At 41.2% G+C, this 47,337-nt stretch carries 44 protein-coding genes; 37 read left to right on the forward strand and 7 right to left on the reverse strand.

Going from position 1 to position 47,337, the window contains the following annotated elements:
• The first annotated feature begins 2,265 nt into the window (after positions 1-2,265).
• Entirely contained in the window at positions 2,266-3,519 is a 1,254-nt protein-coding gene (locus PGQ95_RS24020) for a ParA family protein (protein WP_001050364.1), read from the forward strand.
• Positions 3,516-4,520 carry a ParB family protein gene (locus tag PGQ95_RS24025; protein WP_001278836.1) on the forward strand — a complete coding sequence of 335 codons (1,005 nt, stop codon included), beginning with the start codon at positions 3,516-3,518 and terminating at the stop codon, positions 4,518-4,520. Before PGQ95_RS24020 ends, PGQ95_RS24025 begins: the two co-directional genes overlap by 4 nt.
• Positions 4,521-4,581: 61 nt before the next feature.
• Here the strand turns inward: PGQ95_RS24025 and PGQ95_RS24030 are convergent, their stop codons facing one another.
• The 4 genes from PGQ95_RS24030 to PGQ95_RS24045 are packed head-to-tail and all read right to left on the reverse strand — an operon-like array spanning position 4,582 to position 7,262.
• Positions 4,582-4,971 carry a hypothetical protein gene (locus PGQ95_RS24030; protein WP_001572421.1) on the reverse strand — a complete coding sequence of 130 codons (390 nt, stop codon included), beginning with the start codon at positions 4,969-4,971 and terminating at the stop codon, positions 4,582-4,584.
• Positions 4,968-5,489 carry a hypothetical protein gene (locus tag PGQ95_RS24035; protein ID WP_000598516.1) on the reverse strand — a complete coding sequence of 174 codons (522 nt, stop codon included), beginning with the start codon at positions 5,487-5,489 and terminating at the stop codon, positions 4,968-4,970. The genes PGQ95_RS24030 and PGQ95_RS24035 overlap by 4 nt, the downstream gene beginning before the upstream one ends.
• On the reverse strand, positions 5,482-6,318 hold the full coding sequence (locus tag PGQ95_RS24040) for a hypothetical protein (RefSeq protein WP_000695957.1): 837 nt from the start codon (positions 6,316-6,318) through the stop codon (positions 5,482-5,484). Before PGQ95_RS24040 ends, PGQ95_RS24035 begins: the two co-directional genes overlap by 8 nt.
• Positions 6,315-7,262 carry a metallophosphoesterase gene (locus PGQ95_RS24045; protein WP_000718594.1) on the reverse strand — a complete coding sequence of 316 codons (948 nt, stop codon included), beginning with the start codon at positions 7,260-7,262 and terminating at the stop codon, positions 6,315-6,317. The genes PGQ95_RS24040 and PGQ95_RS24045 overlap by 4 nt, the downstream gene beginning before the upstream one ends.
• A gap of 363 nt (positions 7,263-7,625) precedes the next feature.
• Here PGQ95_RS24045 and parM point away from each other — a divergent pair, with 363 nt between their 5' ends.
• Positions 7,626-8,330, forward strand: coding sequence for a plasmid segregation protein ParM domain-containing protein (gene parM, locus PGQ95_RS24050; protein ID WP_077249218.1), 705 nt, complete (start codon positions 7,626-7,628; stop codon positions 8,328-8,330).
• Between the two features lie 100 nt (positions 8,331-8,430).
• Here parM and PGQ95_RS24055 read toward each other — a convergent pair whose 3' ends face one another.
• Positions 8,431-9,411, reverse strand: coding sequence for an IS5-like element ISKpn26 family transposase (locus PGQ95_RS24055; protein WP_000019445.1), 981 nt, complete (start codon positions 9,409-9,411; stop codon positions 8,431-8,433).
• Between the two features lie 275 nt (positions 9,412-9,686).
• Here PGQ95_RS24055 and hdtA point away from each other — a divergent pair, with 275 nt between their 5' ends.
• The 8 genes from hdtA (at position 9,687) to trhN (ending at position 22,236) form a co-directional block, all read left to right on the forward strand.
• Positions 9,687-10,139, forward strand: a complete 453-nt coding sequence (hdtA, locus tag PGQ95_RS24060) for a H transfer determinant A (RefSeq protein ID WP_000952689.1) — start codon at positions 9,687-9,689, stop codon at positions 10,137-10,139.
• Entirely contained in the window at positions 10,129-10,554 is a 426-nt protein-coding gene (locus tag PGQ95_RS24065) for a hypothetical protein (protein ID WP_000836980.1), read from the forward strand. The genes hdtA and PGQ95_RS24065 overlap by 11 nt, the downstream gene beginning before the upstream one ends.
• An 8-nt stretch (positions 10,555-10,562) precedes the next feature.
• Complete coding sequence (locus tag PGQ95_RS24070) at positions 10,563-11,117, forward strand: plasmid transfer protein (RefSeq protein ID WP_000235775.1); 555 nt, start codon at positions 10,563-10,565, stop codon at positions 11,115-11,117.
• Positions 11,118-11,236: 119 nt separating this feature from the next.
• Positions 11,237-15,541, forward strand: coding sequence for an IncHI-type conjugal transfer protein RSP (gene rsp, locus PGQ95_RS24075; protein ID WP_065311105.1), 4,305 nt, complete (start codon positions 11,237-11,239; stop codon positions 15,539-15,541).
• A 277-nt stretch (positions 15,542-15,818) separates the two neighbouring features.
• On the forward strand, positions 15,819-16,331 hold the full coding sequence (gene trhF, locus PGQ95_RS24080; RefSeq protein ID WP_001286759.1) for an IncHI-type conjugal transfer protein TrhF: 513 nt from the start codon (positions 15,819-15,821) through the stop codon (positions 16,329-16,331).
• Positions 16,318-17,829, forward strand: coding sequence for a TrbC family F-type conjugative pilus assembly protein (locus PGQ95_RS24085; protein ID WP_001256133.1), 1,512 nt, complete (start codon positions 16,318-16,320; stop codon positions 17,827-17,829). Before trhF ends, PGQ95_RS24085 begins: the two co-directional genes overlap by 14 nt.
• A 144-nt stretch (positions 17,830-17,973) precedes the next feature.
• Positions 17,974-19,029 carry an IncHI-type conjugal transfer protein TrhU gene (gene trhU, locus PGQ95_RS24090; RefSeq protein ID WP_181196458.1) on the forward strand — a complete coding sequence of 352 codons (1,056 nt, stop codon included), beginning with the start codon at positions 17,974-17,976 and terminating at the stop codon, positions 19,027-19,029.
• An 18-nt stretch (positions 19,030-19,047) separates the two neighbouring features.
• Complete coding sequence (gene trhN, locus PGQ95_RS24095) at positions 19,048-22,236, forward strand: IncHI-type conjugal transfer protein TrhN (RefSeq protein ID WP_080073148.1); 3,189 nt, start codon at positions 19,048-19,050, stop codon at positions 22,234-22,236.
• A 28-nt stretch (positions 22,237-22,264) separates the two neighbouring features.
• On the opposite strand, the gene PGQ95_RS24100 is transcribed toward trhN, so the two are convergent.
• Positions 22,265-23,137 (reverse strand): hypothetical protein, encoded by an 873-nt coding sequence (locus tag PGQ95_RS24100; protein WP_000771832.1) that lies wholly within the window; start codon positions 23,135-23,137, stop codon positions 22,265-22,267.
• Between the two features lie 179 nt (positions 23,138-23,316).
• Between PGQ95_RS24100 and trhI the strand changes: the two genes are divergently transcribed.
• The 24 genes from trhI to PGQ95_RS24220 all read left to right on the forward strand — a co-directional run bounded on the left by trhI (position 23,317) and on the right by PGQ95_RS24220 (position 44,819).
• Positions 23,317-25,101, forward strand: coding sequence for an IncHI-type conjugal transfer helicase TrhI (gene trhI / locus PGQ95_RS24105; protein WP_000517886.1), 1,785 nt, complete (start codon positions 23,317-23,319; stop codon positions 25,099-25,101).
• 394 nt (positions 25,102-25,495) lie between these two features.
• The gene (locus tag PGQ95_RS24110; RefSeq protein WP_000041927.1) at positions 25,496-26,368 is read left to right on the forward strand and encodes a hypothetical protein; all 873 of its coding nucleotides are present in this window, start codon (positions 25,496-25,498) and stop codon (positions 26,366-26,368) included.
• Between the two features lie 57 nt (positions 26,369-26,425).
• Entirely contained in the window at positions 26,426-26,803 is a 378-nt protein-coding gene (locus PGQ95_RS24115; protein WP_000120822.1) for a hypothetical protein, read from the forward strand.
• Between the two features lie 60 nt (positions 26,804-26,863).
• On the forward strand, positions 26,864-27,841 hold the full coding sequence (locus tag PGQ95_RS24120) for a hypothetical protein (RefSeq protein ID WP_065311106.1): 978 nt from the start codon (positions 26,864-26,866) through the stop codon (positions 27,839-27,841).
• Between the two features lie 57 nt (positions 27,842-27,898).
• Positions 27,899-28,957, forward strand: coding sequence for an ATP-binding protein (locus tag PGQ95_RS24125; RefSeq protein WP_000063335.1), 1,059 nt, complete (start codon positions 27,899-27,901; stop codon positions 28,955-28,957).
• A 131-nt stretch (positions 28,958-29,088) separates the two neighbouring features.
• Positions 29,089-29,256, forward strand: a complete 168-nt coding sequence (locus PGQ95_RS24130) for a hypothetical protein (RefSeq protein WP_001176646.1) — start codon at positions 29,089-29,091, stop codon at positions 29,254-29,256.
• Positions 29,257-29,325: 69 nt separating this feature from the next.
• Complete coding sequence (locus tag PGQ95_RS24135; RefSeq protein ID WP_000174395.1) at positions 29,326-30,453, forward strand: DUF3150 domain-containing protein; 1,128 nt, start codon at positions 29,326-29,328, stop codon at positions 30,451-30,453.
• Between the two features lie 77 nt (positions 30,454-30,530).
• Entirely contained in the window at positions 30,531-32,543 is a 2,013-nt protein-coding gene (locus tag PGQ95_RS24140; protein WP_000762699.1) for a VWA domain-containing protein, read from the forward strand.
• A gap of 71 nt (positions 32,544-32,614) precedes the next feature.
• The gene (locus PGQ95_RS24145; RefSeq protein ID WP_000192120.1) at positions 32,615-32,836 is read left to right on the forward strand and encodes a hypothetical protein; all 222 of its coding nucleotides are present in this window, start codon (positions 32,615-32,617) and stop codon (positions 32,834-32,836) included.
• A 113-nt stretch (positions 32,837-32,949) separates the two neighbouring features.
• Positions 32,950-34,182 (forward strand): DUF7146 domain-containing protein, encoded by a 1,233-nt coding sequence (locus PGQ95_RS24150; RefSeq protein WP_000220381.1) that lies wholly within the window; start codon positions 32,950-32,952, stop codon positions 34,180-34,182.
• Positions 34,183-34,452: 270 nt separating this feature from the next.
• On the forward strand, positions 34,453-34,974 hold the full coding sequence (locus PGQ95_RS24155; RefSeq protein WP_430919625.1) for a hypothetical protein: 522 nt from the start codon (positions 34,453-34,455) through the stop codon (positions 34,972-34,974).
• 78 nt (positions 34,975-35,052) lie between these two features.
• Positions 35,053-35,931 carry a hypothetical protein gene (locus tag PGQ95_RS24160; protein WP_000762004.1) on the forward strand — a complete coding sequence of 293 codons (879 nt, stop codon included), beginning with the start codon at positions 35,053-35,055 and terminating at the stop codon, positions 35,929-35,931.
• Between the two features lie 70 nt (positions 35,932-36,001).
• Positions 36,002-36,757: a hypothetical protein gene (locus tag PGQ95_RS24165; RefSeq protein WP_225741099.1), complete on the forward strand. Its 756-nt coding sequence runs from the start codon at positions 36,002-36,004 to the stop codon at positions 36,755-36,757.
• Positions 36,758-37,005: 248 nt separating this feature from the next.
• Complete coding sequence (locus PGQ95_RS24170; protein ID WP_000991699.1) at positions 37,006-37,926, forward strand: hypothetical protein; 921 nt, start codon at positions 37,006-37,008, stop codon at positions 37,924-37,926.
• A 66-nt stretch (positions 37,927-37,992) separates the two neighbouring features.
• Positions 37,993-38,931 (forward strand): hypothetical protein, encoded by a 939-nt coding sequence (locus tag PGQ95_RS24175; protein WP_000472043.1) that lies wholly within the window; start codon positions 37,993-37,995, stop codon positions 38,929-38,931.
• Positions 38,932-39,102: 171 nt separating this feature from the next.
• A complete protein-coding gene (locus PGQ95_RS24180) occupies positions 39,103-40,059 on the forward strand; it encodes a hypothetical protein (RefSeq protein WP_000149830.1) in 957 nt (318 codons plus the stop codon).
• 263 nt (positions 40,060-40,322) lie between these two features.
• The gene (locus PGQ95_RS24185; protein WP_001004201.1) at positions 40,323-40,598 is read left to right on the forward strand and encodes a hypothetical protein; all 276 of its coding nucleotides are present in this window, start codon (positions 40,323-40,325) and stop codon (positions 40,596-40,598) included.
• Between the two features lie 44 nt (positions 40,599-40,642).
• The gene (locus PGQ95_RS24190; protein WP_000578892.1) at positions 40,643-41,233 is read left to right on the forward strand and encodes a hypothetical protein; all 591 of its coding nucleotides are present in this window, start codon (positions 40,643-40,645) and stop codon (positions 41,231-41,233) included.
• 7 nt (positions 41,234-41,240) lie between these two features.
• Positions 41,241-41,498: a hypothetical protein gene (locus PGQ95_RS24195; RefSeq protein ID WP_001371933.1), complete on the forward strand. Its 258-nt coding sequence runs from the start codon at positions 41,241-41,243 to the stop codon at positions 41,496-41,498.
• Positions 41,499-41,571: 73 nt separating this feature from the next.
• Positions 41,572-42,108 carry a hypothetical protein gene (locus tag PGQ95_RS24200; RefSeq protein ID WP_000107168.1) on the forward strand — a complete coding sequence of 179 codons (537 nt, stop codon included), beginning with the start codon at positions 41,572-41,574 and terminating at the stop codon, positions 42,106-42,108.
• 16 nt (positions 42,109-42,124) lie between these two features.
• The gene (locus tag PGQ95_RS24205) at positions 42,125-42,571 is read left to right on the forward strand and encodes a hypothetical protein (RefSeq protein WP_000549069.1); all 447 of its coding nucleotides are present in this window, start codon (positions 42,125-42,127) and stop codon (positions 42,569-42,571) included.
• Positions 42,572-42,661: 90 nt separating this feature from the next.
• Complete coding sequence (locus PGQ95_RS24210) at positions 42,662-43,624, forward strand: DNA replication terminus site-binding protein (protein WP_000119427.1); 963 nt, start codon at positions 42,662-42,664, stop codon at positions 43,622-43,624.
• Between the two features lie 9 nt (positions 43,625-43,633).
• Complete coding sequence (locus PGQ95_RS24215) at positions 43,634-44,539, forward strand: hypothetical protein (RefSeq protein WP_001198594.1); 906 nt, start codon at positions 43,634-43,636, stop codon at positions 44,537-44,539.
• Entirely contained in the window at positions 44,475-44,819 is a 345-nt protein-coding gene (locus PGQ95_RS24220; protein ID WP_001805195.1) for a hypothetical protein, read from the forward strand. The genes PGQ95_RS24215 and PGQ95_RS24220 overlap by 65 nt, the downstream gene beginning before the upstream one ends.
• A 21-nt stretch (positions 44,820-44,840) precedes the next feature.
• Here the strand turns inward: PGQ95_RS24220 and PGQ95_RS24225 are convergent, their stop codons facing one another.
• On the reverse strand, positions 44,841-46,016 hold the full coding sequence (locus PGQ95_RS24225; RefSeq protein WP_000795947.1) for a tyrosine-type recombinase/integrase: 1,176 nt from the start codon (positions 46,014-46,016) through the stop codon (positions 44,841-44,843).
• A 170-nt stretch (positions 46,017-46,186) separates the two neighbouring features.
• On the opposite strand from PGQ95_RS24225, the gene PGQ95_RS24230 reads away from it, so the two are divergent.
• Both PGQ95_RS24230 and PGQ95_RS24235 read left to right on the forward strand, forming a co-directional pair.
• Positions 46,187-46,399 (forward strand): Hha/YmoA family nucleoid-associated regulatory protein, encoded by a 213-nt coding sequence (locus PGQ95_RS24230; protein WP_001285422.1) that lies wholly within the window; start codon positions 46,187-46,189, stop codon positions 46,397-46,399.
• Between the two features lie 360 nt (positions 46,400-46,759).
• Positions 46,760-47,302, forward strand: coding sequence for a competence protein CoiA family protein (locus tag PGQ95_RS24235; RefSeq protein WP_225519954.1), 543 nt, complete (start codon positions 46,760-46,762; stop codon positions 47,300-47,302).
• Positions 47,303-47,337: the final 35 nt, after the last annotated feature.

Here is a 47,337-nt window from a genome sequence, read left to right on the forward strand (position 1 = left end):
CAAGACCTGGCGAGAGATTTAATCAGGGCGTGGTGTGACTGAGCAGCAGCTGGGGCACTGTTATCCGCTTGCAGATTTAACCCCCTTAATCGCCACACTGGGGTTCAGTCCTGATAGTGTCCTTCCGTCCTGGGCTCGGTTGCTAACACTTGCTCCCATTGCGCCTGCTGATACAGATTAAAGTCACATTACTGCATACCGATCTGCCGACTCCGGTGCATGGCTTTTTCCGATAATCACAAGGACGGACGGGTGATTTTATCTTTGCATAGTATGTCTGAGCAGCATCAGAAGGCTCTGTCAGCCACTGGCAGATTTAACCCCCTTAATCTCCAAACTGGGATCAGTCCTGATAGTGTCCTTCCGTCCTGGGCAGGGTTGCTAACACTTGCTCCCATGATACGAAATGCGCCAGCTGATACAGATTAACGTCTCATTACTCCATGCCGGTCTGCCGAAACTGGTGCATAGCTTTTTTCGATATTCGCATGAACAGACGCTTGATTTTTTCAGGTTGTAATATACCTGAGCAGCATCTGAAGGCACTTTCAGTCTCTGTCAGATTTAACCCCCTTAATCGCCAATCTGGGATTTTCTGATGTTAACCTACAGTTCAAGGCCCTTGCTCCCATGATGCGAACCTTGCAACCTGATAAAGATTTAAGCCTCATTCCTGTATGCCGGTCTTACGACTCTAGTGCACGGGGACTATTTTCGGTCATAATAAGACCTGGCGGGAGATTTAATCAGGCGTGGTGTGACTGAGCAGAAGCTGGGGCACTGTCAGCCGCTGGCAGATTAAAACCCTTTATTCGCCATCTCAAGACGTCATTATGGGTAGTCCTTTTAACTTTCTAAGGACCATTAAGCTTAAACTCCGTTTAGAGAATGACGTAAGATTTAGGCTAAGCAGGTTAAGTGATCCCCGCTCCCGGGTTGAACACTTTATTCATCGTACGAGCGAAAGATTGTCCTTCGGGAAATATTTCTTATACACCGCTCGGGCACTTACAGCCACTGGCGGATTTAACCCCCTTAATCGCCAAACTGGGGTACTGTCCTGATGCTGGCCTTCAGTTCTGGGCTGGGTGGCTATCACTTGCTCCCCTAATGCGAAATGTGTCTGTTGATACAGATTAACGTCATTTTCCTGCGTGCCGGTCTGCCGACACCAGTGCACGGCCTTTTTTCGGTCATTACATTACCGGGCAGGAGATTTTATCAGGGCGTGGTGTTACTGAGCAGGAGCTGGGGCACTATCAGCAGCTTGCATATTTAACTCCCTTAATCGCCAAACTGGTGTTCTGTCCTCATGCTGGCCTTCAGTTCTGGGCTGGGTTGCTATCTCTTGCTCCCATAATGCGAAATGTATCTGCTGATACAGATTAACGTCATATTCCTGTATGCCGGTCTGCCGACACCAGTGCTTGGGCTATTTTCGGTCATAACAAGACCTGGCGAGAGATTTACTCAGGGCGTGGTGTGACTGAGCAGCAGCTGGGGCACTGTCATCCGCTTGCAAATTTAACCCCCTTAATCGCCAAACTTGGGTTTTGTCCTGATGCTGGCCTTCCGTTCTGGGCGGGGTTGCTATCACTTGCTCCCATCATGCGAAAAGTGCCTGCTGATACAGATTAACGTCATATTCCTTCATGCCGGTCTGCCGACACAAATGCACGGGCTTTTTTCGGTCCTTACAATACCGGGCAGGAGATTTAATCAGGGCGTGGTGTGACTGAGCAGCAGCTAGGACACTGTCAGCCGCTGGCAGATTTAACCCCCTTAATCGCCACACTGGGGTTGCCTCCTGAAGTTGGGTTTCAGTTCTGGGCTAGGTTGCTAACTCTGCTCCCATAATTCGTAGTGGGCCTACTCAAGAGATTAACACCTCATATCTTTAGACTGGACTGACGACAACGATTCACAGTTAGGAAACGTAAATCAGCACACCGGTGAGATAGATTTTAGGGTCTAAGCAAGAAATAGGGTAGGCGTGAAGATTCATTAATGGAGCTCATAACGTCAAAGCGTAGAGAAGTCGACAAGAATCGTGGTTTAAAAAGAATGAGCATTAGGTATGGACTAGAGAGTCTGAGCTCTCATCTGCAAGTTAAGCTCACAAAAAATCATAAAAAAGTAAACAAACATTAGCTTAGGATTGAAACAAAGGATAGAATTGTACGTATAACAATGAAATGGACGCATTATGCGTAAAGTTTACATATATGCGTAAAAGTCGGTTTTCAGTGCAAAAAGGTCATAACCATGAATTTACTTGAAAAGATCGCCCTCGTTGGTCAGCGCATGAAAAGCGAGCAGATTTCTCTTAAGGAATCTCTGATGGCTTCATCAAGAGTATCTGTTTCTGATGATAGTGTTGATGGTGTTGATAGACTGATCTACAACCACTGTTTAAATAAAAAAAATCTCTCTGATTTTTTTGGGAAGTCACGAGTAACGTTCAATAAAATACTTTCGGACTTAGAAGAAAAAGAACTTGTTGGTGCACCTATTTATCAAAACAAAAATCATCTTTACACCCGCTGGGATGTTCAAAAAATAATGGATGCCCTGGGTTATCCCAAGTACCGCGATCATTACTTTAGCAGAGCTATTGTTACTCAGAATCATAAAGGCGGTACAGGGAAAAGCACTACATCTGTAGCTTTAGCAGTAGCAGCTGCTTTAGATCTACAACTGAATGCACGTGTATTAATGATCGAATGGGACCCACAAGGTTCGATTGGAAGCAGCATGATTCAAAGTGTCTCAGAAGATGATGTCTTCCTTACAGCAATTGATGCAATCCTTGGAATTTATGAAGAAAATTCTGAGTATAAAAAATATTTAGATTCAGGATTCTCTGAAGAAGAAATCATCACTAATATGCCTTTTTCAACGCATCTGCCAAACTTGGACGTGATAACGGCATTTCCGACAGATGCTCGTTTTAAAGATAAATACTGGCAATGTTCTAGAGAAGAACGAACGTCTTTGTTACTACGTTTCAAGGAAGTTATCTTACCGGTACTGAAGCAGAACTATGATTTGATTATTATAGACACTCCACCTGAAGATTCACCTTTGATCTGGGCTGCTGACGAAGCGGCCGATGGGATTCTTGTCGCAGTGTCACCACGTGAATATGATTACGCCTCTACTACAGACTTCATGCTTACAATAAGTGAAAGGTTTAAACAATCACCAAGTAAGGGCGATAATTTAAAATGGTTCAAAGTTCTTGCTGTCAATGTTGATGACAAAAGTCCATATGAAAGAATAGTTTTGGATAAATTAATCAGAACTGTTCAGGACCTTTTGATGTCCGCTAACATAAAAAATTCTGAAGCATTTAAGGCAGCTGCTTCCAAAGGGCGTACAGTGCTTGATATCAAAAAATCAGAGGAACTTTGTTCCGCAAAGCAACTTGATGTCGCAGAAGAATCTGTATTACAGGTATATCAACAATTTATAAATGAAATAAAAAGTTTTTCAGCTAAGCAAGGAGTTAACGCATGAGCGATGAGCAACATATCGGGAATGATAAATCTCGATATTTAAACGCACCAAAGCGGACAGAAGTCGGTCACCGTTCAGGTCTTGCGGGTTTGAAAACAGCACCTCGCATAAAAAAGTTATTCACTCTTCATAAGGGCCGAAGACTTGAAGCGGAACATGTGATTGTTCCAGCCCAGAGAGTGGAGAAGGAGACCTTAGTCCATCCAGCAAACCCACGAAATCAAGAAGCCCTTACAGATTATTCTGTTAGAGATATTCTTAAGCAGATTGAAGAAAGAGGGGTCGATACCGAAGGGATCGCTGTAAAAAGAGATGGGGTTTATTTATTAATAGAAGGAAGTCGCAGACGTTTCTGCTGTATAAAGGCAGAAAAGGATCTCCCCCTGTGGGTACTACCGGATGAACTAACCGAAGATGATATAAATTCAATTATATCCGCAGCACAAACATCTCGAAAATTTTCATATAGAGAAGTTGGGTTTCAATTTATCAAGAAAATGGAAGAAAAGGGATTTTCTACTAATGAAGAACTCGCAGCATATCTTGGGATTAGTCATGTATCGGTAGCCAAAAGAATCCAGGCGGCCCGTATTGACGAAACATTGATCTCTTTATTCCCGGATTATGAAGGAATACCGAACTCCTATTATAGTCGCTTGTCTCGTTTACAGAAATATGTGCAAAAAAATCTATTTCCTTTAGATGAAGTAATAGATAATGTTAAAGAGGAAACAAAAGATTTAGACATTGGAGATCTCCAAGTTGCCCAAAAAGTTGTAATGGAGAAAATCACACAAGCTGTGGAAAGTGTTTGTGAAAAATCTTATTCCACAAAATGGGAAACAAGTGATCTTATTACTTTTGATAACAAAGATAAGTATGCAAGAATCAGTAAAAACAATACTGGAAGAAAAATTCGCATTGAATTCAATAGGATAAGTGCGGGTTTTATTAAGGAGCTAGAGGAGTTCATAAAAGAAAAATTAAAAGTATCAGAATAAATATTGAACTGCATCTTTATGATGCAGTTCATATGATTTATATTTTTAATTTCTTGTTATATTAATATGGGGTGTGCGCAGGTTCAGACATATAAGGTCTTAGTTCTATATGAACAGAAGCGCCATTCCCATCATTTACTACGTTTAAAGGTGCTTTGCCCGGCAATGACATAGTTGCAACGTCAGGTCCAGAAACAGCAAAATTATTTTCTGCTGAAGGCATTACTGTAAAAATCTTTATAGCAACATTTTCATGTCTAAATAAAGAAATCCCAAAAGTAGAACCAGCTTCGGTATTGCTCACGTCCACAACCACAGGGGTTTTTCCTAGATATTCATTAGTTAGTATGTTTTTTACTAATGCCCCTTCCGGGACAGTATAGATACGGTATGGATATGCTAAAACTGAGTGACAAAAACATAATAAAATAACAATTAATGTTTTTTTCATAGATTATCCTCATTCAAAAATAAAAGATATAACTCTTGAAAATCGTGGTTATTAATTAGGTCCGCTTTTCCGGGAAAATCGTAACTAACAGAAAATAAAAGAGAAAGAGAATCTTTTCCTTTTGCTTTGGGAGAGATTCTGCTAAAAGCACGGTTAATAAACATAAGTTGATCTTCATTGTTGAAGCAAAGTCCAAGCATTCCAACCGTAGGAACTACGAATGTGCTTACGCTGCCTGGGGGCAAAAGTTGCTTACTACGGGCATTGTAAGCACAACGACTACCACCTAGCGTTAGGCCTGAAAGCTCAATAAAACTTCTGGTTCCATTCTTGGCGACAAGCCAAACATCAGTTCCTGAACTTTCGACACGTAAAGTAACTTTTCCGTCAGTAAAGGCCTCACTTTTATTGTATAGAATAGGGTCAAAACCAACTGTCGGGAGTTCTTCGATTTTACTTTCTACTGACTGACAACCAGTCAGTAATGCAAACAATAAAAGTGTGATAACTTTAATCATCCCGCTTCCTTAGATTGTTTTTGGCGCTGGTTATAAAAGATAATGATTCACCGGGGTAGAGAATTGTTTCTTTCGTCCAATAACCATAACCACCGAGGATATCTTTTCTTTTCTCAATATAAACCGGTTCAGAAAATTCTAAATGTTGATATTTCGGAAGAGATAAGATTTTATATTTTACTTGTCCAACTAAGAGGTAATTCTTCTCTTTAGGATTGATGGTTACTGAATTACCAACACTTTGAGGTATGTTAAGTTTTTTTATATTTAGATCAGAATCGTCAGGAACGGACACTTGATCATTAGATGTCTTTCCGGGAAGAGTAAACCCTTTATCCTGATCCGGTCCAAAGATGGCAATTACATCTTTGTTGTTTCTTGTGATCGAAACGATAGCCTGAAGGGGCGTATTAGCAAGGTCATTTATAAACGATATAGTTATACTTGATTTAGGCTCGACCCAAACAATGCTTTTTCCGGATGTGCCTTCGCTTAATGCAATTTTTTCATTTAGTAAGATTTTATTTTTGGCAATGATATTATACTCAAGTTTCGGTATCACCATAAAAAGTGATTCTTTATTTGAAACATTCATGATTTCTAAGAAATTGGTTTTGGTCATGCTGGTCTTTAGAACAGGCCTATATTTACCATTTATAAACCACCTTCCGTTTATAAGCTCCGCTTTAGCAGATATAAGTGAATCACTTTTCTGAGCGGCAGAAGAAAAAGCATCTTTTCTTTGCTCTTTCTCTTGATGTGGTGCAGCTGCTGCGTGAAGATGCAAAAGTAATGTTGAAATTGAGATAATCTTCCATTTTATCTTCATCTTGTTACCTCAATGTTGTTTTCAATCGAATCGAGTTCTAAAGGATAGGTTTTAAGTGAATAAAACTTGTTTGTTGTTTGTATTAGCTGATGACACAATAAAACTGGATTGTTCTTCATGATTATTTCTACTAATGTAAGTGCTGGTGAGTCAGTTGGCGGTATACCCGGAGCAACTATTACCTGGTCTTCTAATTTTGACATATAGAGTGATCCAGTATTTATATGTAAACAATTACCGATCAGTACTGGAAGATTGTTTTGAGTACGACCATGGGCTTTTCGAATGCTGTTTACAGGATTCCTACCTAGGACCATAAGGTTGACGTCATTTATCATCATTGGTATTACGGCATGGTCCATACCGAATAGAAACTGGCTCTGAAAAATATTCACATTGGCATAGTTGAATGCTTGAAGCGCATTATAAGTATCAGTGAATGATGTGCGGATAGGGGCGTAATCAGAAGGGCAAACCCCAATTTTTATATCGCCTTTGAGTAAAATCTGCATCATCGTACCAAGCTGGGTATTAAGAAGTTTTTTTACCTCTTCCTCTAAATAGTAACGATTTACAGCTTTATGCCACTTTCCGCCCATTACACACCATCTCTCATTGAGGTATGTGCTGGGGTAAAATGTTCTCCGGTCTTTGTTTAATGGTAACAATTTTTTTAACATTTCTTCTCCGGCTCCGGCAGCTGAGAAATGCCTCACAAAACGTCCATCGAAAAAGCCACTGTTTATCGCCTTCATCAACTCTATGGGTTCCGGCCCATAGTCAAACAAATTTCCAGTAGAGAAAATTACTATCTCTTCTTCTGGCTTTGTAACTGATTGAATCAAGTTGCACAGCGCAGAGTAATGTCCATGAGGATCTGCCAGAAAGAAAATCCTTCCCGAGAAGTTTGTAAGGTCTATAGTTTGGACGTGCTCAGCTGCCATAAATTCCTCTACGTATGTTTACATCGATGATACGGTATTTCGAGCTATGATTTTTTTACATAAAGGCGTCATTTTGGATTCTAAGCCTAAGGACCTTTGTTACTTACTGGTAAAGGCTCCAGTCCTGGCTCTCAAACAGTTCATACTTAGGATGCAAAGTAACTTTCTGATTATAATTGGCTCCTTTATAAACATGTTTACTTCATGAATACAGGATATTTAACGGTAATGTATTTAAAATGGAAGGATGCTGAAATAACATAGAGTTACGTATTTTTTTAATAGTGTTGATGTTGATAATAGGTCACCATTAATGTATAAAGTTAATATCTAATATGGTCCTATTAATAAAAGAGAGTTTTTATGGCTGAACTATTAAAATCTGAAAGTCCTGTTTCACAATCATTGCAGGATATCACTGAAGCTTTAAAAATCGTTGTCGATGATGGAAGTAAAGCTGCAAAACTGGTTTGTCTTAATGAAAGAAACGAATTAGTTCCCTTGCTCACACAAAATAGTTTTGTTCCAGATTTCCGTGTTCGCCATGAGGGTCTCAATCCTTTTAACTATCTTATTGATGGGCTGGAAAGGTTTTCGCATCACAGCGAATCTAGTAACTCACTGGAATCGACTGATGTATCTCACCAATACGATGAAATTAGCCGGTTAAATGTTCACCATGCACTTCATGCTTCTGGTTTAGTTCCTCAGGATGTTCACCTCTTTGTTACTTTACCTCTTAGCCAGTTCTATACTGCTTTAGGGGAAACGAATATTGAAAATATTCAGAGAAAAAAAGATAACCTGATGAAACCAGTTGAGCGTTATCTTGACGGTAAACGCTATTCTTTCAACGTTTTGTCTGTGACTGTTTTCCCTGAATCTTTACCAGCTGTGACCCGGGCAGATGAAATTGAGGATATTGCTTCATTTGAATCAAGTTTGGTAATTGATCTTGGTGGTACTACTCTTGATGTTGCAAGTATTACTGGGCAATTAGAACAGATTTCGAAAGTAAAAGGGAAGGTGCGAATAAGCAGGTCATTTCTTCCCAAGCTGACTCGCTGATTAAAATTTCGCGGATCTGGGCCGATTTTTTTCCCGCAAACACATCGAATCAGCCTATTTAGGCTATTTTTTCCACCATTTCTGGCGTTATTTCCGGTTTTTACTGAGATCTCTCCCACTGACGTATCATTTGGTCCACCCGAAACAGGTTGGCCAGGGTGAATAACATCGCCAGTTGGTTATCGTTTTTCAGCAGCCCTTTGTATCTGGCTTTCACGAAGCCGAACTGCCGCTTGATGATGCGAAACGGGTGCTCCACCCTGGCACGGATGCTGGCTTTCATGTATTCGATGTTGATGGCCGTTTTGTTCTTGCGCGGATGCTGCTTCAAGGTTTTTACCTTGCCGGGACGCTCGGCGATCAGCCAGTCCACATCCACCTCGGCCAGCTCCTCGCGCTGTGGCGCTCCTTGGTAGCCGGCATCGGCTGAGACAAATTGCTCCTCTCCATGAAGCAGATTACCCAGCTGATTGAGGTCATGCTCGTTGGCCGCGGTGGTGACCAGGCTGTGGGTCAGGCCACTCTTGGCATCGACACCAATGTGGGCCTTCATGCCAAAGTGCCACTGATTGCCTTTCTTGGTCTGATGCATCTCCGGATCGCGTTGCTGCTCTTTGTTCTTGGTAGAGCTGGGTGCCTCAATGATGGTGGCATCCACCAAAGTGCCTTGGGTCATCATGACGCCTGCTTCGGCCAGCCAGCGATTGATGGTCTTGAACAATTGACGGGCCAGTTGATGCTGCTCGAGCAGGTGGCGGAAATTCATGATGGTGGTGCGATCCGGCAGGGCGCTATCCAGGGATAATCGGGCAAACAGGCGCATGGAGGCGATTTCGTACAGGGCATCTTCCATGGCACCGTCGCTCAGGTTGTACCAATGCTGCATGCAGTGAATACGCAGCATGGTCTCCAGCGGATAGGGCCGTCGGCCATTGCCCGCCTTGGGATAAAACGGCTCGATGACAGCGGTCATATTCTGCCATGGCAGAATCTGCTCCATGCGGGAGAGGAAAATCTCTTTTCGGGTCTGACGGCGCTTAGTGCTGAATTCACTATCGGCGAAGGTGAGTTGATGGCTCATGATGTCCCTCTGGGATGCGCTCCGGATGAATATGATGATCTCATATCAGGAACTTGTTCGCACCTTCCCTAAGAATTATCTTAATAAATCTGGTACTTAATTATTATTTTACTTATAAAGTCTCTGTGCTTTAATGGTTATGTAAGGATTTTTTGATACCCTTATACCCGATGGACCTAAGGTCACTGACAACGATGTTCATGTAGAATCTTCGTTTCTGTAATCCCTTTTGTCCTTGTCCCAAATGTTTGATTATTATAATAAAGGCTGATCGAATGCTATCTCGCAACTCACTAATACATGGTTTACGCCGAGACCAGTTAATCGGAGTTCTGACTATTTCAGAGTTTCCGGTAGTTATGGTAGAAAGCCACTTCATTCAGTCTGAGGTTATGGGAATAAAACCCGTAATTTTTAATATTGATGAGCTTCTTGTTTCTATATCCCCAATTTCCTCTCTTAAGTTCGATTGGGAGTGGGCCCCAGTTGATACAATACTCATTGAAGTTATCATTCCACCTGTAGAGTCAGACCTTGTAAGTGCAGAAAATGACTTCCTCCGTGATTCTGGTATCGGCCATATCCAGTGCGAGCCTGGCGGAGCATCAATACGACGTACAGTTACCTTCGTTGGTGGAATAACCGCTGATAACTTACTGTATCAGTTGAGGCTTATGTGCGTAAGTGCGTTAAAACTTTTAGGAGAGGAACTGGGGGATGAAGTCTAAGATTAGATATGTTTTATCTGGTTTTGTTGTGATATGTGCATTTGCTGGAGTTTATAAAATCCTAAACAATGTTCCGGTTAAACCTGACCTTTTGGACTTCACTGGAAACACATTTAAAAAGACATCACTCTTCCTGCCATGTGATAAAAGCTCGCCTTCTTTAAACATTAAAATTGCTGATAACGAGAAAATCGTGATCAACGGCATCGCTTCAAAAGTAACTTTTGTTGAAAAGGCTGACCCCGTCAAAAGCCCTGGTTTTTGTGATGATCTTGATCTAAACAATTCTCGCCTTGTACATACGGCATCTTACAGCATGGTGATTTCTGAAACCAAAACAGGATATACACTCTCAAATTTCAAGCATCTTGCCGATGATGAATCATTAGGTGGTATGTGGTTTTATCAAAAGTGACTTTTTATATGGCAACTTCAGACTTCTCTCTTAAAAACCATAATGTAAAAGCTTTTGGTCAGGATGCAGCACTTGTCATTGAGATGAACAATGAAGATGTTAGCTCATCAAAACCTTCACCTTTTTCAAATGAGATTGATAATTATTATCTTACATTGCACGCCGCTCCGAGGAACGCCAAAAAAGATTATGACTGGGGCTCAAACCGTTCTGTACTTCTAAAATTGTCGACGAATGAAGTTATGCAGATGGCATCTGTATTTCTTAGAATCATGCATACTTTAAAAATTGATAAGAGGAAAACCTCACATCATGGCCACGTCGTATACAAAAATATAAGCGTTACCCCAAACGAGAGGGGCGGTTTGTTGTTATCAGCAGGGATAGTTCCAGTCGATAAAGACGGCTTAAAACCCTTCATGCACATGGTCCCCGTCTCACAAATGGACTGCGTTAAAATTGGCCTCTACATACTTGGATATCTTGCTCAAAAAACGCCTTGGGTAAGCTCCGAGTCTATAATTACCGCGCTTCGCTTATCTGAAGCCAAGAATTCAAAATAGCGTATTAACATACGGAATACATGGAAAAATACAGGTTTTTTTAAATGTTATACGAACGGATATTTCTGTTTTTCATCGTAAAGTGAGTTTAATTTTGCTCAGAAAAACAGGTATTCGTCATGAGAAAATCAGGTTTAGGTTTAGCCCTGTTGTTTTCTTTAATTGCTCCGATTAAAGCGGTCTATGCCGAAGCGATTATGATTTCAGGAAAGCTACAGGCTGATTTGCCAGCCGTATCCTTTGACCCGGGGCCGGGCGACTTTGTTGCATACGTTAATTCTAACACTATCACTGCCTCAGGTGCAGGCACAGCCTGTAATGTAACGGTTGATGATCGAGCGACTTCCTCTGTTGATAACCTCGTTTGTTTTTTTGAGTGGTTACCCAATACCTTGGGATTTACTTCTAACGGTTTCACTCTTTCAGGCGTTCCCAACACCACCGGTGATTTAAAACTACCTTACAAGATTTCTTACTTCTCTGGTTCTGAACGGAAAAAAGTTGAAATAGTAAAAGGTGAATATTCAATCAAAAGTGTGGCACCGGTAAAACCTACTATCACCGGTCTTAAATCATCCCTGAACGGATTAGTCTATGACGGCTTTTCTTTCAAATCGTATTTAAAGGATGAAGCGATCAAAGATATCGCTGTTTCTGTTGAGCCCCGCAATTATATTCAATACATCTCAATAGGTTCAGGCTCCGCCTGTGAAGTTCCTATTGGCGGAACTTCCTGTACCATTGAAGTTGGAAGCATTAAGGCCAGTGATACAGATGAACTTTTGGGTTCACGTGATATCACAATTACAGCAAACTCTAAGAATAATTATTTCGCACCTCCTGAATCCAAAAAGCTTGTTGTTAACTGGGATTATCGGCCTCCTGTAGTAGACCATACACTTTGGAATTTTACCGATGAGGCTAAAACAATCAAAGTAGGTGGCCAGGACATCTATACCGGAGCCAAAACCGTTGCTGTGGCCGTTAAGGTACCCCAGCAAGAAACAGAAGGTGAATGGTGGCTCCCAACAGCTATGTCGCTCACTATGACTCCGGATGGCGTGTTTAAACCGACGACTAAAGTGACTTTAGATGATGGCACTGAGATTGATTTCAAACAGTCCTGGGCAACCCCTTTACGTAGAACTTTACAGCCGGTAAGTGGACCTCAAAAAGTCGGTGATGAGTACCTCTATATCTTCGACTTAACGGATCTTATAAACGGGTCCTACGCAGCGACTTTTACAGTAGAAAATACGAGCAAAAACTCTTCTACGTACACTGAGCCTGAAAGCAAACTGATGCTGTCTGATAACCCAACGCTTATGGTTCTCAAAGATGGGCAGGTATTAACTAAACGAGCACCCGTATACTTCCTGAACGAGATTATCGTTGCAGCTTTCCAGGGGCAGGCTGGGGTTGCTGACATAAAATCAGTAACAATAGACAACAAAGTAGTTTCGTTAACACCTACAAATTATAGAGGTATTTACTACCTGCCGGTTGGAGACGATTTAGCAGTTAATTCGGATCACGAGATTACTGTGGTGGCTGAAAACCTTTATGGAAAAAACGTTAATTTCAGTACCGTTTTCACTTATCAACCTACTGGATTCACTCTCAAGAATCTGGAAAAAAACGTAACTCTTTACTCGCGTGTACGTCAGTATACGGACCTGCTTAGTCAAACAGCTGGTGATAAATGCACTCTGTTTACCACAGAGGAAAATGCGAATGCTTACCTCGCCTGGTATGGGGAAAAATCAGATGTTACAGCATGCTACCCTCAGTGGAACAATGTCCCTGATGGGTTGGAGTTCTATTTTAAAGGACGTACCCCGGGTCTAACTGGATTCTTTAATAAAACAGGTGAGAATCTGCTCGACTATCAAGTCTATATGATTAACGGGAAGGGCTCTAAAGCGGTATCCGCAAGGAATCGCCGTACTCTGACCACACAATTACCATACAACCCGATCATCTCTTACAAAAAGAATAAAGTCATAGCTGGCATCAATCCGAACACTGCTCTGGCTTATACGACCGGGGGGGAGGCCGCTCGAATATTAGCGAAGGTGGTACCAGCTGACGTTACGATGATCGTCTCTCAAAACGGCTCTGAGGCTGTCAAAACGTCATTTAAAAATCGTTCCTCAAACAACGATGCAACGACCTTTGTACAAAGGGTTAAGGTTGCTGCTGCACCATTGTGGACAAAGAACGTCTTTGACATAGCTGTAGAATACTCAAAGGATCCAGAATTAAGAACTACAGACACACTCAACGTATATACGGTGCCTGATTTCAATATTCGAGCATCGATGGAAGTGGATGACAGAAAAACAGCCACATCTCTTGAAGTGCCCTTAAAGGTAACAGTGGGGCGTTATAACAACTCCACACGTAAAAGTGCATTTGACCGTAAAACAATGGGAGAATGGGACGTCACGATATACTCGCAAAAAAGTGTATACGGCAAAGATCCAGAAACAGGCCGTTATAAAACTACATACGAAAGAACTGCGCTGACTGAAGCATTGCCGGTCAATGATGCGGGCATTGTCGAAACCAAGATTAAAATTGAAAATATGGATCTGGGTAATATGCGTCTGGTTGGTGTGGCTAAGGTCAGATCGCCATTCTCTGATTTTGAAATGAAACGTGAGACCAGTGCTGTAGGCATTCGAATCTATAAAGGTGAGGAACTGGAGGGTAACCTGTCGAAAAGCCTTATTATCGGAAGGATCCCACTTAGTACTCTGGTAAGCTTCAAATCTGCCAGTACTGCTAACTCTGACGCACTTGCCCCCACCGAATGGCAGCAGTCCTCTGATAATGGTCAAACCTGGAATATGCTTTCCGACATGACCGGAAAGAGAAGTGTAAGTATCAAAAAGACAGAAGTAGGAAAGTGGCTTTATAGGGCAAAAATGACCAATAAATTCACATCTAAGGTTTCCTACACAGATGCCTTAACGGTAGTTACCTACAAGCAGCCTAAGCTCAGTATAGATGTGACAGACATTCTTCAGGGCTCAGATGTACCTGTAACCCTGCTTGATAACGATGAGCCTATACCAGCAGGCACCGCTGAGGTTCTCTGGTCAGAGGATAAAGTCAACTGGGTGCAGGGAGATACAACTTACACTGTGGCTTCAGCTGATACCCTACCGTCTACGATTTATGCCCGGATGCGTTACCTTGATTCCGATGAACTGGCAGAGGAGTCTTCATGGAAGGAAACGTCTGCTCGGTTGGCAGCCGCAAAACCCAAGCGCCTTTCTGTCTCGGTAACGGGGGTTTCTAAGGTAGAGGTTGGTCAAAAAGTTACTTTGGAAGGTAAGTTCACGAACCCTAACAGTAAGTACCAGAATGGTAATAACGTAGTTGAAGAATGGAAAACACCGGATGGCCAGACATTTAAAGGCTCTACACTGTCTGTTACCCTTACTGAGCAAATGTTGGATAAACAGGGATATGCTGCTTTTGAATACAGTGCATGGTTAGCGGACAATAAGGAGAATACGGTTTCTACCCGTAGAGTTTCTGTCAAATCGTGGGTTTATAAATTCCCCGAAATGAAAATAAGCTCCAAACTTAAATACGACATGGCACCGACCACCCTACGCGTTGCGTTGAGCGGTATTAAGGATGGAGACTATCCTGGTGTTACTTATTCCCGAGAATGGATTTACGACAAAGAGAATCTGGTAATCACTAAAGATGAAGGTGACACCAAAGAATTTACAATTGAAAATCCTGGCAAATATACATTGATGGTTGTTTTCAAAGATAACCGCAACAATGAACAGCGTATCGAAAATACCTTTGTTGTCGATGAACAAACGCCAATGAACGTTGAGATGACACCCAAGTTCTCTAACAAATATATGAGAGCTCCACTCGATGTAACCTTAAGGTCAAACATCAAGCTATCTCATTCGGCGGACTCGATAGATACGGTCACATACAAGGTGAACGGTGAGGTAATACCCAGCGGCAAAAATTATTGGGCTCAACTGATTTCGGGTTTAAAAGAAAAGAAATACGAGATCACAATTGATGTTGTTAGTAAACTTGGACAGAGAGGTTCAGCATCTGTTGAGTTTGATGTCGTTAAAAACGCAGTGCCTAATTGTACATTGAGCTACACGGAAACCAACCTAAGCTGGAGCTTTACCAATAAATGTGATGATACTGATGGAAAAATGGTTAGATATGAATGGTTCATCAACGGCGAATTAAGGAACGTTTTCGGTAGTACGGCTACACTTTCTAAAAACCTTAACCGTGGTAAGCAGGACATAAAAGTAATTGCTTATGATGATAGTGGAGACTTTGCAACGCAGCACGTGACAGTTTTCGGACCGGCTGAAGAGGCAAGTAAGTCTGAATACACTGTATCAATACCAAGCAGTGAGTAATAAATTTTTAAATATAAAGCCGGGACATTTTGTCCCGGCTTTTTTATGCCCAACAATTGGACCTTTGAAAAATTAATACCGGAAAGTAACTTTGCTACAAAGGTATCTTTCATGGCCGCTAACAAGGCTGCGTCTACATGCTGAGAAATTAACATCCTTATAGGTGAATATTAGGTTAGTTTGCAGACTTCCGAGCGTTGAAAAACATGGATAATAGTTACTTGGATAGAGGTGTATCTACTTAGTAAAAATATTCTTCAGTGCCAGTGAGAAAAATATGAGCGACTACATACCTAAAAAGAGAGGGCTGCTTATACTGGATTGGTATGTCCCCATTAATATTTTATTGCTGATTCTCGTTATGTGTGTCTTTTTCACCCGTTATACATTTGGATACGGTTTATTGAATGGGTGCCTGCCTGCTGATTTTTATATGATTGATCATTCGGATAAAACTATTAAAACTGGTGAACTCATAGCTTTCAACATGCCGAAATCGGTTCGTTTTATCCCAGAAAATGAACGAGTCATAAAAATTGTTGCCGGTGTGGGCGGTGACAAACTCAAAGTAACAATGGATGGGGTTTATAACGGGGACAAATTTTTTGAAGCTAATGCACGTCGTATTTCAAAGAAATACAGTATTCCGTCCATTTTGATTGAAAAAGAATTGATAATTCCTGAAGGCGAAGTTTTCCTAATTGGGCAAACCGATCACTCATGGGATTCCCGTTTTTGGGGAACAGTAAAGCTGAATTCAGTAATTGGGAAAACATATGCGATCTTTTAATGTAAATAAAAAATATTTACCAATACTTCCTGGACTTGCGTTATGTGCAGTTTTAAGTAATACAAATGCAAGCACTGAGTATCAACATGATGCTGACCTAATCGCTCAGCAAGCAAAAGGGCTTGGCGCTCAGGCTAAAGGTGCACAGCAGCCAGATGGGGCTCTTAGCCTTGATGCTACGCTAAATTCACCAGATGTGCAGAAGTACATTGCGCAAGCTGAAGCACTCAAAAAAAACCAGGACCTGAGCAGGCAAACAAACCGTGGTTACGTGCCCGGTATGAATGCGGATAGTGTTCAAGCAGTTATAGACCATACCCAGGCTATAAGGGCCCAAAGTAATAACTCTGATGCTGTCAACGATATAATTAGAAGACGTGATGAAATTCAGGAAAACGCCAGCCTTAATGAAGCGGCTCTGAAAGCTGTGGAAAATAAGCCGGAAGTCATGCGAGGACAATCTAAAAATATCGAAAAATTGTTTGGTTCCTCGGGCATCACAGCTGCTGACTTCGAAAGAAAAATGGATAGCACACGTGAAGAAGCACTATCAACTGAAAATGGTATAACGATCTTTGCTTCATTTAGCTTACCGGATTATGTACTGGAAGACCTTTTACGTACGGCCTCAGAGCATAAAGCTCGTGTAGTTTTCAATGGTCTAAAGAAAGGAACTACTCGGCTACCAGAGACACAGGCAGCAATAAACCAAATGATTGTCAAAGGAAAATTTGAATCTCCTTTGATTACAATTGATCCTGATAGCTTCAGTCAGTATCAAGTAACTCAAGTACCGACAATTATTTCTCGGGAGCAAGCTCGTTTTGCAAAAATGGTAGGGTCCTTCAACGTTGAGTTTTTTCAGCGAGAACTTGCTAAAAAACCCGATCAGGACATTTTTCCTGTTGCTGGTACGATTTATCCCGTTGAAGAAAAGAGCATCATTAAAGAACTGGAAGAACGCGCACAAAAATATGACTGGGAAGGTGCAAAAAAAAGGGCCGTTGCGGACACCTGGAAAAATCAATGGATGGTCGATCTCCCTCCTGCCCAGGAACACAAAGAATTTTTAATTGACCCTACAGTGAGGGTCACTCAGGACGTAAAAGATAAGCAGGGCCGTGTAATAGCTTCCGCCGGTGAGTTGATTAATCCACTTTCGAGATTTCCTCAAAACCTGACGATGATAATTTTCGATCCACTCAATCCGGGCCAGCTGGTATGGGCTGAGCAGCAGTATCGACAACGTCTGGGTAGTGGAAAAGTAATGCCAATGTTTACCCGTATCCAAAAAGATAATGGATGGGATCACCTAAATGATTTACGTGAAAAATTTAACGGTAAGGTGTTTAAAGTAAACGAACAGATTATCTCACGCTTTCAGATTAAAAATACACCTGCGCTTATAACTACTGACCAAGATAAATTCCGGATCACCCTGTTTAGCGAGGCAGAAGTCCGTGGAATCGGAGCCCCAAATCTTTCAGAGGAAAAATAATATGAAACTCGGATTTATTATAGGCGCTCTCTTTGCAACATGGCTGACGCTAAATTATCCGGACCAGATGAGAAGTTATTTTACCAAAGCCGTCGACTATATCGAAAGTGTTGCAACATTTATTACATCCAAGTGAGCATGATGGTGAAAAAATTCAAAAAGTTACTTTTAGAGTTCATTGTAGCAGTTATGCTTTCGCTTTCTATACCTGGTATGGCTATGGCAGCAGATGCTGGAGTCCCTGGGGCTATGTGTCAGTCAGCTGGAGTGTGGCAGGGCTTGATTAAGAATATCTGTTGGAGCTGCATTTTTCCCATGAGGATAATGGGCATAGGGGCTGCTCCAGAAGGCGCTGCACCTTCACGTCCGGGTTGCTACTGCACAGATCAGAACGGCGTACCGGAAATAGGTTGGCAATTGAGCTTCTTTCAGCCGGTGAAGATTGTAGAAGTTGTAAAGAGCCCCTGGTGCAGCCCCTTTCTTGAAGGCACGATGCTTCAAAAATCGCAGTTTGATATTGGTAAAAGCAACACTAATCAGCCAATGACAGCAACTGAAGCCGGATTTTACGATGTTCATCTTTGGGAGTTCCCAATCATGACAATGCTCAAATTACTGATTATTGGCGAGTGCACTGCTGAACCCTATATAGATGCCAGCCTGACCTATATAAGCGAAGTGGACCCTATGTGGGAAAGTGATCTGCTTACACTCGTCCTGAATCCCGAGGCAGTAGTTTTTGCAAACCCAATTGCCTCAATGGTGTGCGCTGCTGACTGTGTAGCAGTAACAGCAGGAAAGGATAATCTCGCTGCATACTTTTGTGCCGGATGCGATGGCAACCTTTACCCATTAACCGGCCACATTTACGCAAATGATGACGCTGTAAGGACGAGTTCACTGATTACCCAGCGTCTTCTGACAAAACTACATCGCCAAGGCATGCTGATGCGAACGATGGGAGCAGACGCAATGTGTGAGAAAACGTGGGAATACTTTACACCACGTTCCCAGTATCGGCTTTCAATGCTTTTCCCTACTCCTGAGGCGAAGGGACCGGATTGCTGTCATCGTCTTGGTGATTCGGTACACGACTGGTCAACCCTTAAAGGTGGGCGCAAAAAAATAGGCAACGATAATTATGTCTATATGTTGTGGCGTTACAATGACTGTTGTGTTCGCTACGTTCCGGGCGTTTGATTTCTAAGGAGAAAATAAGTGAAACTTAGAAAAACAATCACCTCAGCGATTATTGCATCAATGGTTGCCAATACTATGAGTTGGGCTTTTTATGTCACACTCATAAACATGGTAATGACACCACGTGTTTACGCTGCTGACGCTATATTTGACCAGCTCGAAAATAATTTTAACCTTGCAAATCCTAACGCAAATCGCAATGCAACCACCAGTGCTCAGGACATTGTGGAGAAATACAAGAACGCGGATTCAGGCGAGAATGTCAGTGGGAAGATCACCGAGAAATACGTGGGTAAAGCCGAATCCGCTAATCTTAATCTCGGGAAGTATGGGGCAGGGAACTCTAATGAAAGTGTCATGAAAAATGCCGCATCCGATGGAAAGTCTATTGGTAGCGCCGTACAACTGCCGAGTATGTCTGGAGGGACAATCAATTCAAACTACACCAAGGAAGGGGCAAAGCTGCTCTCTCGTGATGCTAATGGCAACATTGGTATAAGCAGTAATCCCAATACTACTCCTGGAACCAAAACAAATACGGGAGAGATTTTCAGCTCAGAGCAAAAGCACAGCGATATAAAGTTCAACGCCGCAGATCGTTATGGGGATGAGGATGGCTTTGTTAACGATATAAAGAATCGGAAAAGCCAGTTATTTGATGCTCAAAGTTATGATGGCGTTGCCTACCGCACCCTCGTAAATGCTAACAAGGACAACCCGGCATCGTCTGTAAAGCCTAACGATCCCATGTTTACTGCGGGGAGAAATGAGATAACCAATGCTGTTGCTGGTACTGGAAACTGGCTTCAGAACTGTAATGTTGAGACCTCCAAAAAAACAGTAACCACACACTATCCTGATTACAAAGAGTTCTACTGTAACTCGCCTAAGCAAGATAACTTCAGCAGCTGCACGATAACTCGTGACTTCTCTGTTCCTGTATACATTTCAGGCGGAAACGGAGACATGTCGATGTGCGGCGATAATTGTGTGCGTATATGGTTTGGTCGCCGTGATGACAACTACTGGAGTGACGGGGTATTTAATAACGAACTGACATTAAAATTCCATCCGGATGCAAAATTGGCCTCAGCAAAGATTGTTAACGCGGAGTGGGATGACCACATGCGGGTAACACTTGATGGCACGCAGATTTTTGCTCACATAGATGGTGCATATCGAGAAAGTGACTATCCGGCTCCAAAGGGATCTTGGGAGTTAAAAAAATCGTGGAAACTCGACAAAGTATACGATGTAACTGAAAAGGTCAGAAAATCAGTTTATGAAGAACCTGATCGTGAAGTGACAATGGCATCCAGAGTCTGGGTTGGTGGGGGAGGTGAAGGGTACTTTGAGGTTGAGCTGACGTTTGAAAATATGAAGCTCGAAGATAAGCACGTCCAGGAACCAGCTGGTTGTTACGATGCTGTACAAACACCAAATACATTCTGCCGTTTCGATCGGTTTAAAGATATGGATGTTGGCACGAAGCGGCTTCCGGAAAGCGTGCTTTCTATGGCAAAGCCGCTGTATGAAGGCGATAAAGGCTTTCTTACCTGGAAGACTAACCTTGAAGGCTATTTTTGTGATCCATTGGCTAAAGACAAGATTTGCTCTTATGACGCTAGTGGGAAAATTATGAAAGACGCTAATGGAAAGGACCTCTGTTACAACTACGAAGAAATTAAGAGTATGCCTGATGCATGTAGTTCTTATAAAAATGATGCAGCATGTGTACTCGATAAACAAACATGTGCAGAGGGTTGGTTCGATGAGGGCACTAACAGCTGCTACATGTATGAACAGAAATACACCTGTGACAGAGGTAAGGATGTAGTTCGTGAGGTTGAATCTTCTACAAATGCCTGTGTTGGCATGATCCCATGTTCTGGAGGAACATGCGAAACTGGGCCAAAGGAAGAGAACAACGATTTTGGAAAAGTTGCGGCTTATTCAAACATGGTTCAGTACATGCAGGGCGAAGCCAAATGCGAAGACCCTAACGATGCCAATTCCTGTTCTGTCTTTGAAGGAAAACCTGAATGGTGTGGTCGTTCAGTAGGCTTTGTAAATGGCCTGGCAAAGACGGACTGCTGCGAAGCACCGCAGGGAACCGCAGGAGCACTTGAAGGTATCATGCTTGCCGGATCTATGATCAGAAACACTAACTGGACCAGAGTTAATGCTCAGCTAATAAAATGGACCGGCGGTGATACAGGTACATGGGCTTCTATGTCCAATGCGGTCGGTGAGTGGACTGCATCAGCTGGTAAAACAGTAGGGCAAATGTGGAACAATGTCACGAGCTCCTTAACGAGCGTATATGAAAACGTCGCTGGTAATCTAAGCAGGGCAGTTGGGTCTTCCGCAACTTCTGGAGGGGCAGGAGGTGCTGGCCAGTTGGCACAGGAAACAATGTCCAGCTTCGGTATAGGTCAGCTTAAGCAGATGGCAATGAAGAAAGCCTACGAATTGCTACCAGATACAGTTCGAGACTTTGTCTTTAAGAACGTTGCTACTACCGGAGGAGAGGTTGTCTTCTCGGCTGCGGTTCAAAACTTTATGCTTGCATTAAACGTGATCGGTTGGATTTATACAGCCTATCAGGTCACTAAAATGCTTTTAGAAATGTTGGTAGCATGCGACCAGAAAGAGATGGAAGCTTCTATTCATAAGAATCAAAAATCCTGTTTTACATTAGATACGGAACGATGCGTCAAATATCTGAATGTTGGTTTCACAAAGAAATGCGTTAAAAAAGCAACAGACATGTGCTGTTATAATTCCATGTTGTCACGCGTTATTATGCAACAAGCTTATCCGCAATTAGGAATAGACCCTGTCGCCTCTAATTGCGTGGGGCTATCAATAAAGCAAATACAGCAACTGGATTTCGATAAAATTGATCTGACGGAGTGGATTAATGATGCAGTTCAGGTAGGAGAAGTTCCTGATCAATATTCAAAATTCTCCGAAGAATCAATTGTGGAAAACTTACCATTCCAGAATGAGAACTATCAACTTCCATCAGAACGTACCAAGGAAGCAATGGGCGGTGAAGAAAATATGATAAAGGCCAGACAAGAAAATGCTCAGGCTATAAAAGAGGAAAATGTAGATTGTAGCTATTTACCTCGACCGGCCATATGTGAGGTAGGTTCAACTACGCTGGATCCGGTTACGGGCAAGCAGTTGCCGAAATATTGAAGAAGGGGCCGTTAGGCCCCTTTTTTAATTACTTGGCTTTCAATGTTTTTTCTGGGAAGCCTTTTTTACCGTATTCACCGGTAAAGAGGTAATAATCTTTTCCGTTGATGGAGGCTGCAACACCCCCTGGAGTTGTTGTATTTGGGCTATCAGAACGGAAAATGATACCCGAAAAATCAGCGCTTGTTTCGTTTCCTTTAAATGGGATGAACACATAACGAATTACAGCGTAATCACCAGCGGGAAGGTTTAGCTGAGGAATTTCGGTTCCTGTTGCGGGGCGAATCGCCTGAAAGCTGTACATTGAATCTGTAGGGAAAACATCAGCATCAGGCTTAGAGGGCAGATCACAGGTACTCCATTTATTGACGACTGCCATATCAATTTTACATGTGGCCAGAGCTGCTTTCTGTTTTTCAGGGTTGTATCCAAATGAGGCCTGAGTTGCTTTTGTATGCTCAAAAACATACTTAGCTCCTTCACGTACCAAACTTTCATCATTGTAAGGCAATTTTTTTGGATTGGGGACGAACACTAGGTATTGATTGACCTGGATGTATTCGGCGTCAGAAGAACTGTACAAAGAGCCGAGGCTCATGATCCCAAAACCTTTTAGACCGCCTGTTACGTAGCCCATCGAACTATTGATGAGATACTTAGAAAGAAAGTTGTCGGCATCCCCTCCAGGAGTAACCTCTTGCTCCTTAAAATTAACGTCGAAACCAGCAAACGAATAGGCATTCTTGGCGACAGAATCATTTGCTTTAGCATGCCAGTACTGGCCGTGACTGTACGCATTCAGAGCGGTGCCTGGCGTAGTGCCGGTGTCACCGGCACAACCCGATAGGGAAAAACCAATGACGACAGAAGAGACCAGAGATACTAAACGTAAAAGTTTCATTTAAAGCCCTTTTTGTAATGTCTTTTGGAGATGGAACCATTATTCCATAGTCACGCGTTTCACAAACAACCTGATTGCATAAAAAAGGAAAAAAAGTGATTTCCAGTAGAACCAGCAGTACACAAGAAAAGCGCTTTTATAAAAATGTATAATTATTAAAACGAAGTAATGAGGTTGAAATGGGTAAGCCAACAGAAGAGCAAAGACCTGTTATCGAGAATGCTAGCGCAAACAATATGGTGATAGCAGCGCCTGGATCAGGCAAATCATTCACCATGATAGAAGCGGTTATATCGATTCTCAAAAAGTATCCATATGCAAGAATCGGGATGGTGACCTTTACTCGCGCTGCAACAAACGCACTTGCAGCAAAGTTACAAAAGCGATTGAGCAAGAAGGATCTTGACCGGGTGCTGGTGGATACTTTTCACGGACTCGTTAAGAAGCAACTGGACATGATTCGCTGGCCGGGAAAGATGTTGATAGGGCCAGCACAGAGATCTGTCATTCACCGGGCTTTGAAAGAATCCGGTGTAACGATGAAGTTTGCTGAAGCTGAATTCGTTATTGATGCTATCGGCAGAGAAATGGATACGGATGTGATTTCAGTTCGGCATAACAGACAACAGATCCATTTATTTAATACCTATCAGGCGTTATGCCAGAAAGACCATGTGGCGGACCTCAATGCTCTTTCAAAATTTGTTGTCGGTCAAATGCATTCGGGAAAAATGCGCACGTTAGATTTGACACATTTGATAGTAGACGAAGTTCAGGATACTGACTCTATACAATTCTCATGGATAGCATTGCATACAAGAGCTGGAGTCTATACGAGTATAGTTGGAGACGATGATCAGGCCATCTACTCCTTCAGATCCTCAGGAGGAGTCAAAATATTTCAACAGTTTGAAAAACACTTCAGACCTAACATATTTTACTTAAACACATGCTTTAGGTGTGAACCTGAAATTTTAGAGGTGGCCGGAGCACTGATAGGAAAGAATGTTTACCGTTATGCCAAAGAGTTACGCTCGGCAAAAAAGGGAGGAGGAAAGGTCACTTTTCGTTCATATGTAGATATGGAGGAACAGATACAGGGTATTTTAAGCCTTATAAATCAGGATCCACATGGATGGGCAATTCTAAGCCGCAATAATGCTCACTTGGATGAGCTAGAAAGTTTGATCGAACAGCCAGTAATTCGTTACGGAGGTAAATCATTCTGGGATGAAAAAGAAACAAGCGATGTGTTAAGCCTTATGGCCTTTTTCCGACAATCAAATGATCCTCGCTTAATGAAGAGAGTATTGGCATTGTTTGGAGAACAGGAATCAGTTTTGGATGAAGTGGCATTGAGTATGAGAGGAAGAAAAGTTACTTTTGGCGACCTTGCCATCCCGGAGGACAGTTCTCTCGAAACAAAAACATTACATTCAAACTTCGTGCGCTTTACCCAGGAAAGTACTGATAAAGTTGAGATAGCAAAACGTTTCGCCAACCTTACGAAATGGATGGAATCGTCGTCAATCAAGATGAGGAGTAATAAAGGTACAGCAACCTTAACAAAAATTGCTTTAGACACTTGTAAACAGTGGGCAGAAAAGACTGGTTGGATGAATATGATCAATCGTGCTGCTGCAATGTCATTAGGCCCTAGGAAGAAGGACGAGGAATACAGCCCAGAGAAAGTAGTCCTATCAACCTTGCATGGTTCAAAGGGTCTTGAGTGGAATAAAGTAATAATAATGAGTTGTAATGCGGATCAGATACCAAGTAAAAGATCAGTTGGGGAGGAGGCAATAGAAGAAGAAAGACGTTTGCTTTATGTTGGATTTACGCGTGCAGAAAAGCAACTTTTTGTAATGTGGTATGGTGACCCTTCTTTCTTTTTAAGAGAATGCAGTGAAGAAAAGATAAAAGAAGCAGCTAATATTCGAATTTCTCCAGTTTATACAGAATAATTCGATATGGGCATTTACTTATGCTTAAAGCTATAGTATAAAAACAATGAGCTTAAATATCAGCTCCCAAATTTGAGTAACTTTGCTTAAAGTTACTTTCGCGTTAAGCGTTGATTTAGCCGTGAAAAGCGGCCAGCTTAAACAAGCTGTAAGACACCACCGGCAAAATGTCACCTTTGTCGCTGGTGCACTTCCCATGCCTGAAAAAGGCAATCTGAATTTACCAAACCGTAACTAATTTAGCTCCTCCTGGAGCTATTTTTGTTGCGTACTTCTAATGCCAGATAGTATAAATCAGGCGGTTCATAGCTTACGGGAGATGAATGACAGGCTTTGCCTTCGTGTTGAAACAAAAAATTGTTTCTTCCTTCTTACTATATATAGGTGACCCCAAATGTCTAAAAATAAAGCTCGCAGTAAAGCCCTTCATCAAACCTTTAGTGAAATTATTCCAGAGATGGATAAGGCGCTAAACAAACAGCTCTTAGAAGTTCTGATGAAATATACAGAACGTGATAATGAACTGATTGTTATTTTGAATGAGGACGGCCCAAATATCATTGAACTTAAGTCTCTTAAGCCTGTGTCTTTGTTGGCCGAAAAGCTTTCTGCTTATTCAAGCTATTATCATGTGGATGTTGTGGAGCTCGTGGTCAAGAAAATTGATTTCGAAGGAGCTTATAAGCTTCTTAAAGCTTCCCCAGATGTACCACTTTTTAAAAGCTTAACTGAACTGGATAAATATCTTGTTGAGGAGTTTGAAAAATACGGATTAAATTCATTTCTTGACGTGGATAATCTGGATTACTCACTTGAAAAAGCCAGTGAACTCAAAAATGAGCAGTTAATAAATTGGGTTTCGGACATCATTTGCAAACGTGAAAAATTAACTTTACGTAAGCGTTTTGATGTCGCAGTAAAGGCCCACTACGAAAATGTAGAAAAAATGTATGATACCATTCGTCCGTTAATGAAAAAACTGGGTTTCCCAGAAGATCTCATGACGCACACCTTTAGTGAGTTAAGCGTTTTTGAAACTAAAGGATGGGACCATGCAATAAAATCGAAAATTGAGACTCTCGCTAAGCGTGAAACTCAATATTTAGATGATGCGGCTAAAGCAGAGAATCGACGTCTTGTAACAGAGAAGTTGGAGAACTCTTTAGCGATTGCACCAACTAAACCAACAAGAAATTGGTTACATATTGCCGGAATTGCCTGTTTGGTAGTCTGCACGTTCATGTATGTAACTAATAAATTTATTTAATCCTGTTAAGGGGGAACCCTAACGGGGCTTCTCTTTGAACAAATCGAGGAGCGGAAAATGTCATATCTTGAATATATCAATGAAGTAAAAGTGTCCGGGATAGTTATCAGTGCTGTGGAGAAAAAAATGACTGACCAGAGTATAGGTTTGTTAATAAAGCTCAAAAATAGGATGAAGACAGAAGTTGATGGTGAAATCACTGAGAGAGAATTTTCAGTTCAAATCAAGGTGTCGCCTGAAATGTATTCAACCTGTTTCACTGGTATAAATCAGGGTGATGAGTTGATGGTCTCCGGTTATATTGTTGTCGATACTATTATGATTGAAGGGAGAGAACATCCTCTTGACTACATGAGAGTGGTAGCAACAAGTAAGTTGGCTCACATACCTAAACCTCTAAAAGGTTTTGGACAAAGTAGCTTTAATCAGATCTGACATTAAACCCACCCTAAAGGGGAGAAATCCCTTCATGGGATTTCTCCTTTTGGAGTCCCCATGAAACAAAAATTTAGGGCTACTGCAATAAGTAGTAATCAACTTAGTTTTTTTTCTATACTCGATATAGATGAAGATGAAATAACGCAAATAGTTGATTCACCCAAAGAGCATTTAAATGATGCTTACACGTCCGGATTAAACTTTAAATCAGAAGAAAGTAACATTTCTGAGATAAATTATGATTCTGAAAGGCGTGAAAATCACCTTTATGAAAAATCCAAATTACTTAAAAATCAGATTTTGCATACAATTAATTTTGCAACAGAAACAGATTATCTATATACGGTTGAAGAATATAACCCAGATTTGGGTGGTCTGGTAATAGAATGGACCCCTGAGGATGTGTATGTTGTTTTTCTATCCGCTATGGAAGAGTCTTTGGAAATCATTAAAGAACTAGTGTTGAGGAGAAAGTTATTCTTCAAAGATGACAATGGTAATATCACAGTGAATCCACTTTTAGAAGCTGAAACACGGTGGTATATGTCAAAATCATTTGAATACACTTGTTTATCTCATGGACTTGATGCATGTGAATTTAGAGCGGAATTAAAATCATGGCTCTATTATCATTCGCATCGTTCGATTAGTGAAAACACGAAATTAGCTGAATGCAGGAATGATGATGAAATCATTTTGCATGATTGCAATGACGATATGGGCTGGGACATCTTCTTTGATCAGGATTATTTAATGTCAGAAAAAAAACTGGCTGTTAAATGGACTGACAGGGAAATTATGGATGTTTACATAAAAGCTTTTAAATCCTCATTAGAGTTGTTTGACGAGCTTGTTTCATGTGATCTGTTAACTAAACGAAACGCTTTTGGCAAGTTAGAAATCAATCCAATATTCGAAAATCATTTTGAATGGATCATGTCTGAAGCTTTTGAAATAGTGGGAAATCATCTTGGTTATAATGTGCCTCAAATCAGGAAACTGATGGCAACTATTTGCCAAATGAATCTCAAATAAAATGCCACTGGCAAACATCTGCCAGAGGGCGGTGTTTGCATTTTACCGGAGTTAAAAATGTCTAATGCCGCTATGAAGTTAAATGAAACATCTTCTGATGCTTATGAAAAATTAGAAGCTCTTCTTTCCCCGGATGTTATAAAGTTAAAACATTATGTGGATAAAGGTGAGTATCTTTTAGTTCTAGCAAAGGACCTTTTTGGTATTCCAGAAATGGATCCAAAGATGGCTGTGCCTGTTTTCAAAACTAAAACCTCGTATCGAGCTCCGCTGAACAAAGACTACATACCAAATCCCCGAATACTTGAACAAGTGGTTAAACTGCTTATCAGTCCGGATATAGATTTAAGTGTGTGTCTTAAAGGTGAGTCCGGTTCTGGCAAGACTGAAATGGTAATGTACATTAGCCACATGATGAATTGGCCGCTGACAATTAAGCAGATCAACAGCAATATTCGAGTTGATGAGCTTGAAGGTGAGCGCAGTCTTAATGGTGGTAATACAGGTTTTGTACACAGCGATTTGGTAACGGGATTTCGTAATGGTCACCTCATTCTTCTGGATGAAGTGGACAAAATCGATCCTGATACGGCAGCAAAACTTCACATGCCCATTGAACGTAAGCCCTGGTCACTCAGTGCTAATGGTGGTGAGGTTATAACTGCTAATGGCTACACGCGATTTATTGGTACTGCAAACACAAACATGAGTGGAGGCGCTCGCCGGTTCGTTTCTTCTCAACGTCAAGATGCAGCTTTTATAAAGCGGTTCTTGATAGTTGAAATGGAGAAGCCCGACAAAGTTGCTTTAACCAATGTGCTTACTAAACGATATAGCTCTTTGCCTTTTCAGGTCATTGAGAAGTTCGTAAGAGTAGCGATTGCAGTAAATGACTCTGGTACAGAAGACAGTGTGATGGATATTCGTCAATTAGTAGCTTGGGTTGGCACGTCGATGACGTTAAAAACCTTTAGTCTTCTTGACACTTTCAAAATAGCTTTTGCTTCTGCTTTACCTTTACATGTGGTCGATCTTGTTCTTCAAGCTATAGATCTTTCTCTTGGCGAAGACAAGGATAAATCGCTGGAGTATTTCACAGCAAAAAAGTCGAGTTAGATGGGATTTGTTATGAAACCTCTGATATTTGTATCTCAGAGTTATCCCATCTTGAATTTAGTGCGTTTTTAAGTACGGATGGTGCTGCTACCATTGCTATAGCAAAAAACGGAACTAATTTTACTGGACTTATGCAACTGAATAACGACTATTCTTTATTGTTTTATCATGATGGTAAAATAAATATGGAAGGTCTGATTAAACAAATGGAATTAAAAGGTTATATGTATCAGGGAGCAATGGGCAATGATGATGTTGTTGCTGAGTTTCCCGGTATTCTTTTAATTTCACCAGAGTAGCTTTAATATCAACCCTATCGGGAAATCTTTCCCGTTGGGGAGGGTTTCCCCTTTTTTTTGGAGAAACCCATGACTTTAAATACTTCAATGCTTAACAAAGTATCTGCAAAACAAATCTCTGAGAATTTTGCAAAATCATATCCAGATTTACTGGAAGGTGCAGTTATAACAAAAATTGAAATAAGTGGCTGTCAAGGATCGCGTCGAACCGATAAAATCGATTTGTCTTATGATGGAGATGATATTACGGATCAAAAAAGCGTATCTAAAAGCGAAGTACGCTGGATTGACATAAAAGCCCTTAGCTTCAAAAGTACGATTACCAGCAGAATATCAACTCTTTGCTCACGCTTGTGCATCCGCTATAGCAATATGTGGATTTTACCAGTATCCAGTATGGAAGAGTTTCTGGAAGGGGCCCAAGAGATTGAACGAGAGTTTCAGGCAGGTATTCAAAACGTTGTAGACAATTATGAGATGCATATTGAGGCTGAAAAAAATAGAAGCCCAAGAATGTCTTCTTTGATTGATCAGTTGAAATTAACTAAAGATGATTTCATAAAATCCTTTAGATTTAATATTGCTCACTTTATTCCTTTTACGCCTATTAGCGTTGAAGGTGATGAAACCCAGGACTACTATCAGGAACAATTGATAACAGATCTGGCAGAAGAAGCAATGAAGGTTTATGAAAAAATTAGCAAAAATAACAATTTGCGCTCAAGTACTATTGACCGACTGAAGCAAATGCAAAATAAGATCATTAGCTTCATGTTTATACATAAAGAGGCGGCAGTACTTGCAGAAGCTATAAAACACATAATGAATAATTTACCTAAAGGTGCCATTTCTGAACCTCGCGACGTTGCGGTGTTACAGCAGTGGTTTTATTTCATGAGTGATGCTTCAATGTTAAAGCGTATTATTTCAGGAGAGCAAAAGGTTACTGACTGGTTGGAATCTATTACCAGATCATTTAATCAAAGCTCACAAACAGAACCGAACGCGCTACAGAACACAGGTATTGAAGCTATTTTAGATTCAACAAATGTGTTCCAGGTTGAACCTGTCGTAGAGAACGATATAAATAACAGCACGTTTTCAAACACTGATCCTGTAGCTGAACCTGAGAAATCAGTTTCGCAACAGGAAGACAATGTTGAAAATGGTTTTGATATCGAGCTCAAAGGCTGGTAACTGTTTGCTTTATTAAAAACCCCAGATGGGTACTTCACCATCTGGGTGAGTACCCCTTTTTTATAAAGAGGTATTCTATGAAATTAGATCTTAAATCATCACCGCGCCATATTAAGCGTTTACAGAATATAGCAAAAGTCATTAGCGGCTTAGGCGATGTAAGAGTTGTAATAGACGACAATACCAAAGGACCGTATTTTGATCCTGTAAATAAAGTTTGTGTTTTACCAAACGGCGATTATAGCGATGATGACTTTGTCAGTCTGATTGAAGGTTTTACCTGTCATGAAGCTGGTCATGGTCGCTATACCGACAGCGAGGTTTACAGTGACGCCTTTAATAGTGTTCTCAAGTCATCTGAAGGGTTTACACGCTTCGATGACGGAATGAATGCAGAGTTTGAGAGCCTCGCTGAGAAACGTAAAGCTTATAGCAGGGCAAAACGTCTTACCGGGCTTATAAATCTGTTCGATGATGTACAGATGGAAGAGAAGGTTGGTAACGATTATCCGGATGCAAAGCGGCGGCTTGCAGCCACTTACGCACTGATGGTTAAAGCCGGAAGGATGACTCCTGATATATCTTCTCGTCCGGAAAATCCTGTCCTATTTATTGAGTGGTATCTGCTTAACTCATTGCGAGTAAAAGTCCTTCAGCAGGCAGGTCACAAAGAAACACTCGATCCGTTTTTTGACTATGCCCAAAAGATACTTTCTCCAGTAATTTCTGATGTTGAGGAAATTTTTCATGATGCTCTTGGTTGTGAAAATACTCAGGGCTGTGAATCCCTTGCTCGTAAGACCCTGGCTCTTTTAGAGAGACTGCGGGATGAGGCAAGGGAACAACAGCAGCAGACAGAGCAGGAGGAGCAGGAGGCATATGATGAATCCGAGACCGAGACCGAGACCGATACCGAATCAGAAGATAAATCGCTTGAGTCGACTGATAGTCGTGAGGATGATTCTGAGGACGATAGTGAAGGTCAGGCAGATACTTCCGATAACTCTGATCTTGCTCAAGAGGGATGTTCTGAGCCTTCAGAACTTGCTGAAGATAACGAGGGAAATAATGAACCCACCGGTGGCAATCCCACAGGTGATAACATTATTGAAGACGATACTGATGCGATTAACCCTTCCGAGAGTGAATCAGATGAAGCCAGTTCGACTAACGTTGAAGATGAAAGTAACTTTTCATCGGCTCAATGGGAGATACTGGCAGATTTGTTGGATGCCTTTCTTGGCAGTGATGAGGATAGCGAAGATTATCACGATGCTTTGGCTAAAGAGATTGAAGGTATTGCATCAAAAGTATCCGATGACGTGAAAGCCGAATTCGGTGCTTCTGAATGGGATATCCCTGATCTCCTTATCGATTTGAATGTTTACAATGAGGCTTTGTCTCTGAGTCATTCAATCGGTAGCGACTTGTCTGTTTTACAGCAGGTTAAAATGCGTGGCCGAAACAAAACTCATGAGCGTGGAATTACCTTCGATGGAAATCGATTAATTCTGTCACCAATGGGAGTTCGTGATGTCTTCAGAGCTCAAAGCGAATCTAAAAATAGAGGGCATGTTGGCCTCGTATTAGTTCGTGATATTTCAGCGTCAATGGCTAATGATGAAAGATATATTCATGCCATTAAGTCAGATCTTGCTTTATCGATGGCCGCTGAAAGTTTGTCAAAAATGCATGTCTCCAATATAGTCTTTCCCTTCAAGGAAAGTGAATTTGAGATTATCAAAACGTTTGATCAAAGCGTTGAGGAATCTCTATCGAAATTCACTCTTGGATGTAAGGGTTATTATACCCCTACGGGATCGGCTTTAATGGCAGCTGTTGATCTGTTACTTGACAGCCAATTCGATAGGAAAATAATTTTTCTTATAACTGATGGTTATCCGAATAAATCGGAATTTACTATCGGCGAAGTTATGGAAAAGGCTAAATGTAATGGAATAGAAATCGTTGGTGTTGGTATTAAGACTGATGAAATAATTGGTTTTGAAACGGACACTTTCGTAACAGTTGATGATACTTCTTTATTGTCTATTGAAGTCAGTAAGCTAGTTCATCAAATACTTTCTTAATAAACTCTACCCAATCGGGGCAAAAGGCCCCGGTGGGTCTTTTTGCTCCATGAAGGAATAAGGAGCAAAATATGACTCAGATAAAAACTTACCGTGTAGAACATGAAAAAGTCGGTGCGATGCATAAAGTCCGTATTTTCGGACGTGTTGGTGAAGTTATAAGCAATGATAGCCCTCAGGAAAGAATCTTCCGCGAAGTCACTATAGCGGAGGGTAATAGCCAGCAGGCTGCGTTACTTGTAGATAACTACATACAGCGTCTTGAGAATAATGGCTTCACGACTGAAGCATAAATGTTGAGGGCCCCCGGGCCCTCTTTCTTAAATTCTGCGTTGTGGGTTTCTCCCTGTCTTCTGCACCGCAGAAGGCATTGAGAAACTCACAATGCCAGATAAGAGAGATCATCATGACTTATGCATCCCCGGCTCTTCGTCGTAATCCACAGGAAGTATCTGAACACTTTATTAAACTCGTTCATGCTCGAATTGCTGAAGTGTCTGGCTGGAAGTATATATTCGAAAGAATACCTGCTTTCAAAGACGCTTGTGCAAAAGCCCCGAGCCAGGTTCCTTGCCCGTTTACTGGCGCAGGGAAATCGAAGTTTCGTTTCCGACAAAAAGACCTTTATACCGGATGTGCGATCCATAATGACTTTCCGGTAAATGAGTTTTGCGACGGAATTGATGTTCTGGCGAAATATTATGAATTAAGTAAAACGCAGACTTGCAAAAAGATTCTCTCAGATTTTTTCGGGATGGATCTGCATGCTCCGTTAACTGACGCCGACATTGAAAATGAACGACGCTATAAATCAGCAGTTCGTGCCACAGAAACTCTTGACCGAGAGGAAGTGGCAAAGCGAATGCGAAAACTTGATGTGATGTATCACTATACCGGTGAAATCAAGCCTAATACTCCTGTTGCTTTGTACCTCCGTAATCGTGGGATCTCCCGCTTACTGAGTCACTTACCAAAGGATTTAGGCTTTAATAACCGGATCTACTATTGGGATAAAGATAAGCAGAAATCGATTATCTATCCGGGAATGATTGCGATCTATCGTGACACCCGAGGTCGGCCTCTGACTATTCATAGAACATACGTAGACAAAAATGGTGATAAGGCACCTGTAGAAAATCCAAAGCTGATGATGAAGCCTCCTGCCGATATGACAGGTGGCTCAATTCAGTTGTTTGACCCTCACTATGATTCAGGTAGTTCGACCTGGACACTGGGAGTGGCTGAAGGGATCGAGAACGCGCTTTCTGTTGTAGAAGCGACTTCAACACCATGCTGGGCAGCCAGCTCCGCATGGTGCCTTGAAAACGTTACTGTTCCTGATTTTTTACTGCCTCCGCCGGATGTAAAATCTATAAACTTTTATATCTGGGCGGATAAGGATATTGCTAACTCACAAGGCACTCGTGCCGGTATTGAAGCTGCTCAGCGACTTCAAAGCCGCATGGTTGAGTTTTTGGCTAAACGATATCCCGCATCAAAGCTGACAATTGAAGTCTTCGAACCAGCACAAGATATTCCTGATGGGAAAAAGGGTATCGACTGGAACGATGTTCTCCAGTTAACAGGGCAGGATGGATTCCCGATTCACTGGGCTCCTGAATGTCTTAATCAGCTGTAACAACGATAACTCCCCCGCTTTTTGCGGGGGGGGTTATCTTATCAATATTATATTTTAAAATTGTATTGATAAGATAACCGCTTTCCTTCGTGATAATTACCTGCCTTTAAGGTCTTTTCACGGCTGAGATGCTTGCTCAGTTAAATAAATGTGCGGTACTACTGGCTATGGTCGGTTGTATGACATGGTTATTCCATAAACTATTAAAACCCATAACGGGAGTATTACCGTTATGGTGATGCTCGTCGTTTTACATCGGAGAGCATTTTAATGAATTTTCAAATTAACGAAGTTTTTAATAAATTTGCTGCTGTTATAAAATCGCGCATCGTCAATGAACCATCGTCATGCTATTTGCTGCATGATAATGAGATAGATATAACGATTTTGAAACATAGCATATTAGAAAATGACAGAAACCTGTTGTACGTAGTTCGTCCTTCAGGAACGTGTTTTTTGCGTTGTGACAAATATTTCTATCCGAAATATTATCTTCGTTGCCGTGGAGATTATAAGTCATTCATATATGTCCATCTTGATCTACATAGTGGTGAAGCTAAAGAAATCACATGGGAGCAAGCAGACGATATGCTGTCTAGTCCAGGAAAACCCCCATTAAAAGGGAATCTTGGACGATTTGAGTATATAAAAGTTGTGGTTGAGGACCTTCGTATTCGAGGTTACGCTGATTATCTTCCTGCGTATAATCTTGATGACCTTCGCCGTTTTGCCTTACAGGACGACCGCCCATCCCTTGTCAGATACATTGACAATGTCATGGCAACGGTCTGATTGATTGCTAATTGATTTACATATTTTCCCTGATGGCCAACCTGCATCAGGGAGGCCTCAATAACGAATGGAGGCTGTATGAAGTTAGCTACGGACCTGGTAAAAGCTATTTTGATTAGAAATGGCGTTGAACCAGTAAATATAAGCGAATCATCTAAGTTATCTTTGAAACAACCACTGACAGAACTTAAATTCAGTTTATATTTGCGAACTGAGCATTTATCTCACTTCCTACCCGGTTATGTTTATTCTATAAAAGAATGTCCACTGTCATATGACATCGGGATCGAAATTCAGAAAATCTTCGAAAGTTTACATTTGTTAAACGAAGAATTTGAATCCCTCGGTTTTGTTTCTGTATGGATAGAAATGCATCAAAGCATTTTTGAACAAAGTCGGTTTAAGAAAAGTAACTTTACTTTTCGGGAGGAAGAGGTCGAGCTTGCTAAAGGGCTTGTTTGTTCTCACAATTCACAAATAAGTAATGCGGCTTATTTCTGGCTTCAGCACTTTGAGGAGTTTATGATTTATGTTCGTAATAAGCTTATCGACCTCTTTCGAGAGGCCTATGACCTGATCCTTGGAATGCAGCAAGTATTTTTCATTCGGGAAAAGGAAGAGCTGTTGAAAACTATAAGTTATGGCGATGAGCTGTATGAGGTGAAATTCATGGCGGCTGAGCTTTACTCTATCGAACAGAACTTAAAGTGTTCTGAATCGATAAGTACAAAATCTCAAGCTTCGGCATATATTAACCGCATCCGTGAGTTTGTGCGTTCGGGGTGGAGGCAGGGCTATATAGTCTGCCATCATAAGCGAAGTAATCAAATTTCATCATTGTCATTACCGATGTACTTGAAAGATACGTCAGGCCGAAGTGCTCGAAAGCGAGTAAAACGTCTTATATCTTCTACAGTTTGTGGTAGAAATAAAGATTTAGGTCTTACAGATTTTTAATTAAATTATACCCATGTGGGGATCACACCCCATATGGGAGTGATCCCTTTTTTTATTGAGAGAGGATCACATGAAAATTATCGAAAAAATCATTAATGCCTTTTTGGTTGTTCAACATAAAAAAATACAGGTTAAAAACATTACATTTTTAGACAATGGGCAGGGCATGTTCTCTGGTATGTCTTTTGATGCTGATGTTTCACTGGAGTTTATGTATGAATCAGCAAAAGCATATAGTTCTTGTTTCTGTGATATTCCCTTTCCAGGTTTTGAAGATGCAAATCTGGAGGAAATTACGAAATTTCAATTAGATGCTCTGAAGCAAAGAAAGAATCATTCTTTCTTTGTTAACCATTTGAGGTTTCCTATAGTTTTAAGGGAAGGGTGCAAAATCGAAAGAGGAGAAGTCTATTCAATTTCGAATTGCACTTATAATAAAGAAAGATTGCAGTATCTTTTTTCTCAGGATATTTACGGTAAGTTGTATAATTCCTTAGAGAAAGAATTAAGCTCGTTTTTCTCATTTATCAATGTTGAGGTGCACGAGTTGTTAAAAGATGCTGTATGCTTTGCATTAAAAATCCTGAATAAGATATCTTTGGATACACCTGAAAGACTTATTAAAGCTTTTAATTATCGTGACTGGTATTGTAGTTACGATGTTGAGCTTTTTAGGAAAGGCTTACCTGGTCATATTCTGGAAGAGCTCATTGCTCCAGATATCTTACTTTCAGACCTTAACGGTTGTAGAAAAATACTTAGAAATGCAAAACGATTTCTAAATGGACATACACAAACCAATTGTGTTTATATTAAATATGAATGATGGTTGGGGCCTGTTGATACCTCACACTCAGCTAAGTTGATGTCTGACAAAGAAATTAATAACCGAAGTGACTTGAAGAATTTTTCAAAGGTCTTTTTCAAAGAGTGTTTAAGTTCTGGTAAGTCGGAATATGAAAACCATCTTAGTGAAAAAGAACATGCGCTTCGCTATAATTATTAATTAAAATTATTTTCTCCCATAGGGATTTCTCCCTATGGGAGAAATCCCTCTATTAAGAGGGTATTGAAATGAATGCTATACAAAAGTTAGTTGAATCTATTCTTGTTAAAATGGGTTTTGTTGGCGCTGTAGTGGAAAATATATATTTGGATTCAAAACCATTTCGGCATATTCGATTTGTGGCTGATATTCCAGTAATATCTTTTCTACCTCATTTGGTGAAATATCTTAAGGGTGCAGACCATCTTTACAGTGGTAACGATGATTTGCATCCTCTTTTCATTTATTTTTCCGAAGCGGCTACATTAAAAGCAGGTCCTGTAAATCTCGCGAACTTTCGTTTTGAAGTTTCTATAGCTTCAACTCATTTACGACTGGTCTCAGAGCAGCCTGATTTGCTTTTCAAAGGATTTAACCGGGATAATCTAGAATACGTTTATTACCGCTCAGATTTGGCCTCTAAGGATCTTATACTAGGCCTTGTTGAACACGGTTCTCCTTTCATAAAACATCTACATGGACTTATACAAAAGCGAATTTTAAACGAGTTCTCTCTGATTTTTTCTGTTCTTGAAAAGATTTTAGAAAGCGCGAAGCCACAAATTCTTGCTTGCTTCCATAGTGTTGATTATGAAATGAACGTAAAAATAATAGCCGAAGCTATACCTGAAACTGTATCTAATCAGATAGTCACATCTGATTATATAGTTAATTCTATATCAGATGCGGACAAGTTTATAAATCATGTTCGTCGCTATTTAGCAGGCAGGGTAATGAAGAGGCGGATATACGCTGAATTAGATGTTTGTGAAGAAACATCAAGTATTTCACTAGTGAACTTAGGATGCTTTACGTCTCCTCTGCTCGTTACGGAATATCAAATGTTTAAGCCACACTCTTCAGGGTTATATCGAAAAGCTATAAACAACTCCTTAAAACAGTTCAAACCAGAAATGCATGTACCTTCTGAAGAACTCTTTTATAATTAATCTAACCCATCCGGGAACCTGCTTCCCGGTGGGAAGCACTTCCTTTTTAGTCATGAGGTAGTGTAAATGTTTAAAGAATCTGACCACGTGGAATTTGTTAGTGCCTTTCTTTATCAAAATTTAGGCCTTAATGTTTCCGCTGACGATATAACCGTTCAATTATCTGATACTTCGTTCGACAAAGTAACCTTTGATTACGATGTAGATATCGATAATTTAAATTGTATGTTGGATCTCTACATATCTGAGCTAATAAAGCACAACGCATCTTACTCCGATTCTATTCTTTTGAAACAAAAAATAATTTATTTTCTTGGAGTATTTAAGAATTTCGGATTTTTTACGTTTGATATTCGCGGATATAGTAATACTTTAAGCCCAGTTAAAGTTATTGATATTGTTTCAATGATTATTAATGACTGTGAAGAGTTATCTAAAGCTAATTCTTCTACTGATGCTATAAGAAATCTTTATCTCGATAAAATGAAGGTGGATGGGAAAGTGTTAGTTGCGAAATTTGCACTTAAACAGTTTTTTCATTCCGACTTTGGTGACTTTATCTCATTTGTCGAGAAAAGAATTACAGATTGTCTTAATGAAACTTTAAGGATTATCAAAGCTGTTGAACATGGCTTTGTACGTGTAGGGCAGCATAAGATTAATCGCCGTATTAATGATGACTTAAAGTTATGCATTGATTTCAATACTGATGATTATCCGGCAAATATGCCAGATATATATATTAAGTTTAACGATACATTTGATGGGAACGGGGCGTTATATTGTGACAATGATGCCCTCATATCCCTCTATACCGATGTTGCTTCAATTATCAATGTGCCGGTGATGATGGAAGTAAGATTGATCAATAAAAGAGGGCGTGTTGTCTGTGATTCTTCGCATTCAACTTACGTATCTCTCGAAAGTAATGACCGATACAGAGTAACTGATCGCACATTACTAATAACTGAAGCTTTTGACGATTTTCGTAACGCGTCTCAATGATCCTTTTGCTTCAGTCCAAAAAAGTAACTTTGGTTGGCTGAAGACACTTGTCTATGACAATGTAAAATCTGTCGCTGGCATCTTCTTTTAGCTTAACCAAATTTTTATCTAACCCAGTGGGGAAGTCGCTTCCCTTCTGGGGCACTTCCTCTCAAATTCGAGGTAGTGTATATGACACATTCATCTGATGATAAAAACTATGTCCGAGCAGTTCTGAGTTATCTTGGCATAGATTTTGATGAGGCGGATATAGTATTAAGTGTTTGCCATTGTCAAAGTGACGAGCTTTCTTTTACCTGTAATATCAAAGCTATTGAACTCAAGAATGCTGTTGATTTATATGTCGATAGTATCTCTGAGAATGAAATAGAAGCTTTAAACAGAGAATCTTTAAAATCGCGACTCTGTTACTTTCTTGAGGTGTTTGACGCAGTCTCTGGTCAGTACCTTGAAATTTCAGGAAAACACTTTGCAACTAGTCGTTTTGAATATGATGATGTTTGTAGTGAAGTTCTTAGCATGTCTAATGATGTTTCTCAGTCGAAAGGTTATGACCGGGATGAATATAACAGACTGATGCAGGTTGATGGTCAGGTTATGATTGCCCGTTTTGCTTTGCAACAGTTCTGGGATACTCATTTTATTGGACTAATAACATTTGTATCTGAGTCTATAACATCGAGCCTCTATAAAGCTTATGAAACTTTTAGTGATATTAGTTTGGCTTGCTATAAACTGAGTGAATATTCTTATTCACGCTCTATCAACAGTGAATTGACCCTTAATATTTCACTTAAAGAAAATGACTTCTGTGAGGACCTATCTGATTGCTATATGGAAGATGAGGCTTTACCTTCTGGTAGGGTAATTTCTCGACGCAACAATGACTCCATAATAAGTATTTATGAGAGCTATGCTGCGGCTTCTTATATTCCGATGATTGCATCTTTGGAAGTCGTTGATGAATACGGCGAAGTGGTTACTGACCTCTGCCATACCGTTTATGTTTCAGAGTTAACCGGTGGGCGGATTAAAATCCACGACCGTAATGACTTAGTATCTGAAGTTTTCGATAACCTAAGAAATTTAAATCTTGCAGTTGGAGATTCAGTTTCACAAGCTGCTTGATTCTTTCCCTGATTTTGATTTTTTCTCACATACTCTTATGGCACGGTTTCCGTGCCTTTTTTTTGCCTCGCTTACAAGCGTCTACTCCTCTTCTACCTATCCCACCTTACATCACCACTTAAAATCTATCTTTCTAATTCCATTATCCTTTTCGTAGCCTCTAATGCTCTGGTATGAACATACTCTTTAAACTCAAAAAAGTGCTATTAACGAAAAAAAATCCCTAAAGAGATTTGTATACTGTTCTCAACCAAGGAGAGCTCATGAATGAACTAAAATCCAAAAACGAGAACAGTACCAAAAGCAACTTTCCCCCGGTTGATAATCAGTTTTGCTTTTACCATGTTGATTTCAGCATAGAACGACTACTTTCTACGGCCGAGGATCTCCAGCTTGAGTACATCTTCCAGAAACCTGGAAGTGAAGTAAGAAAGGATTTGGTTGAGCGATTCGAACGTGGAGAGCGCTTTGTTACAGCTTCACACTGTGACAATTTCTGTGAAATCCTTGGTTGTCAAGGCCATCAGGAAAATGCATAAACCCATAAACCTACATTTCCACTTTTAAGGATGTTCACTAAAGAATGATTGGAGAAAGTATTTTTGACTGGGTAATTTACGGAATATCCATTTTGATATTTGCCTCAGCACTAATTGAAGGAAAGACAACTCGCTACCCAGCACTTTTTTTCTATGGGAGTTTAATTTTAATGTTAATCCTGATAGTTGCTGGAGGCCTTAACTGGTGGTTCTACAGGTCAAAATATGGCGCAGTAATCGTTATCTTCACAGTGGTTTCTTTACTGATGACTCGATTCCGCCTGGTCATATATAAATTAAGATTAAGAAAGTTAGTTTCAGAGATCAGATTTCGTATAAAAACGGGTTTTCGTATAATTCTTGTTTTGTCGGATAATGAGGATGAGCGTAATGTTCTGCTGTCTATGCTTAGCAACGTATTGCCAGAGCAAACGCTTATTCACACGCGTGATGCTCTCGGACCTCATTCAGGGCCTATCCTAAAAGCTCTTGAGCTACATCATCAACAGGGAACAGGTTACATACTCGTCTGTGAACAACAAATCTCAGCGCGTACGTGGTTGAGTATCGTAGAAAATGGGAAACCTGATACATCTATAGCTGTTAATTTTCATTCGATCCCAGAAATGGAGTGATTTTTCAATGAGTAGAACCGTTTCACAAAGTGTCACAGAAGATTGTCTTTTTGATACCCGCACACAAGTCAGATTACAACTAAGTCGAAGCGTTCATAAAACGCTGGCATCTGCTAAAGAAATTTTACAGGGAAGGGGGGTTGATTCGGTCTCTATTGAAGATCTTGTGCGAGCCTGTCTTGAAGAGAACCAGCCAATTGATCTCGCCTCACTTTACCTTGAAAATCTCTTAAAACAGAAAGGTACCAGCATTTGCGATTTTTAGTGTTTTCAAACCTATTAGATAAAATGCCGGTTGTGTTTATATAACATCAATAATTTCATGCAACAGGTAAAACATGAGTACTCAAAAGCAACTTTCCAGAACAACCGGCACTGAACGTATGTTTAAGGAAGAGCTGGCGTTATCCTTAATTTGTTGGGTTTTCACCAGTCCATTTACCAACTGGACCGATAAAGTCTTCAGTGGTATTGAAGTTCCGTCTGAAGGACCGTCAACATTACTGGGTGAGGCTGAAAAATTCTTTCGTTTTGTCGTTAATGAAGAAGGCTACGACGCAGGAAGGGCTGCTCTTGGTCTTGACCTATGTTGTTTTTCACTTCCGTCGTGTTTGTTCCCGGACGCTGCCCTGTCTGAGGAAGAGGTTATGAGTAAGTTAACCGGAGAAGTTATCCATGGGATTCTTCTTTCCTTACCTGAATTTATTGATATGCCAGAAGTGCTCGCTTACCAGGTCAGGGATGAAATTCTTGCTTTTAACACTCGCTGTGGAGACGGGATCTTTCATGGTTGGAACACGGCTTCAGAATTGTGGAAGTTTGAAATCTTTCCCCGCACCACCATCATGATGCAGCATACTTCGGCAATACATTAAAATTAGGCGGGGCAGAATGCATAAAAAACTTTTTCTTCTCGAATGGAAACCCTGTCAGAGCCGCGTATGGGCCGGTTGGATGGCCCTGTGGTTGACTATCAGTTTTCTGATGTTATCTGCCTTGCTTATGACAGATCATCTCCTGAACAAAGTCATCCTGCCGCCAACATGGTTGTTGATCTGGTTTTCGCCAATGCTGGGGTTTTTGATAAAAGTTCGCGTCGTCGAAACTCAACATTTCCTGGAGCATGACCTCTGTGTTGCAGGTTTCTCTTTTTACCGCTGGAAGAGGTTAGTTTCTCCCGGGCTTTGGTCAGTTGACTGTATAAATGGTCGTTTTCGCCTCAATCGGATCACCCAGGTGGGTAAGACTATCCACTATCCATGGCGTCTCCATTATCATCCTTTGTTCATGAGCCCTATCGAACATAAATCGCATGCTGTGAAAGCTGTTTCAAAATGACTTCTTTAGAGGTTTACATGACATTTATGTTCTGCAAGGTCAGCCAGGGCAGCAAAATTGATTTGAAATAACATGAGCCTGGAGAAACGTATGAGTTATGACGATTTGCCCTATTTTCGTGACCAGATTCTGGAACGTATCGACTCGCTTAAGTGTTTTCTTTCGAACACCCCCCCGCTGATGGCAAACCTGATGACTGTCTCCACCGTATCTCGAACAGAAGAGCGACTGAAGCAGGTTAAACCCATCAGGGTTAGTGTTAAAGACGATGCTTCGGTTGAGGAAATTATTCAGGCACTTACTGACATCTGTGTGGATGACATAGAGTCATTAAGTCATGATTCCACCAAAGTGACCACTAAATACCCGGGTCTTATCATTGTCCCAGAAAGAGCAGATCTTCTCGAAAGCTTGATCACATCTATAAATGAAGCAAAAAATGATTTTGCTGCGGCAATGAGGCGTATCGATAATAAAAAGAATGTCCGTTTTGATAAAGTGCACAAGAAGCTCCCGGGCCTTGTCGCTATGCACTCAACAAGAAATGTCCTTTTCATCAAGTCCCAGCTTAAAAAAGTTACTTTTTCATGGCGGCTAAACCGAAACCAGGAAGTTAAAACAGCAGAGCAACTTGTGAGTTTGTTGGAGCGCAGGAGAGCCTCAGAAGTAAAAAATGTAGCAACTACCAATTTGAATGTCGTGTCTAATATCGATAAGGCTTTACACCGTCTTGAATTTCACCCACTGAAGCAGGGCGAATCTTATCGCCTTTGTCGAACTAACTCTTTCCCTGTTCCGATTGCTCACATTTTTGCATTTAGGCCTGAAGGGCAGGAACGAAACGGGAATAAATATGCTGAGACTGATTATTCAGTAGTAAAAGCATCCTTGCCCATTTTCGCAGCAGGCAACATACCTCAATTAAAAACGCTCTCTGACTGGGCTCCTGAAAACAGCCAGGGCCCGTCCAACCAACGGAAGCTGAGCCTGAAATATACAGAACTCGTGCCGGGGGCTGAGCTGGGCATTTTCATTGTCAGCCCCGAAAATTAAGGAACAACAATGCAATGGATTTCCACAGCCAGCCAGAAAATCGATGAGCGTCTCTATCGTGTCTGTGTCTGGGTAAAAAAATATCACGCTGATGCGATTAACCGCGTTGTGCTTACCGTTGATCTAAGTAAAGCCCGACATGACCCTGACGAGGACCAGGTAAGAGCAGAGCTGCTGTGCGGCCATTATTTTTTGCTTCGTAAGGAAAACGCTTCGAACTCTGCGCCTGACGATCAAAAGTTTGCTTTCCTGCCTGACGGGCGCAATCTGTGTTGGCAGACCGCAACCCCGGTGCTTCAGCATCTCCTGCTCAATAAAAACGTTCCTGAGTCGCTGAGGTTGCTTACGGACTACATACATATGCGTCTGGCCAGGCTGACAATGGTACCAATGTCCGGAACCATCATGAACGAGGCTCTGCTGGACAGCATCAGCTGGGTTAAGGTGGATTTGACCTACTTCTGGCAGTACGAACAGCTCAGCTCTCATCTGGGACCCATCCAGATAACCCACAAGGCACTAGTACGCTTCGGGCATCTGGCAAAGAATGATGAAAACTCCAGTGCCATAAGAATCCTGCGTCAGCGTCTGTCTTCAGAATTCTTACAAGAATTTCAGATGGCTGAGGATGAGCTAAAGCGCAAACAGTCGTTGATGGGCACCATGGACGTGAAAATGCTGTTTCATGCTCATTACCCCAGCCAGAAGATGCTGGTGGCTCGATATAAAAATGGTTGGGTAATGGTGGATTGTTTTCTGTTTCATCATACCAAACCTAAGAAAAAAGCAAAAAACAAAACTACTGTGGCTAAGCCTCAACTTAAAGAGACTAAAAGAGAAGGGAGTGAAAATGGAACTGGGCATTATGGTGTGCATCGTGTTGTTACTCTCCGTGGCGGCGGCGTGGATCAGTAATAAGACAGTTGATTTGCTCGAAAGATTCTATTTCAAGCGTCCGCTGAGCATGGAGTACGCGGCATGGCTACGTGTAATGTGTGCAGGCTTGTTATTGGTTTTTATTCAGGTTGCTCCACAATTTACACTTCTGTATACCCTTAAACTTGTCACGCTTATTAATCTTGGAATCCAGACAATGAAATTAAATGGCGTGTACAAATATAAAAGAACGGGAATTTTGCCTCCGGGAGGGGCACTCTCTAATCTCACCAGACTTAACCCGTTCAAGAAAAAATAAAGTTATGCGCCCGTGAGGGCGCTATTCATCAAAGGCATTTCGCATAAGCTTGATCATTGCTTTTTTACCAGCTTCAATATTACGAATGTAGCGCATAACCATTTCTTCATTCGACCAGTTCCCCATTTCCATAATCTGTGGTAGCGAGTAACCTTCAATATTTAGCTGTATCGCTCCGCCTACACGAACGCTGTGCCCTGTCCAGTAACGAGTTTTAGTCTCATTTGGATAAAGCTCATTCCACATCTCTTTAAATGCTCGTAAAAGGGAATTTTTGCTGAGCATACCGGCATCGTCCACAGTGTCTTCTTCATCTTCATCGTTCAGAAGACTTTGCTTAGCACGATAGGGTAGGTTATGCCTTTTAAGAAGTTCAGATAGCTCATTCCCCTTACTCCGAAGCTTCCAGCCGGGTGGCATATAGCCTGTATCATGGAAATTTACGGCCTGGAAAAGGAATTCATCCGGATGACTGTGCTGATCCATTTTCACGAGGTTCATCAATCTCAAGAGGCAGTTAGTTAACTGACGTGTCAGCCGGTAGGTAAGAAGTGTACTAATGTTCGTTTTTGTACGGTATACCGTCAGGTTAAATTCACCGGTCATACTATCCAGAGACAGATCTTTCAGACGTATACGTCGAATTTCGGATGAACGGAGCAGTGTTTCAAAGCCTGTCCAGATCAGGCACAGGTCACGAAGTTTACGAACTGAGTTTGTAGTACTGCGTAACTTTATCAGAGCCTTGAGATCGCCAATAAGAAAGGGAGTTGCCTGTTTAGTCGTCTTTCGCTTCCGGGCTTCCGATTGTTTTAAGGCTTCCAGCATGTACCATGCTTCAGACGTAATAATCCCGGGCAGGTTAAGCCCTTTTTTATGGATACTATTTAAGGCCTGAAGACAGCTGTTTATGCTGCTTCGTGACAATTTGCCTTCAAGATGCCCCATAAACGCAAGCAGAGCGTCCTCAGACACGGGGAGCGAACTTACTGGCCAGTCTGTATGCAACCGGGCATTCGCCAGATACCATTCGTTCCATACTCGTAGCCAGTGCAGATAGGTTTTAGCAGTGTTGTATCTCAGATGGGAAAAGTAACGGATCAAGCGTGAAAGCTGTTTATCATGGTTGCCGAACGTTTCCAGCTGCTGATGCAATTCGCTTTCCGAAAACTGTCTGATCACTGATTGATTCTTCATCCTGCTCACCGGGATACACTGGTTTTAATTACAGGTCATTTTAGCACTCATGTACCTGGTTATGAACAGGGTGGAAACAACGAAAAAGGTTGTGAAATCGTTAGGCTTAAGTGAAAAATGATATTAAGATTATCCCTGGCCAGTTGAGGCCTGTCTAAAGAAGGTTGATTATGTCTGACACAAAGCAGTCTTATTTAATGAAATTCCGTAAGTGTAGTTCGTTCGAAACGCTCGAAAAAGTATTTGAAAGGTTATGTGAAAAAAACTCGGGTGTCGCCTCTCTTGAAATTTCTGGTGCTTATGATCATCGTAAAGCCGAACTGACAATGAAAAAGTTATATGACAAAGTTCCTGCGAGTGTGTGGACCTTTGTTCGCGAGTAATTATTAATATTGGCACAACAAAAAGACTGTGCCTGGATTTGAAAATAGTTTATGCCCCTTTCGGGGCTAAAGGCATTGTAATAGCCTGTCTTTTAAAGTTGTTTATTAAGTTCGGAGAAAAACTTTAATCATAAGCCAAGCCCACTGCTAAATACATCCGATATTCTCCTTCATTTTATTAGAAGTGATAAAAGTTACTTTACCTAAACTTCTCTCTCAATATTTGTAAGGCTCTCATTTGATTTTTGTCAAACATTAATCTGGAAGACGGAAAAATCATTTCTTTTAATACGTTTTACAGAAATCCTCCTCCGTTATTTCGGATATAGTTTGAATCATTATCAAAAACGGGGTGCAGCCATGCGTAAGAGTTATACATTTGGTATTCCATTTGGACTCCAGCGAGAATCAGGACTCTTTTTAGATATTACAGAGGTCAGCCGGGGTATTGACTGTAACTGCATCTGCCCCGCTTGCAAAACTGATCTGTTAGCAAAGCAGGGGGAGGTCAAGCTTTGGCATTTCTCACACAGTACAGCTGTAGCCGGTGACTGTGATGGTCTGATGGAAGCCATCCGGGGAAAGATTATTGAAGTCATCAACGAGCACCAGGTTCTTGGTTTCCCAAATCTTCTCGCTGGCGACGATGGTGGGCCGGTTTCACTGAATGAGGTTAGTGGAAGCGGCAGTATGTTCGGAGGCACAGCTGATCTGTTCGTAAAGGTTAATGATTTATGTGTGGCCGTCTTTCTGGACAGGGATCGCAGCATTTCAGAGAAGTTAACCTTTGACCATCTTCATCCTTCCGAAAGAGTTGCCGCATTGCGTATCGATCTTCCTGATTGTCACGAACGGTGCAATAGTGATCCACACCCAACGCCTGAAATCAGATCCAGGGGGTAATCTGCTCTCCTGATTCAGGAGAGCTTATGGTCACT

It is taken from the genome of Klebsiella sp. 141240 (genome assembly GCF_050600805.1).
In the GTDB taxonomy this organism is placed as follows: domain Bacteria; phylum Pseudomonadota; class Gammaproteobacteria; order Enterobacterales; family Enterobacteriaceae; genus Klebsiella; species Klebsiella aerogenes.

Bases quoted from the DNA above. Each gene is read 5' to 3' on its own strand.
- PGQ95_RS24020 (WP_001050364.1), top strand. From the start codon at position 2,266: ATGAATTTACTTGAAAAGATCGCCCTCGTTGGTCAGCGCATGAAAAGC.
- PGQ95_RS24025 (WP_001278836.1), top strand. From the start codon at position 3,516: ATGAGCGATGAGCAACATATCGGGAATGATAAATCTCGATATTTAAAC.
- PGQ95_RS24030 (WP_001572421.1), bottom strand. From the start codon at position 4,971: ATGAAAAAAACATTAATTGTTATTTTATTATGTTTTTGTCACTCAGTT.
- PGQ95_RS24035 (WP_000598516.1), bottom strand. From the start codon at position 5,489: ATGATTAAAGTTATCACACTTTTATTGTTTGCATTACTGACTGGTTGT.
- PGQ95_RS24040 (WP_000695957.1), bottom strand. From the start codon at position 6,318: ATGAAGATAAAATGGAAGATTATCTCAATTTCAACATTACTTTTGCAT.
- PGQ95_RS24045 (WP_000718594.1), bottom strand. From the start codon at position 7,262: ATGGCAGCTGAGCACGTCCAAACTATAGACCTTACAAACTTCTCGGGA.
- parM (WP_077249218.1), top strand. From the start codon at position 7,626: ATGGCTGAACTATTAAAATCTGAAAGTCCTGTTTCACAATCATTGCAG.
- PGQ95_RS24055 (WP_000019445.1), bottom strand. From the start codon at position 9,411: ATGAGCCATCAACTCACCTTCGCCGATAGTGAATTCAGCACTAAGCGC.
- hdtA (WP_000952689.1), top strand. From the start codon at position 9,687: ATGCTATCTCGCAACTCACTAATACATGGTTTACGCCGAGACCAGTTA.
- PGQ95_RS24065 (WP_000836980.1), top strand. From the start codon at position 10,129: ATGAAGTCTAAGATTAGATATGTTTTATCTGGTTTTGTTGTGATATGT.
- PGQ95_RS24070 (WP_000235775.1), top strand. From the start codon at position 10,563: ATGGCAACTTCAGACTTCTCTCTTAAAAACCATAATGTAAAAGCTTTT.
- rsp (WP_065311105.1), top strand. From the start codon at position 11,237: ATGAGAAAATCAGGTTTAGGTTTAGCCCTGTTGTTTTCTTTAATTGCT.
- trhF (WP_001286759.1), top strand. From the start codon at position 15,819: ATGAGCGACTACATACCTAAAAAGAGAGGGCTGCTTATACTGGATTGG.
- PGQ95_RS24085 (WP_001256133.1), top strand. From the start codon at position 16,318: ATGCGATCTTTTAATGTAAATAAAAAATATTTACCAATACTTCCTGGA.
- PGQ95_RS24100 (WP_000771832.1), bottom strand. From the start codon at position 23,137: ATGAAACTTTTACGTTTAGTATCTCTGGTCTCTTCTGTCGTCATTGGT.
- trhI (WP_000517886.1), top strand. From the start codon at position 23,317: ATGGGTAAGCCAACAGAAGAGCAAAGACCTGTTATCGAGAATGCTAGC.
- PGQ95_RS24110 (WP_000041927.1), top strand. From the start codon at position 25,496: ATGTCTAAAAATAAAGCTCGCAGTAAAGCCCTTCATCAAACCTTTAGT.
- PGQ95_RS24115 (WP_000120822.1), top strand. From the start codon at position 26,426: ATGTCATATCTTGAATATATCAATGAAGTAAAAGTGTCCGGGATAGTT.
- PGQ95_RS24120 (WP_065311106.1), top strand. From the start codon at position 26,864: ATGAAACAAAAATTTAGGGCTACTGCAATAAGTAGTAATCAACTTAGT.
- PGQ95_RS24125 (WP_000063335.1), top strand. From the start codon at position 27,899: ATGTCTAATGCCGCTATGAAGTTAAATGAAACATCTTCTGATGCTTAT.
- PGQ95_RS24130 (WP_001176646.1), top strand. From the start codon at position 29,089: ATGCAACTGAATAACGACTATTCTTTATTGTTTTATCATGATGGTAAA.
- PGQ95_RS24135 (WP_000174395.1), top strand. From the start codon at position 29,326: ATGACTTTAAATACTTCAATGCTTAACAAAGTATCTGCAAAACAAATC.
- PGQ95_RS24140 (WP_000762699.1), top strand. From the start codon at position 30,531: ATGAAATTAGATCTTAAATCATCACCGCGCCATATTAAGCGTTTACAG.
- PGQ95_RS24145 (WP_000192120.1), top strand. From the start codon at position 32,615: ATGACTCAGATAAAAACTTACCGTGTAGAACATGAAAAAGTCGGTGCG.
- PGQ95_RS24150 (WP_000220381.1), top strand. From the start codon at position 32,950: ATGACTTATGCATCCCCGGCTCTTCGTCGTAATCCACAGGAAGTATCT.
- PGQ95_RS24155 (WP_430919625.1), top strand. From the start codon at position 34,453: ATGAATTTTCAAATTAACGAAGTTTTTAATAAATTTGCTGCTGTTATA.
- PGQ95_RS24160 (WP_000762004.1), top strand. From the start codon at position 35,053: ATGAAGTTAGCTACGGACCTGGTAAAAGCTATTTTGATTAGAAATGGC.
- PGQ95_RS24165 (WP_225741099.1), top strand. From the start codon at position 36,002: ATGAAAATTATCGAAAAAATCATTAATGCCTTTTTGGTTGTTCAACAT.
- PGQ95_RS24170 (WP_000991699.1), top strand. From the start codon at position 37,006: ATGAATGCTATACAAAAGTTAGTTGAATCTATTCTTGTTAAAATGGGT.
- PGQ95_RS24175 (WP_000472043.1), top strand. From the start codon at position 37,993: ATGTTTAAAGAATCTGACCACGTGGAATTTGTTAGTGCCTTTCTTTAT.
- PGQ95_RS24180 (WP_000149830.1), top strand. From the start codon at position 39,103: ATGACACATTCATCTGATGATAAAAACTATGTCCGAGCAGTTCTGAGT.
- PGQ95_RS24185 (WP_001004201.1), top strand. From the start codon at position 40,323: ATGAATGAACTAAAATCCAAAAACGAGAACAGTACCAAAAGCAACTTT.
- PGQ95_RS24190 (WP_000578892.1), top strand. From the start codon at position 40,643: ATGATTGGAGAAAGTATTTTTGACTGGGTAATTTACGGAATATCCATT.
- PGQ95_RS24195 (WP_001371933.1), top strand. From the start codon at position 41,241: ATGAGTAGAACCGTTTCACAAAGTGTCACAGAAGATTGTCTTTTTGAT.
- PGQ95_RS24200 (WP_000107168.1), top strand. From the start codon at position 41,572: ATGAGTACTCAAAAGCAACTTTCCAGAACAACCGGCACTGAACGTATG.
- PGQ95_RS24205 (WP_000549069.1), top strand. From the start codon at position 42,125: ATGCATAAAAAACTTTTTCTTCTCGAATGGAAACCCTGTCAGAGCCGC.
- PGQ95_RS24210 (WP_000119427.1), top strand. From the start codon at position 42,662: ATGAGTTATGACGATTTGCCCTATTTTCGTGACCAGATTCTGGAACGT.
- PGQ95_RS24215 (WP_001198594.1), top strand. From the start codon at position 43,634: ATGCAATGGATTTCCACAGCCAGCCAGAAAATCGATGAGCGTCTCTAT.
- PGQ95_RS24220 (WP_001805195.1), top strand. From the start codon at position 44,475: ATGGAACTGGGCATTATGGTGTGCATCGTGTTGTTACTCTCCGTGGCG.
- PGQ95_RS24225 (WP_000795947.1), bottom strand. From the start codon at position 46,016: ATGAAGAATCAATCAGTGATCAGACAGTTTTCGGAAAGCGAATTGCAT.
- PGQ95_RS24230 (WP_001285422.1), top strand. From the start codon at position 46,187: ATGTCTGACACAAAGCAGTCTTATTTAATGAAATTCCGTAAGTGTAGT.
- PGQ95_RS24235 (WP_225519954.1), top strand. From the start codon at position 46,760: ATGCGTAAGAGTTATACATTTGGTATTCCATTTGGACTCCAGCGAGAA.